The organism is Cupriavidus sp. 22TCCZM01-5 (assembly GCF_057798915.1).
The window spans coordinates 1-57,671 of sequence record NZ_JBYOJR010000025.1 but is presented as its reverse complement, the minus strand read 5'-3'; the positions used below and the strand labels follow the sequence as shown (position 1 = coordinate 57,671).

Here is a 57,671-nt window from a genome sequence, read left to right as displayed (position 1 = left end):
ACCCCCGACCTACGCCTTGTAAGGGCGCCGCTCTACCAACTGAGCTAAGCACCCACTGGACCATCGCAGGCTTGGCCGCCTGCAGGATATCTCGCTTCGCACGATTCGGCGGTTACTGCCTGGTTGCCGCTGTTTGCGTTGCGAGGCCGCGATTGTAATACGAGAGATTTCGATTTGCCAAGCACTGATCGCAATAATCTTTCGCAGGCCAAATACGCACATCCGACTCGCGCCCGCCAAAGAAAAAAGCCGCGGTGTGACACCGCGGCGTTCTTTCCGTCTGTGCAGCAAACGGATCAGTGGTGGATCATCTCGACCTTGGCCGTTGCCTTGTCCGCCACCTCGGCGGGCTTGGCATCTTCCTCGGGCAGCGGCTCGGGCTTGCGCTCGAGTGCCAGTTCCAGCACCTTGTCGATCCAGCGGACCGGCACGATCTCGATGGCGTTCTTCACGTTGTCGGGAATCTCGGCGAGATCCTTGACGTTCTCCTCCGGGATCAGCACCAGCTTGATACCGCCACGGTGGGCGGCCAGCAGCTTTTCCTTGAGGCCACCGATCGGCAGCACTTCACCGCGCAGCGTGATCTCGCCAGTCATGGCCACATCCGCACGCACCGGAATGCCGGTCAGCACCGACACCAGCGCAGTCGTCATGGCGCCGCCGGCCGACGGACCGTCCTTGGGCGTGGCACCCTCGGGCACGTGGATGTGGATGTCGCGCTTCTCGAACATCTCATCCGCAATACCCAGGCGACGTGCCCGCGAACGCACCACCGAACGCGCAGCCTCGACCGACTCCTTCATCACGTCGCCCAGCGAGCCGGTACGGGTGATGTTGCCCTTGCCCGGCATGATCGCGGCTTCGATGGTCAGCAGATCGCCGCCCACCTCCGTCCACGCCAGACCGGTCACCTGGCCAACCTGGTTTTCCTTGCCGGCCAGGCCGAAGTCGTACTTGCGCACGCCCAGGAACTTGTCGAGGTTCTCCGAATCGACCTTGATCGTGCCCGACTCCTTCTTCAGCAGCAGGAGCTTGACCGCCTTGCGAGCGATCTTGGACACCTCGCGCTCGAGCGAACGCACACCGGCTTCGCGCGTGTAGTAGCGGATGATGTCGCGGATCGCTGCATCGGTCACCTCGATCTCGCCAGCCTTCAGACCATTGTTCTTGATCTGCTTGGGCAGGAGGTAACGCGTGGCGATATTGAGCTTCTCGTCCTCGGTGTAGCCCGACAGGCGAATCACTTCCATCCGGTCCAGCAGCGGCGGCGGGATGTTCAGCGAGTTCGACGTCGCCACGAACATCACGTCGGACAGGTCGAAGTCCACTTCGATGTAGTGGTCCTGGAACGTGTGGTTCTGTTCCGGGTCCAGCACCTCGAGCAGCGCCGACGACGGATCGCCGCGGAAATCCATGCCCATCTTGTCGATCTCGTCGAGCAGGAAGAGCGGATTGCGCACGCCAACCTTCGACAGGCTCTGCAGGATCTTGCCCGGCATCGAGCCGATGTAGGTACGGCGGTGGCCACGGATCTCGGCCTCGTCACGCACGCCACCGAGTGCCATGCGCACGAACTTGCGGTTCGTGGCGCGCGCCACCGACTGGCCGAGCGAGGTCTTGCCTACGCCGGGAGGCCCGACCAGGCACAGGATCGGCGCCTTGACCTTGTCCACGCGTTGTTGCACGGCAAGATACTCAAGGATGCGTTCCTTGACCTTCTCGAGACCGTAATGGTCTTCATCGAGCACGCGCTCGGCATTGGCCAGGTCGTTGTTGACCTTGCTCTTCTTGCGCCACGGCAGGTTCACCAGCGTGTCGATGTAGTTGCGCACGACGGTGGCTTCCGCCGACATCGGCGACATCAGCTTGAGCTTCTTGAATTCGGCATCGGCCTTCTTCTTGGCTTCCTTCGGCATGCGCGCAGCCTTGATGCGCTTGTCGAGTTCTTCCAGGTCGGCGCCTTCTTCGCCCTCGCCCAGCTCCTTCTGGATGGCCTTGACCTGCTCGTTCAGGTAGTACTCGCGCTGGCTCTTCTCCATCTGGCGCTTGACGCGGCCGCGGATGCGCTTTTCCACCTGCAGGATGTCGATCTCGCCCTCGAGCTGCGACAGCAGGCTTTCCAGGCGTTCGGTCACATTGACCATCTCCAGGATCTTCTGCTTTTGCTCGAGCTTGATCGGCAGGTGCGCGGCGATGGTGTCGGCCAGGCGCCCTGCCTCGTCGATCCCCGACAGCGAAGTCAGGATCTCCGGCGGGATCTTCTTGTTGAGCTTCACGTACTGGTCGAACTGCGACACGATCGCGCGGCGCAGAGCCTCGGTCTCGGCGCTTTCAACCGGCGCGGGCGGCACGGGAACGGCTTCGCACATGAAGTGCGACTCGTCCTCGCTGACCTCGCGGATGTTTGCACGCTGCGTGCCTTCGACCAGCACCTTCACGGTGCCGTCCGGCAGCTTCAGCATTTGCAGGATATTGGCGATGCAGCCGACCTCGTAGAGGTCGTCGGCGGTCGGTTCGTCCTTGGCGGCGGTCTTTTGCGCCACGAGCATGATGCTCTTGCCCGACTCCATCGCAGTCTCTAGCGCCTTGATGGACTTCGGGCGTCCCACGAACAACGGGATCACCATGTGCGGAAACACCACCACGTCGCGCAGCGGCAACAGTGGGAGGCGAATCGGCTCGGCCGGGAGGAGTTGTGTTCCGGACATCATTTTCCCCAAGTCAGTCATTTAAGGCGTAAATTGGGCCGCCCAAATCGATTACAAGATACCGAGACGAAACCGATTTGGATTGACAGGCTGATGCCGCATCCTGCACTTGCAGGCCCCTCTGGAACAGCATACCCGCGTTTCCTCCTCTTCGTCGGTTGAATTAAACAAAAAAAGCCGCTCGCTTCTACGCGAGCGGCCTTGCTGGCTGGCTGCCGTGGGCTCCTGACCACTTTACCCCGGACAGCGCTCGCGTCAGTTGGAGCCTGACACCTTCGGCTGCTGCTCCTCATACATCAGCAGCGGCGGTGCATCCCCGTTGATAGTGCTTTCGTCGATGACCACTTTCTGCACGCCCTTGTAGTTGGGCAGGTCGTACATGACGTCCATCAGCGATTGCTCAAGGATCGATCGCAGCCCGCGCGCACCCGTCTTGCGCCGGATCGCCTTGCGCGCGATGGCCGACAGCGCCGCGGGGCGGATTTCCAGTTCGACGCCCTCCATCGCCAGCAGCTTCTGGTATTGCTTGACCAGCGCATTTTTGGGCTCGACCAGGATCTGCATCAGCGCAGCTTCGTCCAGCTTGGCCAGCGTGGCGACCACAGGCAGACGGCCGATCAGCTCGGGAATCAGGCCGAACTTGATCAGGTCTTCCGGCTCGGTCTGCGGCAGCACCTCGCTGACGTCGCGCTCTTCCTTGCTCTGCACCTGCGCGGCAAAACCGATGCCGGTCTTGTCCGAGCGCTGCATGATGACCTTCTCCAGACCGTCGAACGCACCACCGCAGATGAACAGGATATTGGTGGTGTCAACCTGCAGGAAATCCTGGTTCGGGTGCTTGCGGCCACCCTGCGGTGGCACCGAGGCCATGGTGCCCTCGATCAGCTTGAGCAGCGCCTGCTGGACGCCCTCGCCCGACACGTCACGCGTGATCGACGGGTTGTCCGACTTACGCGAGATCTTGTCGATCTCGTCGATGTAGACGATCCCGCGCTGCGCCTTCTCGACTTCGTAATTGCAGTTCTGCAGCAGCTTCTGGATGATGTTCTCGACGTCCTCGCCAACATAACCGGCTTCGGTCAGCGTGGTCGCGTCCGCGATCACGAATGGCACGTTGAGCAGCCGGGCCAGCGTTTGCGCGAGCAGCGTCTTGCCCGAACCGGTCGGGCCGATCAGCAGGATGTTGCTCTTGGAAAGCTCGACATCGTCCTTCTTGCCAAGATGCTTCAGGCGCTTGTAGTGGTTGTACACCGCTACAGCCAGGATCTTCTTGGCCTGTTCCTGGCCAATCACATATTGATCCAGGCTCTCCCGGATCTCATGCGGCGTAGGCAGGTCTGAGCGCGTCGTCGCGGCAGCATCTTTCTCGGATGCGGTGGCTTCGTCACGGATGATTTCGTTGCACAGGTCGATGCATTCGTCGCAAATGAACACCGACGGGCCGGCAATCAGCTTCTTCACTTCATGCTGGCTCTTGCCGCAGAAGGAGCAGTAGAGAAGCTTCTCGCTGGATGAACCTTTTTTTTCCGCCATAGGAATCAGTCACTTAGCAGTGTGCGCACTGCAGCACGGGGGGTGCCGCAGGAGTACGCTTCTAACGCATCATACGCCAAAACAATTTGCCCAGACGGCGGGGGTTACCCCGCCTCGTGGGACAAATGCAAAAAACGAGGCACAAGGCCTCGTTCCGGTGTAGCCTGTGCCGTTTCGGCCAGCCAACGAGCCGCCGCGTCCAACTTTACCGCAGCGGCCCGCAGCGTCAGCCGCGGCGGGCAATGACCTTGTCGATCAGGCCGTAATCCACCGCCTGGTCGCCGCTCATGAAGTTGTCGCGATCGGTGTCGCGTGCGATCTTCTCAACCGGCTGGCCGGTCACTTCGGACAGGATGCTGTTCAGGCGCTCGCGCAGGTACAGGATCTCGCGTGCCTGGATCTCGATATCGGAGGCCTGGCCACGCGCGCCACCCAGAGGCTGGTGGATCATGATGCGCGAGTTCGGCAGTGCGGAGCGCTTGCCCTTGGCACCGGCCGCCAGCAGGAATGCACCCATGCTCGCCGCCATGCCCATGCACAGCGTCTGCACATCAGGCTTGACGAACTGCATGGTGTCGTAGATCGCCAGGCCTGCCGAGACCGAACCGCCCGGCGAGTTGATGTACAGCGAAATATCCTTGTCCGGGTTCTCGCTTTCCAGGAACAGCAACTGCGCCACCACCAGGTTGGCGGTCTGGTCATTGACCTCGCCAACCAGGAACACCACGCGCTCCTTCAGCAGGCGCGAGTAGATGTCGTAGGCGCGCTCGCCCCGGCCGGACTGCTCGACGACCATCGGCACCAGCCCCAGACCCTGGGTTTCCAGCGCCGACGCCTGCGTGGTGGCGAGACGGTCAAGCAAATCATTGCGGGTCATGCAAGTTCTCCAGGGTATCGTTGGATGACAAGGAAAGCCGGGCATCACATCCCCGCACCAAGGCGCGGGGGCTGCGAATCATGCCGGACCTCAGGCTTGCTGTGCGTTGCCTTCGGCGGTCAGTTCCTCGAAGGACACCGACTTGTCGGTGACCTTGGCCTTGTCGCACACGAAATTTACCACGTTGTTTTCGAGCACGTAGGCTTCCATCTCGGCCAGGCGCTGCTGGTCGCCGTAGTACCAGCGCATGACTTCCTTCGGGTCTTCGTAGCTCTTGGCAAAGTCTTCGATCTCGGCCTTGATCTGGTCAGCCTTGGCTTCCAGGCCGTGGGCCTTGACGATCTCGGCCAGGATCAGGCCCAGCTTGACGCGGCGCTCGGCTTGCTGCGTGAACATCTCGGCCGGAATCGGCATATCCTTGGCGTTCGGCATGCCACGCTGCTCGAGGTCGCGGCGAGCCATCTCCACCAGGCGCTCCTGGTCTTGCTCGATCAGGGCCTTGGGCACGTCCAGCTCGCTCACCTTCAGCAGCGCTTCCATGACCTGGTCCTTCAGCATGGAGTGCGTGCGGCGCTTCACTTCGCGCTCGAGGTTCTCGCGGATGTCGGCGCGCATCTTCTCGATGCTGCCGTCGGCGATGCCCAGCGACTTGGCGAATGCATCGTTCACTTCCGGCAGGTGGGCCCACTCGATCTTCTTCAGCGTGACGGTGAACTCGGCGGTCTTGCCGGCCACGTCCTTGCCGTGATAGTCGGCCGGGAAGGCCAGCGGGAAGGTCTTGCTCTCGCCGACCTTCAGGCCCAGCGTGGCGGCCTCGAATTCCGGCAGCATGCGGCCTTCGCCCAGCACGAACGGGAAGTCCTCGGCCTTGCCGCCGGCGAACTCCACACCGTCGATCTTGCCGACGAAGTCCAGCGTCACGCGGTCGCCGTTCTGGGCGGTCACGTCGTTGCCACCGTCACCGTGCTCACCGGCTTCGCCACGCACGTGGTAGTGCACGCGCTGCTTGCGCAGGATGTCGATGGTCTTGTCGATTTCGACGTCGGTGATATCGGTCTTGGTGCGCGTCACTTCCGCACCGGTCAGGTCACCCAGCTTGACTTCCGGGTACACCTCGAAGGTGGCGTCGAACGCAACTTCGTCCGCGCCCACGCCTTCGGTCTTGATCTCGAACTTCGGCTGGCCGGCAACCTTGACGTCCTGCTCTTTGGTGATGTCGAAGAACTTGCGGGCAGCCTTGTCGAAGCGGACTTCGAATTCGACTTGCTGGCCGTATTGCTTCTCGACCATCTTCATCGGCACCTTGCCCGGACGGAAGCCCGACATCTTCACCGTCTTCGACAGGCGAACCAGGCGCTCCTGCTTTTCCTTTTCGACTTCGGCCTTGGGAATGGCCAGGGTCACCTTGCGGTCCAGTTTGCCGAGGTTTTCAATGACGTTCGACATGGTCGTGATCCAATCCAGAAATGTAGTTGTGTTCGTAGCGCAATCGCTTGCGCGCCGGCCAGTCCGGCACTGGCGCGTGCCCGCGAGTTGCAAGCTCCGCGCAAACGGAAAACGGACATTATCGCACGGTTTCCATCCGCTTCCGGCAGTTTTTACCCTGACGCACCATCGGAATGCCCTTCGGCGCGGACGATTTGCCCATGACGCAGTGCGCGCAGAAGCAAGCGCGCCGGATCCATGGCATCGGCCAGGTCGGCTTCGAGCGGGAGCGGCTCGCCCTCGATCTGGCTGACCAGAAGTTCCGCGCCCAGTGCAGCCCACGTGAGGCCGCGCGACGCAAAGGCAAGTGCCGCGTAAAGCCCTGGCATGCGCGGAATATCGCGCAAGTGCGCTCCACGCAGTGCCGTTGCCGCCGCTGCCGCCGCGGCCTCGTCCGGCATCTGGCCGATCAGCGGCAGGCGGTTGTGGGAGACGGTACGCACCCCGACATAGCCGCTCATCGTAGCGGGATCCAGGCCGTTGACCGCGGCCGAAATACCGGGCAAAAGCCCGGCCAGGCGCGCAAGGTTCGCGGCATGCACCTCCGTCCGCGCGACCAGTGGCCCATCGTCCGCTTCATAGCTCGAACCCACTCTCGCGCTGCCGTCATCGGCCACGGGCAGCAGGTACCCCGCCCCTGTCACCACACAGTCAGGCCACTGACCGAGTGCGCCGACCTGCTCCGGCGCGAGCGTGCTGAGCTGCCCTCGGACACGGCGCATCACCTGGTGCCGCATCGGAGCGAGCCGTGCTGCCTCGTGGGCATTGGCCAGGATCATGACGGGGGCCGACGCGAGAACAACCCCGTCGTGACCGATGGCCTCCCACGCATCGTTGTGCCGGCGGATACGGTCCACACGCGCACCGAACCGCGCGTGCACCGCATCTCCCGCGCGGCGCAACTGCGCCTTGCAGATATCCGGCGGCGCGACCCAGCCGCCCTGGGCGAACCAAAGGCCGCCGCGCGGCACACCGGCGCCGTGAAGCGATGCGGCTTCCGCGGGCGTCATCCAGCGCACGAAGGACTCCGGCAGGCCGAGCACCTCGAGCGCCGCACGCTGCGCTTCGGACTCTGCTTCGTTTTCGCCGATCTGGAGCACCCCGCAGCCATGCCATCCCACCGGATGTCCGGCATCAGCCAGCGCCCTCCAGGCGCGCAGCGCATACTGGTTCCCGGCGCGCGAAAGGCGGGACAAGAGGCTGTCGTCGGCCGAAATGTGCGCGTGCATGGCAGCGGCACGATGGGATGAAGTCTGCCTGGCCGGGCCGTCGTGGGCATCCAGCAACGTCACCTGCCAGCCGCGCGAAGCCAGCCGCTCCGTCAGCGCGCACCCTGCCAGCCCGGCGCCGATCACGATGGCATGCCGGGCCTTCCAGTCCGCGGCGGGGCTGGGCGCATGTCGCCTCGACTTCCACACCGGGCGGAACGTGGCAACCGTCATGTCGCGCTTGCCACCGAAGCCCGGTGCCTTGCGCGCATCGAAGCCGGCCTCCTGCAACCCGCGGCGCACGAACCCCGCCGCCGTATAGGTGGCGAGCGTGGCGCCCGGCCGCGCCAGGCGTGCCAGTCCGCGGAATACCGCGGGCGACCACATATCCGCATTGCGCGACGGAGAGAACCCGTCCAGGTAGAACGCATCCGCACCGGCGACCAGCTTGGGCAGTACGGCCTCGATATCGCCGAGCGCCAGCGTCAGTGTGACGCCGCCATGATCGAACGCAAGCCGGTGAAGACCTGGCAGAGCATCCGGCCACGCAGCCTGCAGCTGGGTGGCCAGAGGCAGCAAGTCCGCAAGGCCGGCGTGCAGCTGGGCCAGCCCTTCACGCGTGAAGGGGTGCTTCTCGATCGAAACGAAGTGCAGCCGGGTGCAGCGCTGCGGATCATTGCGCCATGCCTGCCAGGTGGCCAGGAAGTTCAGCCCCTGCCCGAAACCGGTCTCGATGATGACGAACTGCTCACGCCCGGCCCAGGCCTGCGGCAGCCCGTTGCCGCCAAGGAACACATGATGCGCCTGCGCCAGCCCTCCTTCGGTGCTGTGGTAGACGTCGTCGTAGCGGGGGGAATACGGGGTGCCTTCGGCAGACAGGATGGGCTCGGCGGGCTCGAGTGCGCGCGGCATATACGGGACAGGAAACAGGTACGGGAGTCAGGGGGCGACTCGCGGCGGATGGTAGCATAGCGCCCCGTCCTGCAACCCGGCACGGCCTTCCCCGCCGCCGCCCCGCGCTGATCCGCCATGCTGTCCTACCGCCACGCCTTCCATGCCGGCAATCATGCCGATGTCCTCAAGCACGCCGTCGTCGTGCAATTGCTCGAGCACCTGACACAGAAAGACAAGGCGTTCTGGTATATCGACACGCACGCGGGCGCCGGCCTCTATGCGCTGGATCATGCCTATGCGCAGAAGAAATCGGAGTTCGAGACCGGCATCGCTCCGCTCTGGCGTGCGGCGGCCAGCGGCACCCCGCTGCCGCCAATGCTGGATGAATACCTGGACCAGGTGCGCGCCTTGAATCCGGATGGGCAACTGCGCCATTATCCGGGCTCGCCGTGGCTGGCATGGCAGATGCTGCGCGATCAGGACCGCCTGCGCCTGTTCGAGCTGCACAGCACCGAAATCCAGGTGCTGCGCGACAACTTCCGCGGCGCGGGCCGCAAGGTCATGCTCTATGACGGCGACGGCTTCGGTGGCATCAAGGCCATCCTGCCGCCGCCTCCGCGCCGCGCGCTGGTGCTGATCGACCCGTCCTATGAAGACAAGCAGGACTATGCGCGTACCGTGCAGACTGTCCAGGACGGACTGCAACGCTTTGCCACCGGCGTTTATGCCGTCTGGTACCCGCAGGTCCAGCGCCGTGAATCCGTGCAGTTGCCGGTGCAGCTGAAGAACTTGCCGCTCAAGAGCTGGCTCCATGTCAGCCTGACCGTGAAGCATCCCGTTGCAGGCGGGCTCGGCCTGCATGGCAGCGGCATGTTCATCGTCAACCCGCCCTGGCTGCTCAAGGAATCGCTGCAGCAGGCCATGCCGGTGCTCAAGGAACTGCTGGCGCAGGATAGCGGCGCCAGCTTCGTGCTTGAGTCGGAAGAGAGCTAACCGCGCGAAGCGCCGGCACCCAGCCGGCCAGCCCGGGCGAGCAACCAGTCCAGCGCCAGGGCAGCCAGCAGCCCGATGGAGTCAGCCAGCACGTCCGCCGGATCCGCATCGCGATACGTCGTCATGCCCTGCAGCAGCTCGATCAGTACGCCGTATCCGACCAGACCCAGCAGCGCGGCCGTACGCTGGCGCCCATAAGCCCGCCTGCCCAGCCAGCCGAGCACCAGGAAGGCCAGCACGTGGTTGGCCTTGTCCCAGCCCGTCGTGGGCATGGGCTGCGTCGGCGGCATCAGCGCCAGCACCAGCACGGCGATCAGGCACGGCCAGAACAGCAGGCGCCATAAGCGCGGCGTCAGCCGGAAAGCGGGGTGGAGACTCATGTGGTGGCGTAGTGACCCAGACGAACCCGCATACTAACGGTTCGCATGGCTTCCCGCGCATCGCGCGGATGCCAGCTCGCTCAGGCAGCCAGCTTGCAGTCGAAGTACAGCGGTTCGCGATCGTCCAGGATGGCCTGCATCGCAGCCAGGTCGGAGGCATCCGGGTTAAGCCACGCATCGAGTTGCCCGGGGCGGATTGGAACGATGCAGCGGTCGTGTCCGGCGGCGGCCACTTCCGGCGGCGGCTCGTCGGTGATGGCGGCGAACGAGTACAGGTCCTGCCCCCTCTCCTCGCCCGGACTCACCGACCACAGGCAAGCCACCAGCATGTCCTGCGGCGGCCGCGGATGGAATGCCAGGATGACGCTCTCCTCTGCCTCCCCCGGCCGTAGCGCACGGCGCTCAGCCTTGTGGCGCGGCACATGCTCGTAGAACGCGGTGATCACCGCCACGCCGTGGCGATGCCCGAACAACGGGCGCCAAGCGCGCTCCAGGTTGTCGCGGCGCGCATTGTAGGTGCCGGGCCGCTTGCGTTCGTCGGCTTCCGTCCAGCCTGGCAGGCGGCATTGGTAGCGCATCGGCACCACCACCCGATGGCCGCCTTGCGCGATGATCACGGGCGCGTAGTAGCCCGGAAAGAGCCGGTAATCCTGCTCGGTCAGCGCCGGTCGCTGCAGGTCCGCAAGGCTCTGTTGGGCCCTGGCGATCTTGTCCGTCGAAATGCGGCGGTCAGTCTCGGCCTTCCTGGTCGGCCGCGCGGCCAGCGCCCGCTCCGCCTCGGCAAGTCGCGTTCGTTGCTGGAAAATCTCGGCCTCGAACCGGTTGGCTTGCTCCTGGTTGCCCTCCTCGACCAACGAGGCGTCAGGGCCTGCCTCGGCAAACGCCATGCGCAGCGCCTTGGGGATGCGTTGCCAGCCGCCGGTGCGGCGCTGGTGCCAGAACAACTCCACAAAGCGTTCAATGCTGATCGACGCGCCGTATTCGCGCTCGAACTTGCGGAACTCCGCCTGGATCTGGGAGGAATAGCACATGGCAATGTCCTTTCGTGCAACTCCAGCGGAGCTGGCGCAGGATCATTCTAAGCCGGGGTACCGGGAAAGGCGGCAAGTGGGCGACGCGTGCTGCGGCAGGGAAAAGTCAGCCTTTCGCCACTTGAGAAGGAGTAATTGGTGCGAGGGAGGGGACTCGAACCCCTACACCATTGCTGGCGTCAGGACCTAAACCTGGTGCGTCTACCAATTTCGCCACCCTCGCGGTCCTTGCAGCCGCCGGACGGCGGCCACGATGTACGTTGCAGCCACGGGGCGCGAAAGCAAAAAAGGCGGCTGGAACTGCCCGCCTTCCCGCATCGCCCGCTGCCGCGCTCGCGCGCCGGCTGTGCAACGAAGCAGCGGATTGTAGCGCAAGCCTCGGGGGGAATCCAGCCCCGCCCCGGTGACATAGTGCAAGCCCTCATGTGCATCGCCTTTCGCGATGGTGGTCCGCCATCTATGCTGAAGTTGTCGGACGCGCGCCGCATGCTCGCACATCATTGCAACGTGCGGGGCGCTGCCACAATGCTTCAGCCCCGCACGGAGGGGATATGAAATTACGTGCCTTGCTGTTGGCAGCCTCGATGGCGCTTGCATGGTCATCGACGGTCAGGGCTGCCGGTTGTCAGTACGACATGCAATGCAAAGGGGAACGAATTTGCCAGCAGGGCCAGTGCGTCTCCCCCGATGCGGATGATCAGGCGGACGCCGCCGCGTCCAAGCCCGCGCAAACCTCAACCAGGACAACTGCGCCCGCGACGCCGGTACCTACGGCTGCACCCGCGCCCATTGCAGCGCCCGCACCCGTTGCAGCACCAGTACCACCACCGGCACCCGCTGTTCGCGGTTGCTGCACGGTGGCCGGCAAGCTGAAGCTGGCCCCGGCCAGCGCCGGCGACACGACGCTGGTAGTCGGCGATGCGTGCCAGGGCATGACGAATTCAGGCAGGCCTGTTCCTGGCACGCTCTGCAATTGATTGGCCCTGCCGGATCCGATCGATCTGGCAGTCACGCTCAGGCTGTCACCGCCCCCACGCCCGCCTCGGGCCGCCTGACCCGGAACCATGCCGCGTACAACGCCGGCAGGAACAGCAGCGTCAGCACCGTGGCGATGATCAGCCCGCCCATGATGGCCACGGCCATCGGCCCCCAGAACAGCGAGCGCGACAGCGGGATCATGGCCAGCACGGCAGCCGCGGCGGTCAGGATGATCGGACGGAAGCGCCGCACCGCCGCTTCGACGATGGCATGCCATGCCGGCACGCCTGCCTTGATGTCCTGCTCGATCTGGTCCACCAGGATCACCGAGTTGCGGATGATCATGCCGAGCAGCGCCGTGATGCCCAGCTGGGCGACGAAGCCCATCGGCGCGCGCAGCAGCAGCAGCGTGGCGGCGGCCCCGATCAGGCCCAGCGGGCCCGTCAGGAATACCATCAGCGTGCGCGAGAAGCTGTGCAGCTGGAGCATGAGCAGCGTGAAGATCAGGAAGATGCACAGCGGCAGCTGCGCCGCGATCGACGCCCCCGCCTTGCCACTCTCCTCCTCGGCCCCGGCCACCGTGATGCGGTAGCCCGGCGGCAGTTGCCCGCGCAGCTTGCCGAGCAGCGGATCGATCTGCGCGGTGACCGTGGGACCCTGGATGCCGTCCACCACATCGGCCTGCACGGTCACGCCGAAATCGCGGTTCTCGCGCCAGATCACGCCCGGCTCGGACCGCAGCGACAGCCGCGCCACCTGCGTCAGCGGCACGACGCGGCCGGCATTGGTCGGCACCTGGATATTGCCGAGATCGGACATGGCATCACGCTCGTTGCGCGGCGTGCGCATCATGATGTCAATCAGCTTGTCGCCGTCACGGTATTGGCCGACCGGAATCCCGGTCAGCACCGTCTGCGTGACGCGCGCAATGGAGCTGGTGGTCACGCCCAGTGCGCGGGCCTTGTCCTGGTCGATGTCCAGGCGCAGCATCTTGACGCTCTCATTCCAGTTGTCGTTCACGCCAACGGTGTTCGGGTTCGCGCGCATCAGCGCCTTGACCTGGTCGGCAAGCTGGCGCACGCCCGCGGCGTCGGGACCGATCACGCGGAACTGCACCGGGTACGCCACCGGCGGCCCGTTGGGCAGCAGCTTGACGCGCCCGCGCAACTGCGGGAACTGGCTGTTCAGCACCGCGATCACGCGCTGGCGCAGCGCGTCGCGCGCCTCGGTGCTGACCGGCATCACGATCACCTGCGCCACGTTGCTTTGCGGGAAGATCTGGTCCAGCGGCAGGTAGAAGCGCGGCGCACCGGTGCCGACGAAGGTGGTCAGGCTCTGCACGTCCCGATCCTGGCGCATGGCAGCCTCGAAGCGCCTGGCTTCGGACTCCATCTGGGCAAAACTGGTGCCTTCCGGCATCCACAGCTCGACCATCAGCTCGGGCCGGCTCGAGTCGGGGAAGAACTGCTTCTCGACGAACTTGAATGCGTAGATGCCCAGCGCGAACGTCACCAGCGTGACCGCGATGACAGTCTTGCGCCAGGTCACGCACCAGTCGACCAGGCGCCGGAAGCTTGCGTAGAACGGCGTATCGAACACCTCGTGGTGCTCGCCGCCTCCCGGCCGCGACTTCAGCAGCAGGTAGCCCAGGTAAGGCGTGAAGTAAACCGCCGCCAGCCATGACAGCACCAGCGCGAGCGCCGTCACGGCGAAGATGGCAAAGGTGTATTCGCCTACCGTGGATTTCGCGAGCCCCACCGGCAGGAAGCCCGCGGCCGTGATCAGCGTGCCGGTCAGCATCGGCATGGCCGTGGAGGTGTAGGCGTAGGTCGCGGCCTCCATCTTGGAAAGCCCCTCCTCTAGCTTGCGCACCATCATCTCCACGGCAATGATGGCGTCATCGACCAGCAGCCCCAGCGCCACGATCAGCGCGCCCAGCGATATCTTGTGCAGGCCGATGCCGAAGATGTTCATGAACAGGAACGTCACCGCGAGCACCAGCGGAATGGTCAACGCCACCACCAGGCCCGGACGCGCGTCCAGTCGCAGCGGCCTGGTATGCAGGCCCAGCGAGACAAAGCTGACCCCGAGCACGATGACCACGGCCTCGATCAGCACGTGCACGAACTCGCCGACCGAACGCTTGACGGCCTGCGGCTGGTCTTGCACCTGGTCCATCTCGATGCCGACCGGCAACTGCCCCCGCAGACGTTCGAACGCCACGCGCAGGTTCTTGCCGAGCTCGATGATGTCGCCGCCCTTTGCCATCGAGATACCGAGCCCGATCACGTTCTTGCCGTTGTACCGCATGGTGCTCTGCGGCGGATCGACATAGCCGCGGTACACGTGCGCGATGTCGCCCAGGCGGATATTCGCAATACCGTTGGGGCCGCGCAGCACCAGGTTCTCAAGGTCCGCCACACTGGCGAACTGCCCGCTCACGCGCACCTGCAGGTTGTCAGTCGGCGTGACCAGCACGCCGCTGCCGTTCAGGTTGTTCTGCTGCGTGATCTGGTCGGCAATGGCATTGAGGTCGAGCCCGAGCTGGGCGAACCGGGCCTGGTTGAAGTCGATGTAGATCTTCTCGTCCTGCAGGCCCAGCAGCGACACCTTGGCCACGGCAGGCACGCGCAACAGCTCCTGGCGCACCAGGTCGGCATATTCGCGCAGTTCCTTGTAGTTGAAGCCATCGGCCGACAACGCGTAGATCGTGCCGTACACGTCGCCGAACTCGTCATTGAAGTACGGACCCCGCACGCCTGCCGGCAGCGTCTGTGCGATGTCGCCGATCTTCTTGCGCACGGTGTACCAGATCTGCGCGGTATCCCTGGCCGGGGACGTGTCCTTGAGCTGGAAGATGACCGTGGTCTCGCCCGGCTTGGAAAAGCTGCGTATCTTGTCGGCATACGGCACTTCCTGCAGTTGCCGCTCGATCTTGTCCGTGACCTGCACGGCGATCTGCTCGGCGGTGGCGCCGGGCCAGAACGCCTGCACCACCATCACGCGGAAGGTGAACGGCGGGTCTTCGTCCTGGCCCAGCCGGAAGAATGCCAGCAGGCCGGCCAACAGCAACACCACCAGCAGGTAGCGGGTCAGCGGCTGGTGCTCCAGGGCCCAGCGCGACAGGTTGAAGCGGGAATGATCCATGCCGCGCCTCAGTCCCGTTGCGGCACAGGGGCAGCCGCAGGCGCCGTGGCGGACGCGACCGGGGCGACGGTCTGCATCGGCCTGACCTTCTGCCCCGGCTTGAGCAAATGCACGCCGGCCGTGACAATGGTCTGCCCGGGCGCAAGACCCTGGCGCACTTCGATCTCGTTGCCCACCGGATCGCCAAGCGTCACCGAGACCGGCCGGACCGTGCCGGCGGCCGGATCATAGACCCAGACCTGGTTGCGGCCCTGCTCCTGCAGCAGCGCGGTCAGCGGCACACGTATCGCGGGGGCTTCGCCGGTGCGCACGAAGGTCACGACGGCGGTCATGCCCAGCTTGAGGTCGGCGGGCGGATTCGGCACCGAAACGCGCGTGGCATAGGTGCGGGTCACGGGATCCGCGGCGGCGGCGATTTCGCGCACGCGCGCGGGCAGCGCGCGGCCGGGGTCGGCCCAGGTGCGCACCGTCACATCCGTGGTGCCGCGCAACAGGTCGACCTGATCTTCCGGCAGCCCGATGGCCACTTCCTTTTCTGCGGTCTGCGCCACCCGGATCACCGGTTGGCCAGGCGTGATGACCTGCCCGACCTCGGCCTCCACCGCGGTCACCACGCCGTCGGCATCGGCCAGCAGCACCGCGTAGGCGGTCTGGTTGGCCTGGCTGCGCAGGCCCGCCGAAGCCTGCTGGAGGCGGGATTCGGCGGCATCGAAAGTCGCCTGGCGCCGATGCTGCTCAGCCGCGCTGATAAAGCCCTTGGCAAAGAGTTCGTTGTAGCGCTTGAGATCGGAAGCGGCGAGGTCGCGGTCCGTGCGGGCCGCCTCATACTGGGCCCGCGAACCCGCTTCCGCCAGCGACAGGTCGGTCGGGTCCAGACGGGCCAGCGGCTGGCCCTTGCGCACAACGGCACCGACGTCGACCAGCCGCGCCGCGATCTTGCCGCCCACCCGAAAGCCCAGCCGCGACTCCACGCGTGGCCTGACGTCGCCCGAGAACTCAAAGGTGGTCTTGCCTGTGCGCTGGCTCAACTGCTGCAAGCGAACCGGGCGCACCTCCGGCGTGGACTCGCTCTTCTTGCCGCAGCCTGCCAGCGCGAGCGTCACGCCGGCCAGGCAGGCTGCGCCCAGCCGGGCCAACCGGGCCAGCCGGCGCCGCGGCAGGGAATAGGAAGCAGTCTCGGGACGAACGGCCGCAACTTCCGGCGCTTGGCAATGCACTGGCATGGATAAGCAGCGAATCGAACAACGTGGGAGGCTGGTGCGGCCCGCAAAAGCGCTTCACAACGCACAAAGCACATGCCGCGGATAGTCGCGGGCAATTAATAACTGGCCGGTCAGCAATATAGCGACGCCCCTCAGGTGCGTCAAACGGCTGGCGACGAAACGGCCGGAATGGCTACCGAAGGATTCTTCTAGGCGAACGAACTGCATGAAAATGCAAAGCCTGGATGGCCGCCCACTTGTGCCGCGCACAGCCGCGCACTGCCGCGCACTGTCGCGCACCGCCAGGCAAGGGGTATGGCAATGCTACAATCCGGCGCGCCGCTGGCGCCAACCGTGCCGACGGACGCAGAGGCCGCGGGCTTCAGCGCGCCGCCAGACCTTGGCCGCCGAACGGCCGCCGCGTTGGCACAGGCCTGGTCCTGAACCCGCCCGCACCCACCTCACCTCATCAGACCGAGACCGGCGTGACGCCCGATCAGTATTGCCAAGAGAAAGTCGCCCAAAGCGGCTCCAGCTTCTATTACAGCTTCCTGTTCCTGCCTGCGGAGCGCCGCCGCGCCATTACGGCGCTCTACGCATGGTGCCGCGAAGTCGACGACGTGGTCGATGAGACCCACGACCCCGGACTGGCCCACCAGCAACTCGACTGGTGGCGAGGGGAACTGCGCCGCCTGTTCGAAGGGGCGCCGAGCCATCCTGTCACACAGGCCCTGCAGCCTCACGTCAAGGCCGCCGGCCTGCCGCACGCGGAAATGTCCGAGGTGCTGGACGGCATGGAAATGGACCTGACCCAGACCCGCTATCTCGATGAAACCGGCCTGAACCGCTATTGCCACTGCGTGGCCGGCGTGGTCGGCACGCTCAGCGCCCGGCTGTTCGGATACTCCGATGCGCATACGCTCGTGTTCGCCGAAAAGCTGGGACTGTCGCTGCAACTGGTCAACATCCTGCGCGATGTCGGCGAGGACGCGCGCCGTGGCCGCATCTACCTGCCGGTGGACACGCTGCAGCGATTCCAGGTGCCTGCATCCGAGATCTTGCAGGGCAAGCATTCCGAGCGTTTTGTCGCGCTGATGCAGTACCACGCCGGTCGTGCGCGCGCGCTATACCGCGAAGCGCTGGAACTGCTGCCGCGCCAGGACCGCCGCGCCCAGCGCGCCGGCCTGTTGATGGGGGCCATCTACCACGCCCTGCTCGACGAAATCGAACGCAGCGATTTCCAGGTGCTGAATCAGCGCATCGCACTGACGCCGCTGCGCAAGCTCTGGATCGCCTGGAAGACATGGGTGCGCAATAGTTGAGCCACCGACCACGGCTCGCGTCCGGCCGCACACGGCCCGCCGCCACCAGCATTACGCCATAGGGCACCGCCATGACCCAGAACCTCCACCCGCTCGGACAAAGCATTCTTGACCGTGCCGAAGCGCTCGCCCGGTTTTCCGACATGGAAGGCGGGCTCACCTGCGCTTTCCTCACACCTGCGCACCGGTCTGCCCAGGCCCTGCTGGCGCAGTGGATGGAGGCGGCCGGCATGGCGGTGCGAACCGATGCCATCGGCAACGTGATCGGCCGGTATGCCGCGGACCCGGCCGCAGGCAGCGACGCGCGCGTGCTGATGACTGGCTCGCACTTCGACACCGTGCGCAATGGCGGGCGCTACGATGGCCGCCTTGGCATCCTGCTCCCGATCGCCGTAGCCGGCGCACTCCATGCGGCGGGCATCCGCCTGCCCTACCATCTCGATGTCGTCGGCTTCGCCGAAGAAGAAGGCCTGCGCTTCAAGACCAGCTTCCTGGCCAGCAGTGTTCTGGCCGGGCGCTTCGACCCGGCGCTACTGGCACGCGCAGACGCGGACGGCGTGACGATGCGCGAGGCGCTCGCGGCCTCCGGCCTGCCGGGCAATGGAGAACTGGCGGCACTACAGGGCGCCGCGGCCGACCCCGCCGCCCTGCTCGGCTTTGTCGAGGTACATATCGAACAGGGGCCGGTCCTGCTGGACCAAGGGCTGGCGCTCGGCGTCGTGACACAGATCGCCGGCAGCAGCCGCTTCCAGGTGCGGGTCGAAGGACAGGCCAGCCATGCCGGCACGACACCGATGGGCATGCGCCGGGACGCCGCCGCCGGAGCGGCCGAAATGATCCTGCTGGTCGAAACGCGGTGCAGCGCGGCACCGACGCTGGTCGGTACCGTGGGCCAGCTGCAAATACCCGATGGATCGAGCAATGTCATTCCGGCCGCCTGCACCTTCTCGATGGACATCCGCGCCGGCGAGGATGGCATTCGCGAAGCCGCCATTGCCGACATCGTGGCCGGCATCCAGCAGATTGCGGCGAGGCGCGGCTTGTCCGCCCAGGTGGACCGGGTCAAGCCGGTTCATAACGCACCCTGCGCGCGCTGGCTGATGGACCAGTTCGGCGCGGTGCTGCGCAAGCGCGGCCTGCCTGCCTTTGAACTGCCATCCGGCGCTGGCCACGACGCCATGATGATGCAGCGCATCACCGACGTGGCCATGCTGTTCGTACGTTGCGGCAATGGCGGCATCAGCCATAACCCGCTGGAAACCATCACGGCGGAGGACGCACAGGTTGCCGCCGAGGTATTCGTGGATTTCCTGCGGCACTTTCAGCCGCAAGGCTGAATCTGGTTGAGTTGGGAACCGTCCGGCGGCGTCAGCCGCCCTGGTACATTTCGCGCCCCAGGTCATAGAGATTCTGGCGCAGCTTGCGGCGTTCGTCCGGAGACAGGCTCGATCCTGCGCGCCCCTGCCGGTTGTTGCGCTCGGCCTCGCGCTGCTCGGCGCGGTGGCGTTCGGCGCGGGCGCGCGCCTCGCGCTGGCCGGCGCTGGCGTCACTGGCATGGTTGGATGAGCGCTCAGGCCCGTGCAGCAGATTGGCCATGCCGGCCGACTGGGCGTGGGCTGGCTGCGTCGCTGCGCACAGCCACAGCGCCGTACCGGCGAGCACCAGACAGGCGCCGGCGGCGCCGTGCAAGGTCAGCCCATGCCGGTTTCGGTTCACTTTCATCGATAATGACGTTTTTGGCTTCGGGATTTGCAGCCGCCTGGGCTGCCTGAAGCCGGAAATCCGGTACCCGTCCGCGCAGTCGCCGCAATGCAATATGCGGCTGGCCGCAGATAATCCGGTAGCAATACCCATGCCGCCCGGATAATGACGCAGTACGCGAAAGACGGTATGCGGCAGTGTAATGGCATGGTTCGTGCACGCTGCCATACCACAGGGTAAAGTATGTAACGTTTTGTTAAGCCATTTTGAGCGAAAGCGATAGTCGCTAAGATACCGCCATGGAAAATACCAGCCACAAGATTCTCGTCGTGGACGACGACCCGCGCCTGCGCGATCTGCTGCGCCGCTATCTGGGCGAACAGGGTTTTACGGTACTGGTGGCGGAGAATGCCACGGCCATGAACAAGCTCTGGCTGCGCGAGCGCTTCGACCTGCTGGTGCTTGACCTGATGATGCCGGGCGAAGATGGCCTGTCCATCTGCCGCCGCCTGCGTGGCGCCAACGACCAGACGCCGATCATCATGCTCACCGCCAAGGGCGAGGACGTGGACCGCATCGTCGGCCTGGAAATGGGCGCCGACGACTACCTGCCGAAGCCGTTCAACCCGCGCGAGCTGATTGCCCGCATCCACGCCGTGCTGCGCCGCAAGGGGCCTGCCGAAGTGCCGGGCGCGCCGTCGGAAACGCCCGAGACCTTTGCCTTCGGCGATTTCGTGCTGAACCTGGCCACGCGCACGCTGACCAAGAACGATGAGGAAATTACCCTGACCACGGGCGAATTTTCCGTGCTCAAGGTTTTCGCCCGCCATCCGCGCCAGCCGCTGTCGCGCGAGAAACTCATGGAAATGGCGCGCGGCCGCGAATATGAAGTGTTCGACCGCAGCCTGGACGTACAGATCTCGCGCCTGCGCAAGCTGATCGAGCCCGATCCGAGCAACCCGCGCTTTATCCAGACGGTGTGGGGCCTGGGCTATGTGTTCATTCCCGATGGCGTGAAGTAAACCGGCCGGCCGCTCAACCATCGTGGCGACCGTCATTGGCCGTACGGCCACGCGTTTCTTTGGTTCGCTGTTCTGGCGAACCTTCATGCTGATCGCGCTCCTGCTGGCCATTTCGCTGGGCATCTGGTTCCAGAGCTACCGGCTGTTCGAGCGCGCCCCGCGCGCGCAGCAGATTGCCATGCAGGTGGTCAGCGTGGTCAAGCTCACGCGCGCGGCGCTGCTCTATTCGGACCCGGCGCGGCGCCGCTTCCTGCTGCTCGACCTGGTGCAGAACGAAGGCATCAAGGTCTATCCGCGGGAAAAGGACGACGATTTCGCCGCGCCCACCGCCAATCCGTTCCTGACCCAGCTGGTGCAGCAGGAAATCCGCAGCCGGCTGGGCGAGGATACGGTGCTCGCTACTACCGTTAACGACATCCCCGGCGTGTGGGTCAGCTTCGAGATCGAGGGCGACGACTACTGGGTGGCGATCAGCCCGGAACGCTTCGAGCGCGTGTCCGGCATCCAGTGGCTGTGGTGGAGTATTGCCGCGCTGCTGCTGTCGATCATCGGCGCCGCGTTCATTACCGCGCGCGTCAACTACCCGCTCAAGCGCCTGGCCAATGCCGCGCGCGATATCGGCGCGGGCGGCGACCCGCCCTCCCTGCCGGAGCATGGCGCCAGCGAAGTCGCGCTGGCCAACCATAGCTTCAACCAGATGGTGCGCGACCTGCGCCAGCTCGATGACGACCGCGCGGTGATGCTGGCCGGCATCTCGCACGACCTGCGCACGCCTCTCACGCGCCTGCGCCTGGAAACTGAAATGTCGCCGGCGGACAGCGCCACGCGCGACGCGATGATCACCGACATCGAGCAGATGGACGCCATCATCGGCCAGTTCCTGAATTATGCGCGGCCGCCGCTCGAGATGGTCGAGCCGGTAGACCTGTCGGCACTGGTCAACGATGCCGTCGGCGTCTATGCCGCACACGACGATGTGCGCGTAGAAGTGCGCGCCACCGAGCCGGTCATGGCCGTGGCCAACCGCATGGAGGTCCAGCGCATCCTCGACAACCTGGTCGAGAATGCGCGCCGCTATGCCAAGGACGATGAGACCGGCATCGCCGAAGTCGAGATCACCACGAAGCTCGACGACAAGGACGCCGTGCTCACCGTGGCGGACAACGGCAAGGGCGTGCCCGACGCACAGCTTTCGCTGCTGACGCGCCCCTTCTATCGCCTGGACAGCGCTCGCAGCGAAGCCAAGGGAGCCGGCCTTGGCATGTCGATCGTCAACCGCATCCTGCAGCGCAACGGTGGACGGCTGGTGCTGTCCAACCGCTCCGCCCCGCAGACCGGCCTGGTGGTCAGCGCCTGTTTCCGCCGCGCGTGACTCGCGGCGCTCCCCGCACATCGACCACGAAACGCCTGTCCATTGACAGGTTTTCGACAGCTACTGATAGGGTTCTGAAAGGTATTTGACAGGGCAATGACAGCGTCGCGGCGCACACTGGCGCCCGTCAGCAGGGCCGATGCAAGCGCATCTTCCCAGCCATGGCGCCGCCTGCTGTCTCCTCCCCACGCCTGGCTGGCTCACCAAACAATCATGCGCCGGAACCCACCGGCGGCGTCCGAGAGAGACAGCCATGTCAGAGACCTCCCAAACCTCCGGCCAGCAGCACGGATTCAAGACCGTGTTCCGCGTGGTCAGCGGCAACTTCCTGGAAATGTACGACTTCATGGTGTACGGCTTTTATGCCGCCGCCATTGCCAGGACCTTCTTCCCCAGTGGCGACGAGTTCGCCTCGCTGATGCTGTCGCTGGCCACCTTCGGCGCCGGCTTCCTGATGCGTCCGCTGGGCGCCATCGTGCTGGGCGCCTACATTGACCACCACGGCCGCCGCAAGGGCCTGATCGTCACGCTGGCGCTGATGGCGGTTGGCACGCTGCTGATCGCCTGCGTGCCTGGCTATGCCTCGATCGGCGTGGCGGCGCCGCTGCTGGTGCTGGCCGGCCGCCTGCTCCAGGGCTTTTCCGCCGGCGTGGAGCTGGGCGGCGTCTCGGTCTACCTGTCGGAGATTGCCAAGCCGGGCCGCAAAGGCTTCTACGTGAGCTGGCAATCGGCCAGCCAGCAAGTCGCCGTGATCTTCGCCGGCCTGCTCGGCGTGATCCTGCACGCCACGCTGGCGCCGCAGCAAATGGATGACTGGGGCTGGCGCCTGCCGTTCCTGATCGGCTGCCTGATCGTGCCGTTCCTGTTCCTGATCCGGCGCTCGCTCGAAGAGACCGAGGAATTCAAGACCCGCAAGCATCGCCCGACCGTGCGCGAGATCTACCGCTCCATGGCCGAGAACTGGCGCATCATCGTGGCCGGCTGCATGATGGTCGTGATGACCACGGTGTCGTTCTACATGATCACCGCCTACACGCCGACCTTCGGCAAGGCGGTGCTCAAGCTCGATGATGTCGACAACCTCATCGTCACCATGTGCGTGGGCCTGTCGAACTTCATCTGGCTGCCGCTGATGGGCGCCCTGTCCGACCGCATCGGGCGCAAGCCGCTGCTGGTGTTCTTTACCGCGGCCACGCTGCTGACTGCCTACCCTGCCGTGTCGTGGCTGGTGGCCGAGCCTTCGTTCTCGCGCCTGCTGATGGTGGAACTGTGGCTGTCCTTCCTGTACGGCAGCTATAACGGTGCGATGGTGGTCACGCTGACCGAAGTCATGCCGCCGGCCGTGCGCACTGCGGGCTTCTCGCTCGCGTACAGCCTGGCCACGGCACTGTTCGGCGGCTTCACGCCGGCCGTGTCGACCTACCTGATCCACACCACCGGCAACAAGGCCGCCCCGGGCCTGTGGCTGATGTTCGCGGCGGCCTGCGGTCTCATCGCCACCCTGATCATCTTCCGCGCGCGCCGTAGCCAGCCGGCCCTGCGCCCCGCCTGACACGGCAGTGCCGCTCCCGCCACGCCGGCCCCGAGGGGCCGGCCGTGGCATACTTCCCCGCTTGCGCAAACTGTCATGCGCGACGACCAGGATCGCCATGCCGCACGCCTATCGGGCTGTTTGAGAATTTCAATTAGCCCTGTAGTGCGTCATGACGCATAATCCCCCCTTGTCGCGGTGCACCAAAGCCTAAGGTTCTGCCGGGCGCAGGTTCATCGCATTGCACACTCTCTCTTCAACCGTATCAGGAGAAGTCTATGAAGACCGTTGGTGACAAGCTCGAAGCCTTCCACGTCGTCGGTGTCAAGCCGGGTTTCAACAACCATGAGGAAAACGGCCAGTCGGCTTTCGAAGACATCACCGAAAAGTCGTTCGAAGGCAAGTGGAAGATCATCTACTTCTACCCGAAGGACTTCACGTTCGTGTGCCCGACCGAAATCGTGGCATTCGCCAAGCTGAACGGCGATTTCGCTGACCGCGATGCCATCGTTCTCGGCGGCTCGACCGACAACGAATTCGTGAAGCTGGCATGGCGCCGCGAACACAAGGACCTGAACAAGCTGAACCAGTGGCAATTCGCCGACGTGACCGGTTCGCTGATCGACCAGCTGGGCGTGCGTGACCAGGCCGCTGGCGTGGCCCTGCGCGCGACCTTCATCGTCGACCCGCACAACGTGATCCAGCACGTTTCGGTGAACAACCTGAACGTCGGCCGCAACCCGGACGAAGTGCTGCGTATCCTGGACGGTCTGCAAACGGACGAGCTGTGCCCGTGCAACCGTGCCGTTGGCGGCGCAACGCTGTAATTGCTGCAAGGTTGCCGGTAATTTGCGGCGACCCGCGGAGGGTCTCCCCTCCGCCCCCAAACCCGCCTGTGCGGGTTTTTTGAGCCCTGATCGATAGGAGAATTAAATGGAATTCCTTAACACGATTAAGAATCTTATCCCGGACTACGCCAAGGACATTCGCCTGAACGTGGACGGCACCATTGCGCGCTCCTCGCTGGAAGGCAACGACGCCGTGGGCGTGGCGCTGGCCGCCGCCTTCGCGACGCAGAGCAAGGTGCTGGTGGATGCGATCCGCAACGCCAACGTGCTGTCGGCCGAGGAAGTCAACGGCGCGCTGACCGCCGCCGCGCTGATGGGCATGAACAACGTCTGGTATCCGTACGTCGAGATGGCGGATGACCCGGACCTGGCCAGCCAGCCGGCCGGCCTGCGCATGAACGCCTACGCCACCCATGGCGGCGTGGACAAGCGCCGCTTCGAAATGTACGCGCTGGCCGCCTCCATCGTGGGCAAGTGCCACTTCTGCGTGAAGTCGCACTACCAGTTGCTCAAGAACGAGCAGGGCATGACCTCGCAGCAACTGCGCGACGTGGGCCGCATTGCCGCGGTGATTGCCGCCGCGGCGAATGTCATCGCCGCCCAGTAAGGCGGATGCGATACCGGGTGCGATACCGGGTGCGATAGCGGATGCGATACCACAACGGCCGGCAACTTCCCAGTAGAGGTTTGCCGGCTGTTTGCATGGTGCACCCCGGCGGCCGCGGACGACTCCACTCGTGCAGTGAACGGCCTACAATCGAGGCAGGACACGCACTCAGGCATCCGCCCCTCACCATGAGCATCCTGCCCTCGCCGACCTCCCCCCGCTTCCACTACCGCCTGGCCACGGTTCAGGACTGGGGTGATATTGCCGCGGTCACGCAGCAAGCCTATTCCCAGTACGAGCTCGAAATCATGGAGGATTGCCGCGCCTCCTTCCAGCGCGGCATGCAGGCCGTGCTGGCCGCCAGCCACCCCGATATGGAATGGTGGGTGGCCGAAACGGAACACGGCATTACCGGCGCCGTACTTTTCTGCCATCCCGGCGCGACGCTGCCGGCGCTGGACGGCAGCACCATCACGCTGACCCAGCCGGAGGCCCGGCTGCTTTCCGTGAGCCCGCAGGCCCGGGGCCTGGGGCTAGGGCATACGCTGATGCAGATCTGCATCCAGCGCGCGCGCGATATCGGCTCGCCCACCCTGCTGGTGCGAACCATGCCCGAAATGGGCTCGGCCAACCGCTTGTGCCAGCAGATGGGATTCGCCAAGCGAACCGAGGCCGGCGCCCGGACAGGCGCCATGGCGCGGCTGATCGACTACACCTACGCAATCACCCCGGAAAACGCCCCCGCGCCGGCAAAGGCGTAAGCGCCCGCGCTGGCCGGATGCCGGCCGCGCTCAGTCCTGCGCGCCCGAGACCGAGCCGCGCCAGATCAGGACCGCGGCCTGCGCCACAATGCCTTCCTGCCGTCCCTCGAAGCCGAGCTTCTCGTTGGTCTTCGCCTTGACGTTACAGCGCCCCGGCGGCAAGCCGAGGTCGGCGGCGATGTTCGCTACCATGCCGGGGATATGCGGAGCCAGCTTGGGCTGCTGCGCGATGACCGAGGCATCGACATTGCCGATCTCGTAGCCGGCTTCGCGCACACGGCGCGCGGCTTCGCGCAGCAGCACGCGGCTGTCGGCACCGGCAAACTGCGCATCCGTATCCGGGAAATGCCGCCCGATGTCGCCCAGCCCGGCAGCGCCGAACAGCGCGTCGGTAATGGCGTGCAGCAGCGCATCGGCATCCGAGTGCCCGAGCAATCCCCGGTCATGCGGAATCTGCACGCCGCCCAGGATCAGCTTGCGGCCGGGTACGAGCGCGTGGACGTCATAGCCCTGCCCCACGCGGATATCAAATGGCATCATCGATCAGGCTCCTGAATCGGCAGACCGCGGCGCGGCGGTGCCAAGCAGCACCTCCGCCAGGGCAAAGTCTTCCGGGTATGTCACTTTGAAGTTGCGCAGCGAACCGTTGACCAGGCGCGGATGCAGGCCCAGCCGTTCGATCGCGCTGGCCTCGTCGGTCACCACGGCTCCGGCGGCCAGCGCGTCCTGCAAGGCCTGGCGCAGCACGCCGAGCCGGAACATCTGCGGGGTCTGGGCCTGCCAGAGCCCGTCGCGCGGAACCGTGGTGCCGATGCGCGCGCCGGCGTCGGCGCGCTTGAGGGTATCGGGCACCGGCACGGCCAGGATGCCGCCAATCGCGGCGTCGGGATCGTCGTCGCCGTCGCTTTCCACCGAGCGCACCAGCGTATGGATCATCGCCGGGGTCAGCCCCGGGCGCGCCGCATCGTGCACCAGTACCCAGTCGGTGTCCACGGCGCCAAGCTGCGCCAGGTGATGCAGGCCCGCCAGCACCGAGGCATGGCGGGTGTCGCCGCCGACGAATGCCGTATCGAAGCGCAGGCCGGCAAACGCCTCCGCGCCGAAGCGGGACTCCAGCGGCATATCGTCGGGCGCCAGCACCAGCGCCGTGGCGCTGATCGCATCGCAGGCCGAAAACGCCGCCAGGGCGTACCAGATCATGGGCCGGCCCGCGATGGGCTGGTACTGCTTGGGCACCGGGCCGCCCGCGCGGCTGCCGGTACCGGCACAGGGAATCAGGGCGAAACGGCGGTCTGGCACGGGATCGGGATCGATTGGAAATGCGTTGGGGACGGCACGGCGGCGACCGGCGTCAAACCAGCGCCACGGCCGGAGCGCATTCTATAATACGGCCCTTGTTTGCCGCCATGCCGCCATCGCATGCGGCCCACGCCATACCCCCGCCCGCGCTGCCGGCGGGGCGTTGTCGTTCGTTGCGTTGATCCCGACCGCTGCCCCGATGCCTGACGCCGCTCCCGCCTTTCCTTTCGCAAACCTGCCCCTGGTCAAGTCCGGGCTGCGCCACAATCTGGCCAGCCTGCACGGCTCTGCCGACGCCCTGGCCGTTGCCGCCTATGCGCGCCAGCATCGCAACCGCGTGCCGATGCTGGCCGTGGTCTGCGCCAACGCCGTCGACGCCCAGCGGCTGGCCGATGAAATCCCGTGGTTCGCGCCGGAACTGCGCGTGCGCCTGCTGCCAGACTGGGAAACGCTGCCCTACGACAGCTTCTCGCCCCACCAGGACCTGGTCTCCGAACGGCTCGCGACGCTGCATGACATCCAGGGCGGCCAGTGCGACGTGATGCTGGTGCCGGCCTCCACCGCGCTCTACCGGCTCGCGCCGCCGTCCTTCCTGGCGGCTTACACTTTCTTCTTCAAGCAGGGCGAGCGGCTGGACGAGGCCGCGCTCAAGGCGCAGTTCACGCTGGCCGGCTACGAGCACGTCAGTGCGGTGATGCGGCCGGGCGAGTACAGCGTACGCGGCGGCCTGATCGACCTGTACCCGATGGGCTCGGCGCTGCCCTACCGGATCGACCTCTTCGGCGACGAGATCGAGACCATCCGCGCCTTCGACCCCGACACCCAGCGCAGCCTCTACCCGGTCAAGGAAGTCCGTCTGCTGCCGGGGCGCGAGTTTCCGCTCGACGAAGCGGCCCGTACCGCGTTCCGGGGCCGCTGGCGCGAAGTGTTCGAAGGCGACCCGACCAAGTCGCCGATCTACAAGGACATCGGCAACGGCGTGCCGTCCGCCGGCATCGAGTACTACCTGCCGCTGTTCTTCGAGTCCAGTGCAACGCTGTTCGATTACCTGCCAGCCGACACCCAGCTCGCGTTCGCCGGCAAGGTGGACGAGGCCATCCGCCGCTTCTGGGCCGATACCACGCAGCGCTACGACTTCATGCGCCATGACCGCGAGCGTCCGCTGCTGCCGCCGTCGCAACTGTTCCTGTCCGAGGAGCAGTTCTTCATCGCGGCCAAGCCGCTCGCACGGCTGGTGCTGCAGGCTGAGCCCGCCGCCCCGGACCAGCCCGCCTTCGCGGCGAGCCTGCCGGATGTCTCGGTGAACCGGCGCGCGGAAGACCCGCTCGTGAACCTGGAATCCCTGCTGCTGGACAAGACCACGCGCGTGCTGATGTGCGCGGACACCGCCGGCCGCCGCGAGACCCTGCTGCAACTCTTTGCCGAAAGCGGCCTGCGCCCGCAGCTGGTGGACGACTTTGCCGCCTTCCTGGCTGGCGAGTCGCATTTCAGCATTGCCGTGGCACCGCTGCACAGCGGCTTCAGGCTTCCGGAAGCAAAGCTCGCCTTCGTCACCGAAGCCGAGCTCTACGCCGGCACCGCCCGCCGGGCCGGGCGCCGCAAGCAGGAACAGGCCACCGCCGTCGATTCGATGGTGCGCGACCTGGCCGAGCTGAAAATCGGCGATCCGGTGGTACACAGCGAGCATGGCATCGGGCGCTACCACGGCCTGGTGTCGCTCGACCTGGGCCAGGGCGAGGAGGAGTTCCTGCACCTGGAATACGACAAGAGCAGCAAGCTGTACGTGCCGGTGCACCAGTTGCACGTGATCTCGCGCTACTCGGGAGCCGATCCGGAAACCGCGCCGCTGCACCATCTGGGCTCGGGTCAGTGGGACAAGGCCAAGCGCCGCGCCGCACAGCAGATCCGCGACACCGCGGCCGAACTCCTGAACCTGTATGCGCGCCGCGCGGCACGCGAGGGCTTCGCGTTCCCGCTCTCGCCCAAGGACTATGAGACCTTCGCGGAGAGCTTCGGCTTCGAGGAAACGCCCGACCAGGCCGCGGCCATTGCCGCCGTCATCGCCGACATGACGTCGGGCAAGCCGATGGATCGTCTGGTTTGTGGCGACGTGGGCTTCGGCAAGACCGAGGTGGCGCTGCGCGCCGCCTTTGTCGCCGTGCTCGGCGGCAAGCAGGTGGCCATGCTGGCGCCGACCACCCTGCTGGCCGAACAGCATTTCCAGACGCTCTCGGACCGCTTCGCGGAATGGCCGGTGCGCATTGTCGAGCTCTCGCGCTTCAAGACGAAGAAGGAAATCGACGCGGCCGTGAAACAGATCAACGAGGGTGCGGTCGATATCGTGATCGGCACGCACAAGCTGCTCTCGGACGAGGTCAAATTCCAGCGGCTGGGGCTCGTCATCATCGACGAGGAGCACCGTTTCGGGGTGCGTCAGAAGGAAGCGCTCAAGACACTTCGCGCCGAGGTCGACGTGCTGACGCTGACGGCAACGCCGATCCCGCGCACGCTCGGCATGGCGCTCGAAGGCCTGCGCGACTTCTCCGTGATCGCCACGGCGCCGCAAAAGCGGCTGGCCATCAAGACCTTCGTGCGGCGCGAGGAAGACGGCGTGATCCGCGAAGCCATCCTGCGCGAGCTCAAGCGCGGCGGGCAGGTCTACTTCCTGCACAACGAAGTCGAGACCATCGAGAACAAGCGGGCCAAACTCGCGGAGCTGGTGCCGGAAGCCCGCATCGCGGTGGCGCATGGCCAGATGCACGAGCGCGAGCTGGAACGCGTGATGCGCGACTTCGTCTCGCGGCGCGACAACATCCTGCTGTGCACCACGATTATCGAAACCGGCATCGACGTGCCGACGGCCAACACCATCCTGATCCACCGCGCCGACAAGTTCGGCCTGGCGCAGCTGCACCAGCTGCGCGGCCGGGTCGGGCGCTCGCATCACCAGGCCTATGCCTACTTGCTGGTGCATGACGTCGACGGCCTCACCAAGCAGGCGGGGCGCCGGCTCGAAGCGATCCAGCAGATGGAAGAGCTGGGTTCGGGCTTCTACCTGGCCATGCACGACCTGGAGATCCGCGGTGCCGGCGAGGTGCTCGGCGACAAGCAGTCGGGCGAGATCCACGAAATCGGCTTCCAGCTCTACACCGACATGCTCAACGCGGCCGTCAAGGCGCTCAAGGCCGGCAAGGAGCCGGACCTGATGGCGCCGCTGTCGGCGACCACCGAGATCAACCTCGGCACGCCCGCACTGCTGCCCAACGACTACTGCGCCGACGTGCACGAACGCCTGTCGCTGTACAAGCGCCTGGCCAACTGCGAGACGCCGGAGCGCGTCGACGACATCCAGGAAGAGCTGATCGACCGCTTCGGCCGCATGCCGCCGCAGGCGCAGGCGCTGGTCGAGACCCACCGGCTGCGCATTGCCGCGGCGCCGCTGGGCGTGCGCAAGATCGACGCGGGTGATGCGACGATCAGCGTACAGTTCGTGCCGAACCCGCCCATCGACGCACTCAGGATCATCGAACTGGTGCAGAAGAACCGCCATATCAAGCTGGCCGGGCAGGACAAGCTGCGCATCGAAGCCAAGATGCCCGATGTGGCATTACGCGCGCAGACCATCAAGCAGACCTTGCGCCAGCTTGCCTAGCCAATGCTGCAGGGCGACTGGCCCGGCGACCGTGGCGGGTGTAGCATCGAATACTTCACCCGCCGGTCAACGCCGCCCCGCCCATGCAAGCCGATATCCAACGCCAGTCATCCCCCGAAGCCAGCGCGCCGCGTGGCACCGCGCTGGAATGGACGCAGCGCCTGGTGGCATACGACACCACCAGCCGCCATTCCAACCTGGGACTGATCGAGTCCGTGCGGGACCACTTCCTCGCGAAGGGCCTGCGGCCCCACCTCAGCTACAACCCTCAGCGCGACAAGGCCAACCTGTTTGTCACGGTGCCCGCCGCCAGCGGTGAGACCAACGGCGGCATCGTGCTGTCCGGGCACACCGACGTGGTGCCCGTGGATGGCCAGGACTGGACCACCGATCCGTTCAGACCCGTGGTACGCGACGGCAAGCTCTATGGCCGCGGCACCTGCGACATGAAGGGCTTCATCGGCACCAGCCTGGCGCTGCTGCCCACGCTGCTCGGCGCGAAGCTGCGCGAGCCGGTGCACTACGCGCTGTCGTTCGACGAGGAAATCGGCTGCATGGGTGCGCCCTACCTGCTCGCCGAACTGCGCGAGCGTGGCGTGCAGCCGGCCGGCTGCATCGTGGGCGAGCCCACCAGCATGCGTGTCATCGTCGCGCACAAGGGCATCAACGCGTACCGCTGCTGCGTCAGGGGCCAGGCCGCACACTCGTCGCTCACGCCGCGCGGCGTCAATGCGATCGAGTATGCCGCGCGCCTGATCTGCTTCATCCGCGACATCGCCGATGAATTCAAGGCCAACGGCCCCTACGACCAGGCCTTCGACGTGCCCTACACCACGGCCCAGACCGGGACCATCCAGGGCGGCATCGCGCTCAATACCATTCCCGCGCTGTGCGAGTTCGTGTTCGAGTTCCGCAACCTGCCCGGCGTCGATCCCGAGGCGCTGTTCGCGCGCATCGCCGCGTACGCCAACGACGTGCTGCTGCCAAGGATGCGCGCCGAACACGCGGACGCGGACCTCGTCATCAGCAAGATCGCCGCGGCGCCATCGCTGGACGTGGCCGAGCAGGCGGCTATTACGCAACTCGTGCGGGCGCTCACCGGAGATCGCGAGACCAGCAAGGTCGCCTATGGCACCGAGGCAGGGCTGTTCCAGCGCGCGGGCATTCCCGCGGTGGTGTGCGGACCCGGCGATATCCAGCAGGCACACAAACCGGACGAGTTCGTCTCGCTGGACCAGCTCGCGGCGTGCGAGGCGTTCCTGCACAAGGTCGTGGACAGCTTGCGGGTGGCGACCTGACGGCCAGGCGGGTCATGAGCGATTACAATGTCGCCTTTGCCGTCCCGCCCTCCGGCGCGCCGCCCTGATCCGCCTGCTGCTGTCATGCCCCTGATTCTCCAGAGTACCCGCCCGCTCGCTTCCGACGACCTGACCGCCATCCGCGCCCTCGCCCGCGCTTCCGAGCCCGTGCTGCGCAGCGAAACCGTGGCGGCCGCCGAAGACTGCGCGCCGCTCACCCCGGCGCTGCGCGACATGCTGGATGGCTACTGCGGACCGCGTGAGATTGACTGGGCCGTTGTGCCGCCCGGCCGCCGCCTGTCGGACTTCCGCCTGGTGGCGATGGACATGGATTCCACGCTGATCACGATCGAGTGCATCGACGAGATCGCCGACTTCTGCGGACTGAAGGCCGAGGTATCCGCCATCACCGAGGCCGCCATGCGCGGCGAGATCACTGACTTCAACGAAAGCCTGCGCCGCCGCGTGGCCCTGCTCAAGGGCCTGGACGCCAGCGTGCTGGAGCGCGTCTACGAAGAGCGTCTGCGCCTGTCGCCGGGTGCCGAGCGCATGCTGCAAACCATCCAGGCGCTGGGGCTGCGCACGCTGCTGGTGTCGGGCGGCTTCGTCCACTTCACCGAAAAGCTCAAGGCACGCCTGAAGCTGGACGTCACGCGCGCCAACACGCTGGAAATCGTCGATGGCAAGCTCACGGGCAACGTGATCGGCGAAATCGTCAACGCCGACGTGAAGGCACGTACGGTGCAGGAAGTGTGTGCGCAGATCGGCGCCGCACCCGACCAGGCTATCGTGATGGGTGACGGCTCCAACGACCTGAAGATGATGGCCGTGGCGGGGCTCTCCGTGGCCTTCCGCGCCAAGCCCATCGTGCGGGCGCAGGCAAGCGTTGCCTTCAATCACGTTGGCCTGGACGGCCTCCTGGCACTGTTCCCGCACTGAATCCACCAGGCACCCGTATGCAGAACGGAGGCCGTGGCATCCGTCTTTTCGTGGGCGCATCGGCCGCCCCAGTGCCCTACACTAGCTTGAGTGACCACCCAGAAGCGGAGCACCCTCACCATGGAACCGGCCTTTCACCGCTTTTCCGAGCTGTTTGCGCAGTTGGGACTACCCAGCGATCCGCCCAGCATCGCGGCGTTCATCGCGGCGCATGCCCCGCTGCCGGGCGACGTCGAACTGGCTGATGCCCCTTTCTGGACACCCGCGCAAGCGACCATGCTGCGCGACGAAATCGCGGACGATGCTGACTGGGCCGAAGTCGTCGACCGGCTCAACGTGGCCCTGCGGGCCAGCTAGCCGGTCGCGGCCGCTCATCCGCCGAGGGTCCGCTCCAGGGCCTGGCGCAGGTCCGCGATGAGGTCGCGCGTGTCCTCCAGGCCGATATAAAGGCGCACCAGCTCGCCGGTATGATGCCAGCCTGCGGGCGGCCAGCTGCCCGCGGGACGCATGGTCGGCACGTGGTAGGGCACGGCCAGGCTGTGCGCGCCGCCCCACGACCAGCCGATCGCAAACAGCCGCAGTGCTTCGACGAAAGCGTCGACCTGCTCGCGCGAGTATTTCTCGTGCAGGATGATCGCGAACAGGCCGCTGGCACCGCTGAAGTCGCGTCGCCAGTTGGCGTGGCCCGGGCAGTCCGGCAGCGCGGGATGCAGCACGCGCACGACCTCCGGACGCTGGTGCAGCCACTCCGCCACCTCGCGCGCGGCCCGGTCGTGCGCGGCCAGACGCACCGGCAGGCTCGGCAGCGAGCGCAGCACCAGGTGGCAGTCGTCGGCGGAAACCCCCCACCCCATCAGCATGCGCGTGCGCTTGAGGCGCGCCTGCACCGCCTCGTCGCGCGTCAGCACGGCGCCCATCAGGACGTCGCTGCCGCCGGACTGGTACTTGGTCAGGGCCTGCACCGAGATGTCGATGCCCATGTCGAACGGCCGGAAATAGAGGCCCGCCGACCAGGTGTTGTCGATGGCCGTCAAGACGCCGCGGGCCTTTGCCGCGGCCACGATCGCCTTGCTGTCGGGCACCTCCATGGTCACGGAGCCAGGCGCCTCCATCCAGACCAGGCGCGTATTGGGCTGGATCAGGCCGGCAATGCCGCTGCCGATCATCGGATCGTAGTAGCGTACCGACACGCCGAAATCACGCGCCAGCCACTCGCCGTGGTCGCGGTTGGGACCATAGACGTTATCGGGCACCAGCACGTCGTCGCCGCTCTTGAGCAGCGCGAAATACACCAGCGAGATCGCGGCCAGCCCCGACGGCAGCAGCAGCGTGTGGCTGGCACCTTCGAGCAAGGCGAGATGCTGGCACAGCGCTTCGCTGGTGGGCGTGGCATGCAGGCCATAGCGCCAGTATGTGGTGCTGCGGTCCCCGTACGCGCGCAGTTCGGCCAGGTTGCGGAAGACCACGGTGGAACCGCGATGGGTGGCAGGAGAAAACGAGTCGAAGCCGGGCGCGACATCCAGTTCGGGCTGGACAGCGACAGTCTGGATGTAATGGGAGGCAGGGCTCGACGCGGGCTTATTGGAAGTCGGATCGGACACGGCGGATTCCTTGATGGCTGGCATGTCGCGCGCAGTGTGCGGCAAGCATGAAAGGGACGCGATAACCGTTCGAGCTTACCAGCAAATGCTGGCGACGCCACCGGAAGCCGGCTTCAGCGGCCCTGGATGGTCGACTTGGGCGGCGGGACCGCGGACGTGACGCCGCTGCCGGGCGCCGTGTCGAAGGGAGGGATCACGCGCACGCTTCCCAGCGGGCGGATGACAAACGGAAGGACGACTGCCTGGTCGAAGGCATCGGTCCAGGTGCCGCGCACCGCACCACTGGCGTCGATGGTGCCTTCCCAGTTGCCGGAGACGCGGGTGCCGTCGTCGGACTCTTCCATCAGGAAGCTGCCCTCCTCCCATTCACCCGCCAGCAAGCGTACGCCGGGCGCGCCGTTGGTCGTGTACTCGCCGCGCAGGCTGTCGCGCTCGTCCGGCTTGGGGCCGATGCGCAGGCGCACCGGCTTGTCGCCAACCTTGCCGACGTAGACGGGCAGCCTGGCGTATTCCGGGCGCGGCGCCAGCGGTGCGATCGCTGCGCCGGCGGCAGGCGCCGTGCCACGGCGCGCCTCGCCTTCGCGGATGGCCTCGCTCAGGCCCAGGTCCCCGGCAGTGGCTGCCGGGCCGGCCGATGACACGGTGTCATCGGCGGCCCGCGCCGGCATCGTTCCCGCAAGCGCCAGCGCTGCCGCCAGGCAGGCCAACAAGCGCTGAAACGCGGGGCGACGATGCACCGGCAAGACTCAGATGCGCTCGAAGATCGCGGCGATACCCTGGCCGCCGCCAATGCACATCGTCACCAGCGCATAGCGGCCTTGCACGCGTTGCAGCTCGTAGACCGCCTTGACCGTGATCAGCGCGCCGGTGGCGCCGATCGGGTGCCCGAGCGAAATGCCGGAGCCGTTCGGATTGACCTTGGCCGGGTCCAGGCCCAGCGCCTTGGTCACCGCGCAGGCTTGTGCCGCAAAGGCTTCGTTGGCTTCGATCACGTCCAGGTCGGAAACCGACAGGCCGGCGCGCTCCAGCGCGATCTTCGTGGCGGGAACCGGGCCAATGCCCATGGTCTTCGGGTCCACGCCGGCGTGGCCGTACGACACCAGGCGTGCCAGCGGCTTCAGGCCGCGGCGCTCGGCCTCGGCACGCTCCATCAGCACCATGGCGGCGGCGGCATCGTTCAGGCCCGAGGCATTGCCCGCGGTCACGGTGCCGTTTTCCTTGACGAAGACCGGCTTGAGCTTGGTCATGTCGTCAATCGTGGCGTCATGACGCACATGCTCGTCGGTGTCGAAGCTCACATCGCCCTTGCGGCTCTTGAGCGTCACCGGAACGATCTGGTCCTTGAAGTAGCCAGCCTTGATGGCCGCCGACGCGCGGCGGTGCGACTCCAGTGCGGCTTCGTCCTGCTGGGTGCGGCTGATGTCATATTCCTTGGCCACGTTTTCGGCCGTGACACCCATGTGGATGCGATGGAACGGATCATGCAGCGCGCCCAGCATCATGTCGACCAGGCTGGCATCGCCCATGCGGGCACCCCAGCGGGCAGCGGGCGCCAGGTACGGTGCGCGGCTCATGCTTTCGGCACCGCCGCCGATGGCGATGTCGGTATCGCCGAGCAGGATGGTCTGCGCAGCGCTGACAATGGCCTGCAGGCCCGAGCCGCACAGGCGGTTCACGGTCAGCGCGGGCGCATTGGTCGATACCCCGCCATTGACGGCCGCCACGCGGCCCAGATACATGTCGCGCGGCTCGGTCTGAATCACATTGCCGAACACGACGTGACCGACGTCGTCACCGGATACTTGGGCGCGCGCAAGTGCTTCGCGCACCACGAGTGCACCCATATCGCTCGGTGCCATGTCCTTCAGACTCCCGCCGAAAGTCCCGATTGCCGTACGTACACCACTCACCACTACGACTTCACGCGTCATGTCTCACTCCATGAGGTTATGTTGCGGTGCACAGTATAACGGCATCGCGACGGAAATCGAACGATCGTACTTTTACTTAAGGGTAGCCAATGCCGGCCGCGTCAGAGTTCACCCCACAGGTCATGGCCATCGGCGCCCGTGATCTTCACCTGGACGAACTCGCCGGCGCGATAGCGCTGCGACGCCTTCGCCGGCGGCGCGATATAGACCAGGCCGTCGATTTCCGGCGCATCGGCCGACGAACGGCCAATGCCGCCCTCCTGGTTCACCTCGTCCACCAGCACACGCAGGGTCTGGCCGACCTTGCGCTGCAGGCGGCGCGCGGACACCGCCTCGGCCACCTCCATGAAGCGCGCACGGCGTTCCTCGCGCACTTCGTCGGGAAGCGCGCCCGGCAGATCGTTGGCCGTGGCGCCTTCGACCGGCGAGTAAGCGAAGCAGCCCACGCGGTCCAGTTCGGCCTCGGCGATGAAATCCAGAAGGGTCTGGAACTCGGCTTCGGTTTCGCCCGGGAAGCCGGCGATGAAGGTGCTGCGGATCGTCAGGTCCGGGCACACCTCGCGCCAGGCGCGGATACGGTCCAGCGTCTTCTCGGCATTGGCCGGGCGCTTCATGCGCTTGAGCACGTCCGGATGGGCGTGCTGCAGCGGCACGTCGAGGTATGGCAGCACATGGCCACCGTTCATCAGCGGGATGATTTCGTCGACATGCGGATACGGATACACGTAATGCAGGCGCACCCAGGCACCGTACTGGGCCGCCAGTTCGCCGAGGGCGGCCACCAGTTCGGTCATTCGCGTCTTGAGCGGGCGGCCGCTCCAGAAGCCGGTACGGTACTTCACGTCGACGCCGTAGGCGCTCGTGTCCTGCGAGATCACCAGCAGTTCCTTGACACCGGCCTTGAACAGGTTCTCGGCCTCCAGCATGACCTCGGCCACCGGGCGCGACACCAGGTCGCCGCGCATCGACGGGATAATGCAGAACGAGCAGCGGTGGTTGCAGCCTTCGGAGATCTTCAGGTACGCGTAGTGCTTTGGCGTCAGCTTGATGCCCGCCGCCGGCACCAGGTCGGTAAACGGATCATGCGGCTTAGGCAGGTGCGTGTGCACCGCCTGCATGACCTCGCCCAGCGCATGCGGGCCGGTCACGGCCAGCACCTTCGGGTGCACCGACGACACGATGTCATGTCCCGCCGCATCCTTCTTGGCCCCCAGGCAGCCAGTCACGATGACCTTGCCATTCTCGGTCAGCGCCTCGCCGATGGCATCGAGGCTTTCCTGCACGGCTTCGTCGATAAAGCCGCAGGTATTGACCACGACCAGGTCGGCGCCGTCATAGGTGCCGCTGATCGCGTAACCCTCGGCGCGCAGTTGGGTAATGATCTGCTCGGAGTCGACCAGCGCCTTCGGGCAGCCAAGCGAAACGAAACCCACGCGCGGACTCTGGTCTTTCTGGGTCATTGATTCTGAAGGATTTTTCACAGGGAATGCGGATGTAGGACAGGCGGGGCGGAGTATATCGGGTTATCTCGACGGAGGTCGGACAAGGCCGCCAGGCGCTGCAACGAACCGTGAATTTTAACCGTTTGCCACGGTTATCCGGCGACTTAGACCACACACGCCCCGGTCGCCTCGCCCTGCCCGAATCCTGAGGGACGACTGGACGTGACCTCCGGGAAACTTTGCAGCACTTGCTCGATCTGCGCCGAATCCTGGATCCTGCGGATGGCTGCATGCAACTGCGCAGCTTGCGGCCAGGTCCGCTTGAGATAGCTCAGCCACAATTTCACCCGTCCATGCTCGTGGCAGGAGGCGATCCGGTCATGCAGCTTCCGCAGGTAGGCGGCGATCTGGTGCAGCACCAGCGGCCACTCCTCATCCGATGGCGTGCTGTCCATCACCCCGCGGATACGCAGTGCCAGGAATGGATCCGATACCGCGCCACGCCCGATCATCACATCCGCGCAGCCGCTGACCGCGCGGCAACGTTCCCAGTCCGCAACGGACCAGACTTCGCCGTTGGCAATGACGGGGATCTCCACGGCGTCCGCGATGCGGGCGATCCATTCCCAGTGCGCCGGTGGCCGGTAGCCGTGGTCGCGCGTGCGGGCATGCACCACCAGCGATGCCGCCCCACCCTCGGCCAGCGCCGTGGCGCAATCGAGCGCCAGTGCAGTATCCGAAACGCCTAGACGCATCTTGGCGCTGACCGCAATTTGCGGCGGAACCGCCGCGCGCACCGCGGCAACGATGCGATGCAGCTGCTCGGGATGCGCCAGCAGCATCGCGCCGCCACCGTGCCGGTTGACGACCTTGGCCGGGCAACCGAAGTTCAGGTCGATACCATGCGGCGACAGCGTCGCGGCAAAGGCCGCATTGCGCGCCATCCACATAGCATCGCTGCCGAGCAGCTGGATCACCATCGGCGTTCCACCGGGGGTGTAGCCGCCTTGCAGAATCTCGGGGGTGTCGCGTTCGTAGACCCGCTCGGGAAGCAGGGAGCCAGTCACCCGAACGAACTCGGACACGCATCCGTCATAGCCGCCCAGGCCCGTCAGCACATCGCGCAGCACGTAGTCGGCGAGCCCCTCCATCGGGGCCAGGAATAGCCGGCCCATGGTCAGGCCCGGCCCAGCGGGGATGCGCCGGCAGGAAAGGAAGTCGGATCGGAACGGTGGAGGCTGGAAGGCATCGGGAAATCGCGCTGCAGGCGAGTCCGCAAGATGAGCCGCCAGTTCAGGAGGGGCGCATTTTACCTGCTTGCGCGCCGCCTCGCAGAGCGTCCGGAACCGTGCGAGGGCGGCGAAGCGGCGAACCGGGCGGTCCGCCGGCGGTGCTTGCTACTTACTTCTTGTCCGGCTGATTGAACGGGAACGTCCCGAACATATTCTTCGCCTGGTTCTGCATCTGTTCCTGCATCTGCACGAACAGGTTCTTGCTCTGCTCGATGTAGTTGCTCATCATGCCCTGCATCATCGGCCCCTGCATGTTCATGAACTGGGACCACATGTCGGGGCTGAAGGCTTCGCCGGAATACAGGCCCTTCGAGTTCTCGGCCAGCTTGTTCTGGATATCGATGAAAGCCTGGATATTCTTTTCCAGGTAGGTACCCATCATGCCCTGCATCGCATGCCCGTAGAAGCGGATGATCTGCGACAGCATGGCGCTGGAGAACATCGGCACGCCACCGGTTTCCTCTTCCAGGATGATCTGAAGCAGGATGCTGCGCGTCAGTTCATCACCGGACTTGGCGTCGACGACCTTGAAGTCCTCGGAGTCCATGACCAGTTGCTTCACGTCGGCCAGGGTGATGTAGGTACTGGTCTGGGTGTCGTAGAGCCTGCGATTGGGATATTTCTTGATCAGTCGCTCTGCGCCTTTTTTGCTCGTGGCCATCGGTGCTCTGTCCTCTTGTCGTCGCTGATGGGCGCTGCTGCACCGCATGCGGTGCAGTGCGCAAACCGGTACTGCCGGGCCATCTGGAAGATCGTGAAAAAGTTACTATGTGCGCACCCGCGGATCTAGCCGCCAGTGCCGGGTTGCCTTCGCCCCCGCGAAGGCCGCACGTTGCACGACAATGGTGCTGGCCGTGCCGCTGACCTGATTCTATGCCCAACAAAGCACTAAGAAAAGCCAGGTGGCTTAAGGAAAACCCGCACGCATAAACGCATTGCGGGCCCCGAAAGGCCCGCAATGCGATTCGACAGCAGTTTGTGCGCCGCGCTGGCTGCACCGCAAAAACGGCACCGCCGGCGCGGCACGCAGGACTCGTCAGCCCATGTGCAGACCGCCGTTCAGCGAGAAGTCGGCGCCCGTGGAGAAGCCCGACTCGTCCGACGCCAGCCACGCGCAGATGGACGCGATTTCCGACGGCTCGCCCAGGCGCTTCACCGGGATCGTCCCGACGATCTTGTCCAGCACGTCCTGGCGGATGGCCTTGACCATGTCAGTGGCGATATAGCCCGGCGAAACGGTGTTCACCGTCACGCCCTTGGTGGCCACTTCCTGGGCCAGCGCCATGGTGAAGCCGTGCAGGCCAGCCTTGGCGGTGGAGTAGTTGGTCTGGCCGAACTGGCCCTTCTGCCCGTTCACCGACGAGATGTTCACGATGCGGCCCCAGCCGCGATCGACCATGCCGTCGATCACCTGCTTGGTCACGTTGAACAGCGACGTCAGGTTGGTGTCGATCACCGCGTCCCAGTCGGCGCGGGTCATCTTGCGGAAGACCACGTCGCGCGTGATACCCGCATTGTTGACCAGCACATCCACCTCACCGACTTCCGACTTCACCTTGTCGAAGGCAGCCTTGGTCGAATCCCAGTCGGCCACGTTGCCCTCGGAGGCAACGAAGTCGAAGCCGAGCGCCTTCTGCTGCTCGATCCACCGTTCGCGACGCGGCGAATTGGGGCCGCAGCCGGCCACCACGCGGAAGCCATCCTTGGCGAGACGTTGGCAGATCGCGGTCCCGATGCCGCCCATACCGCCGGTCACATATGCAATGCGCTGAGTCATGTCCACTCCTTGATTGGCTCTTCGTTATCTTCGCCCGGGCCGCGCGAACCGCTGCGCGCCCGGGCGCACCCCATTAATTGCGTTCGACTGCCAGCGCCACGCCCATGCCGCCGCCGATGCACAGCGAGGCCAGGCCCTTCTTCGCGTCGCGGCGCTTCATCTCGTGCAGCAGCGTCACCAGGATACGGCAGCCCGATGCGCCGATCGGGTGGCCGATGGCAATGGCGCCACCGTTCACGTTGACCTTGGACGTGTCCCAGCCCATCTGCTGGTGCACGGCCAGTGCCTGCGCGGCGAAGGCCTCGTTGATTTCCATCAGGTCCAGGTCGCCCACGCCCCAGCCCGCACGCGACAGGCAGCGCTTGGAAGCCGGCACCGGGCCCATGCCCATGACCTTCGGGTCGACGCCGGCATTGGCGTAGGCCTTGATCGTGGCCAGCGGCGTCAGGCCCAGTTCCTTGGCCTTGGCGGCCGACATCACCACCACTGCAGCGGCACCGTCATTGAGGCCCGAGGCGTTGGCAGCGGTAACCGTACCGGCCTTGTCGAAGGCGGGCTTCAAGCCGGACATGCTGTCCAGCGTGGCGCCATGGCGGACGAATTCATCCGTCTTGAAGGCAACCGGGTCACCTTTGCGCTGCGGGATCATCACCGGGGCGATCTCGTCATCGAACTTGCCGGCCTTCTGCGCAGCCTCGGCCTTGTTCTGCGAGGCCACGGCGAACTCGTCCTGCGCTTCGCGGGTAATGCCGTATTCCTTGGCCACGTTCTCGGCGGTGATGCCCATGTGGTACTGGTTGTACACGTCCCACAGGCCGTCGACGATCATGGTATCGACGAGCTTGGCATCGCCCATGCGGAAGCCGTCGCGCGAGCCCGGCAGTACGTGCGGCGCGGCGCTCATGTTCTCCTGGCCACCGGCCACCACGATCTCCGCTTCACCGGACAGGATCGCATTAGCGGCCAGCATCACGGCCTTCAGGCCGGATCCGCACACCTTGTTGATAGTCATGGCCGGCACCGATGCGGGCAGGCCCGCCTTGATCGATGCCTGGCGTGCCGGGTTCTGGCCCGAGCCGGCCGTGAGCACCTGGCCCATGATCACTTCACTGACCTGCTCCGGCTTCACGCCTGCGCGCTCCAGCGCGGCCTTGATGGCGATGGCGCCCAGCTCCGGTGCGGGAATCTTCGCGAGCGAACCGCCAAACTTGCCTACGGCGGTACGGGCGGCGGAAACGATAACGATATCGGTCATTTGCAGTCCTCTCAATGGATATCTGGGGTGTTCGGCGGGCACGTCCCGTTACCGGGACCACCCGCAAGACTTATGCCTTGGCTCTGACGTAGCGGCCCGGCGCAGGTTCGATGGCCGGGTAACGGGCATTGCCGTAGCCGGTCGGCGCAGCGCGCTTGGCACCGGCCTGCTTGCCAAGCCAGGCCATCCAGTCCGGCCACCAGCTGCCGTGGTGCTCCTCGGCGCCGGCCAGCCACTCATGCGCCGAAGCGGGCAGTGCGTCATTGGTCCAGTGGCTGCGCTTGTTCTTGGCCGGCGGGTTGATGACGCCGGCGATGTGCCCGGACGCTCCCAGCACGAACCGCAGCTTGTTCTTGAGCAGCGCGGTCGACGAATAGGCCGCCGTCCACGGCACGATGTGGTCCTCGCGCGAGCCGTAGATGTAGGTCGGCACGTCGATGGCGCCGAGGTCGACCGGTGCGTCGCACACGGTCAGCTTGCCCGGCACCTTCAGCTCGTCCTGCAGGTAGGTGTGGCGCAGGTACCAGCAGTACCACGGCCCCGGCAGGTTGGTGGCATCGCCGTTCCAGAACAGCAGGTCGAACGGCACCGGCGTCTTGCCCTTCAGGTAGTTGTCGACCACATAGTTCCAGACCAGGTCGTTCGGGCGCAGGAACGAAAACGTATTGGCCAGTTCCACCCCGCGCAGCAGGCCGCAAGGTGCCCCCGCCGCGCCTCCGAGCGTGGCTTCGCGCAGCTGGACGTGGGCTTCGTCGACGAAGACGTCAAGAATGCCCGTGTCCGCGAAGTCCAGCAGCGTCGTCAGCAACGTCAGGCTGGCGACCGGGCGCTCGCCGCGCGACGCCAGCACGGCCAGCGCGGTCGAAATGATGGTACCGCCCACACAGAAGCCAAGCGCGTTGATCTGGTCCTGTCCGCTGATGTCGCGCGCCACCTCGATGGCGCGGATCGCCGCGTGCTCGATGTAGTCATCCCACGTACGCTCGGCCATGGTGTTGTCGGGATTGCGCCACGACACCAGGAACACGGTATGGCCCTGCTCCACCGCATGCCGCACCAGCGAGCTTTCCGGCTGCAGGTCGAGAATGTAGAACTTGTTGATGCAAGGCGGCACGAGCAGCAGCGGGCGCGCATAGACCTTATCGGTCAGCGGCTTGTATTGCAGCAGCTGGAAGAATTCGTTTTCATAGACGACTGCGCCTTCCGTGACCGCCATATTGCGGCCGACTTCGAACGCCGTCTCGTCCGTCTGCGAGATCTTGCCGCGGCCCAGGTCTTCCAGCATGTTGCGCAAGCCGGCCCGCAGCGATTCGCCGCCGGACTCGATCAGGCGGTGCTGGGCATCGGGATTGGTGGCAAGGAAATTGGCGGGCGACATGGCGTCCACCCATTGCGACACGGCAAAGCGGATGCGCTGGCGGGTCTTGGGATCCGCCTCGACGGCTTCCGCCATCTCCGTCAGCACGCGCGCATTGAGCAGATAGAACGCCGCGGTGTACCGGTACGGCGCATTCTTGTGCCAGGCCTCGCTGGCAAAGCGCCGGTCGTGCAGCTTGCCGGCGGATTCGGTATCGCCTTCCGCAAGACCACGCCACAACTCGGCAAAGTCGCGCATATAGCGCTGCTGGATTTCCGCGAGCTGTGCCGGGTCGATCTTGACGCCCGCCAGCGGGCTTGCAGCGAACGCCTCGAATCCCGCGAAACTGGGGAAGCCCGGGGGAAGCCCCGTGCCGTTGCTCTCAGGGCCTTGCCACTGACGGGACCACTCCAGCCACGTTGCTGGATCCAATGGCCCCGGCGGTAACTTGAACGGTTGGGACTTGCCTTCCGCTGTGGAAGCTGCCGCACCTTTGCCGGTCGCCATGATGTAAATGTCTCTCTGCCGTCACTATGTCGGACCGGCTCCCGGGACATTGCCCTGGCCGGCACTTATGCATCTGGAGACGCAATCCGGATGGACCTGGCGCTGCGCCCTTCGACCAGGCGCCCAGGACTCCCGCATGCAGCTATCCCTTCCATCTGGATAACGTCCCCTGCCCGGCTTGCACCGCAGTCTGGCATGGCAGCGCCATACGGTATGCTTGCCGGCAAAAACAAGGAATCTACGAGGGATTCCGCAACATTCGAGGTCATTGTTGCCTTGCAATGTACGCGCTGTCAATGCGGAAATCCGCATCGGCGCACACGCCCGGAAAACCTACCCCGCGGTAGGCGCTGTGCGGTGAATGACCAGCGCGCAAGCCTATCTGCAAAGGATGAAAGTTTCATGTACATCGTAGCCATCGGATGGCTCTACGTGGCGCTGATGATGGCGATCACCGAGCACAGCATCGTTGCCGGTGTCGCCACGTTCCTGCTCTATGGCGCGGGCCCGGTGGCGCTGGTGCTCTACATCATGGGGACGCCCGGCAGGCGGCAGCGCCGCAAGGCGGAGGAAGCGCGCGCAGAACGCGTACGCGAGGAGGAAAGCGCCGGGCGCGATGGCAGCGGGCCGCAATGAGCGGCCCGCTGCCGGCTCAGCTTGCCAGCCAGACGAGGCTGGCCATGCGGCCGGTCACACCGTCGCGCCGATACGAATAGAAGCGCTGCGGGTCGGATACCGTGCAGGCATCACCGCCGTAGATGTCCGAGCAGCCCGCGCGGACCAGGCGCGTGCGGGCCAGTGCATAGATGTCGGCCATGTACTTGCCTTCAGCGCGGGGCCGGAAGGCCGCGTCCACGGCCGCGTGCTCACCCGCGCGAGCCTGAGCCAGGAACGCATCCCGCACTTCGGCGCCGACCTCGAAGGCCTCGGGTCCGATCGCGGGCCCCAGCCACGCGAGCCAGCGCGACGAAGGCTTGCCGCGCGCTGCCTGCATGCGCGCGAGCGTGGCTTCGATCACGCCGTTGCACAAGCCCCGCCATCCGGCGTGCGCAGCACCGACCACAGTCCCTTCCACATCGCACAACAGCACTGGCAGGCAGTCCGCCGTCATGATCGCGCAGACCTGCCCGGGCTCGACGGCAACACTCGCATCGGCGCGCGGAGCCGCCGCACCCGGGCTTGCCAGATGGTCGACGGTGGCCACGACGCAGCCGTGCACCTGCTCCAGCCACAGCGGCATGGCCGGCAGGTGCGCGGCCAGCCGCGCACGGTTCTCGGCCACATGCGCGGGATCATCGCCGACATGCGTGCCAAGGTTGAGACCGCCCGGTTCCCCGCCGTCCAGCCCATACACGCCACGGCTCACGCCGCCCGCGCGCGTGGTCGACAACGCGCGCACCGAGGCGGGTGCCGGCCAGTCCGGCCGCAGCCACGCGGGATCAGTCGTCATCATCGTCCTCCCCATCGCCCCAGATAACCTCGGGGCCGTCTTCCCAGTCCTCATCCCAGTCTTCCTCCTCGGCATCGGCTTCACCACGGGAGAAATCGAGCGCATCGATCAGGGCCTGGAGGTCGTCCGGCGGCTGCGCGGTCCACGACACCGCCTTGCCCGTGGCCGGGTGGATCAGCCCCAGCTTGTAGGCGTGCAGGGCCTGCCGCTCGAACGGCACCGGCAGCGGCACGCGCACGGCGGGCCGCTGGCCGCGCTGCGTGGCGCGGAAGTAGACGGGATCCCCCACGAGCGGATGGCCGATCGACTCGAAATGCACGCGGATCTGGTGCGTGCGGCCGGTTTCGAGCTGGCACCGCACCATCGACACGAAGCTGCGCCCGAGCGGCACCGTCGCCAGCGTGCGGAAATGCGTGCGCGACGGCTTGCCGCTGCTGGTATGGACAATGGCCATGCGCGTGCGCTCGCGGGGATCGCGGCCGATCGGCGCATCGATCGTGCCTTCGTCGTAGGTGCGGCCCCAGACCAGCGCGATATACGTGCGCTTGACCGTGCGCGCCTGCAGCTGGCGCACCAGGTCGGTCTGCGCCGTCAGCGTGCGCGCCACCACCATCAGTCCCGAAGTTTCCTTGTCGAGCCGATGCACAATGCCCGCGCGCGGCAAGGCCGCCGCGGCAGGGTAGCGATGGAGCAGCCCGTTGAGGGCCGTGCCGCTCCAGTTGCCCGCGGCGGGATGCACCACCAGTCCCGCTGGCTTGTCGATGACGACCAGCGTTTCATCTTCGTACACGACGTCCAGCGGCACGTCTTCCGGGGCGAACGCCTGCGATTCCGGCGCGGCCTGCGGCTGTACCTCGATGCGGTTGCCCATCTGCACCGCGTCGCGCGGCCGGCGCACTTCGCCGTCGACGCGCACGGCTCCGCTTTCGATCCATTGCTGCAGCCGGCTGCGCGAGAATTCGCTGAAGTGCCGGGCCAGGAGCTTGTCCAGCCGCTCGCCATGTGCGGCGCTGTCGACTTCGAGAATCAACGGTACCGAAAGGTCTGACGCAGGTGCCGCCGGCACCTCGTCCGTCAGGTCTTCGGCTTCATCGTTGTCCGCAAGGGATGCCTGGACGCGCACCTGTTCGAGTGGGAGTCCGCCCGGGCCGGATTCCGGCTGGGGGCTTGGGCTATAATGCTTGACGCTATTTTTCTTCATCCGGGATACGTTGCCCATGCAATTGCTGAGCATGAAGCGCGCAAATTGGCGCGCGGGATTTGGAGCGATTCTGCTCGCAGGCGGCTGCGTCATGCTGTCGGCATGCGGCCTGCTCGCTGACCAGCCCGACGAGACTGCCGGCTGGTCGGCCAACAAATTATATTCGGAAGCCAAGGACGCCCTGGACGGCGGCGACTACACGCGCGCCGTGAAGCTGTACGAAAAGCTCGAGGGCCGCTACCCGTTCGGCCGCTATGCGCAGCAAGCGCAGATCGATACCGCCTACGCCAGCTACAAGGACGGCGAGACGGCGGCGGCCCTGGCCGCGGTGGACCGCTTCATCCAGCTGCACCCGAGCCACCCGAACATCGATTACGCCTACTACCTCAAGGGCCTGATCAACTTCAACGACAACCTGGGCTGGCTGGGCCGCTTCTCCGGCCAGGACCTGAGCGAGCGCGACCCGAAGGCCGCGCGCGCGGCATATGACGCCTTCAATACGCTTGTCACGAAGTACCCGGACAGCAAGTACACGCCTGACGCCACCGCGCGCATGCAGTACATCGTCAACTCGCTGGCCCAGCACGAAGTTCACGCCGCCCGCTACTACTACAAGCGCGGGGCCTATCTTGCCGCAGTCAACCGGGCCCAGCAGTCGCTCAAGGACTACGACGGCGCCCCCGCCAACGAGGAAGCGCTGTACATCATGATCCGCTCGTACGACTCGCTCGGCATGAAGGACCTGCGCGACGATACGGCACGCGTGATGGAACGCAACTTCCCGAACAGCGACTACATCAAGTACGGCGAGCGCCGCAAGGACAAGTCCTGGTGGGAAGTGTTCTGATGGATGGCGACGCAGGGCACTGACCCTGCAGCACACACGCGAACGGGACAGATCCGCAAGGATCTGTCCCGTTTCTTGTTGGCCGATGCGATGGACGAAGCGACTCAGTCCTGCTGCGCGCCGCCCTTGTCTTCGCCCTGACTCCCGCCCATCTCGCTACCCCGCAGCGACTCGAGGAAGCGCACCACGGTCTGCGCCTCGCGCGTGCGCGTGAACGGCGGCAGGCTTTGCCAGATCTGGCGGCCATAGGGCTTCTCGACCAGCCGCGTATCGCAGATGGCGAGCACGCCGCGGTCGGATTCCGAGCGGATCAGCCGCCCGGCGCCCTGCTTCAGCGTGATCACCGCATGCGGCAGCTGGTGTACCGCAAACGGGCTCAGGCCCTTCTTCTGCAGCACTTCCATGCGCGCCGCGAGCACCGGGTCGTCGGGCGGCGCGAACGGCAGCTTGTCGATGATCACGAGGGACAGCGCCTCGCCCCGCACGTCCACGCCTTCCCAGAAGCTCTGGCTGCCCACCAGCACGGCATTGCCCAGTTCGCGGAAACGGTCAAGCAGTTCCGTGCGGCTGGCCTGGCCCTGCACCAGCAGCGGCAGTTCGAGGCCGCGCTCGGCAAAGGCATCGTAGAGCAGGTCCGAGGCACGCTGCACAGCGCGCAAGGTCGTGCACAACAGGAAGGTGCGCCCGCCGGCGGCCTCGATCAGCGGCAGCGCCGCCGCCACCACGGCATCGGTGAACTGCGCAGAATTTGGCGGCGGCATGTCGCGCGGCACGTACAGCAGGCCCTGCTTGCCGTAGTCGAACGGGCTCGGCAAGGTCAGCGAGTTGTCCTTGTTGAGTCCCAGTTGCGCGGCATAGTGCGTGAAGTTGCCTTTCACCGACAGCGTGGCCGACGTGAACACCCAGGCACGCGGATGCCCTTCGCGCTGGCGCGTGAAGATAGGCGCGATCGACAACGGCGTGCGGTGCAGCTGCACCGTGTGCGAGAACACTTCCACCCAGCGCACGGTCTCCGGGCCGAATTGCGCCGGTGCTGCCGGCGGCGTTGCTTCAGGCTCCGGGGCCGCTTCTCCGCCAGCGTCAGGCACTTGCGCTGCAGGCGCTGCAAACGCCTTGCCTTCATCGCGCCACGCTTCCAGCCGCTGCTGCAGCTCGACCGCACGCCGGTGGCATTGCTGCAGTGTCTCGGCCCGTTCCGCCTGGCTTTCGAGATGCTCGACGAAGGTCGACAACGCCTCTTCCAGGGCATCAAGCGTGTCGAAAAATGGTTCGCCAATGCGCCGGTCGGCCTCGATCTGCCCCAGCGCCAGCCGCGCGTTCTCCTTGCCAAAAGCCAGCCGCAGGTCACGCGTGGCACGCTCCAGCGGCGCCGCAATGCCAACCCAGTCGACGGCATCACGCGCATGCGACAGCCCTTCGGCCACGGTGTCGCGGCAGATCTCCAGCAGCTGGCTGGTCGACAGCGTCTCGCCGAAGAACAGCGTCGCCGTATCGGGCAACTGGTGCGCCTCGTCGAAGATGATCGTGTTCGCCGCCGGCAGCAGTTCGGCCATGCCGGTGTCGCGCAGCACCACATCGGCAAAGAACAGGTGGTGATTCACCACCACCACGTCGGCCTGCTGGGCTTCCTTGCGGGCCCGCATGACGAAGCAGTCCTTGTAGTTCGGGCACTCCGAGCCCAGGCAGTTATCACGCGTGGAGGTCACCAGTTGCCACACCGGCGCGTTCTCGGGCACCGCGGCCAGTTCGGCCTTGTCGCCCGATGACGTGGTCTTGGCAAAGCGCGCGATCTCGCGCAGCCACGCCGCGTCCTGCTTGGAAGCCAGCCGGCCATTGGCCTGCGCGCGCTCGAGGTGATAGTGGCACAGATAATTGGCCCGGCCCTTGAGCAGAGATACCGAGATCGGCACGTTCAGCGCGCGCCGCACGGTCGGGATATCGCGCAGGAAAAGCTGGTCCTGCAGGTTCTTGGTACCGGTGGAAAGCACCACCTTGCCGCCCCAGAGCATGGCGGGAACCAGGTAGGCGAATGTCTTGCCCGTACCCGTTCCCGCCTCGACGATCACGGTGTCGCTGCGCTCGATCGCGCCGGCCACGGCCTCGGCCATTTGCTGCTGCGAAGCACGTGGACGATAGCCGGGAATGCCCTGGGCAAGGGTGCCGGTCTCGGCAAAGATCTTGGCCAGTTCGCTGGCGTGGTCGGCAGGCACCGCGGACGCGGGAACCAGTTCCGCCTGCGCAGGCACCGGGCTTTCGGCGTCGGCGTCCGGTTCTGGCAGGTCGGTCGGATCGGTCAGGATGGTCAAGGCTGGTAAGGCTTGGGGTTCGGTATGGCGCCATGTGGCGCTGGCAGTGCCGGCGTGCGCTGCACTCAGGCCGGCACGTCGGGTTCGAGCTGGAGCTGCAGCAGGGTGATGGCGTCCTTCAGCTTGAGGCGGCGCTTCTTGAGCCGCCTGAGCTGCAGTTCGTCGTGGGTCGGATCCTCCGCCAGCCGGTCGATCAGGAAATCCAGATCGCGGTGCTCGATCTGCAGGTCCATGATCTGCCGTTCGAGCGTGTTCAGGTTACTGTCCATGTGCATCTCCCCGCCGCATCTGCCCAACACAGGCTGGCATGACCCCTGGCCGGCTCAGAAGCCAAAGGGGCGCGGCGCCGAGGCCTGCCCCTGCTGTGCCTTCGCCTTGGCGCGGCGCTCGTCCTGGTCCTTCTGGCGCTGCTCTGCCTCGCGCTGCTTGGCCTCGTACGCCTTGACATTTTCCTCGCGCTGGCGCGCCTGCTCCGCGCCCTTGCTCTGCGCCTCGCGCATGCGGGCGTCGAAGTCAGCCTGCTTTTGCTGGTACGCCTGCGCGTTGGCCGAGCGCTTCGGCGCATCGGCCTGATGCTGCGCGTCACGCAGTTGCTGTTGCTGCTGCTTCTTCTCGAAGGCTTCGCGGCTGGCCTGCTCGTTCGCACTGCGCCCTGGCTGGCCCGCCTCGAATTCGGCACGGCGCAACGCCTGTTCGCGGTCGCGGTCAGCCGCCCGCTGGGCGCGCTCGGCATCACCCACCTCAAGTTCGCGCTGGCGCAACACCTGCAATTCCTGCCGCTGGATTTCCTTCGCCTGGTCGATGCAGTGCGTGACGAAGAACTTGTCGTAACAGGCGCGTTCCGCCGTGGCGAAGCGGTAGTTGGTCCACGCGCGTGAATCGCCGATCGCCTTGCGCTCGGCGGCAAAATCACGCGGTACCGCCGACGGCGCGGAGGCCTGCGCCGCACTGTCCGACAGCGGCGCCAGCGTGCCGGCGCCGACCACGCTCAGCCATAGCGCGGCGACGGCAAACAGGCGTGCAGGCTGCATTTGCCGACCGGCTCGGTGCGGGATGGAGCAGGACGGGCGCGCGGCGGGAAACATGGCCAGGGTTGCCGTGTCGCGGACGGCCATCGGCATGGCGGGCGCGGCGGCCGGATGGGGCTTGAAGGTCATGCCCGAATTCTAGCATCCGCCCTGCCCTGCGCCTTGCAGGGCCGCTCGCAGCGTGCCGCAAGATACACGCCCTGAAATAGTCCCTCTTCTGCCGGGGACAGGCACCGCGCTTGTGGCAAAATGCCCCGCTTTCGACTGACCGCTTCCGACAGACCGAATTCCCGATGTCCAATCTGCCCGCATCCGTTTCGCAAAAGATTGTGTCGCTCATCGCGGCTGAACTGACCGTTCAACCCCGCCAGGTAGCGGCTGCCGTGGCCCTGCTCGACGAAGGCGCGACCGTTCCGTTCATCGCGCGCTACCGCAAGGAAGTGACCGACAACCTGGACGACACCCAGCTGCGTACGCTGGAAGAGCGCCTGCTGTACCTGCGCGACATGGAAGAGCGTCGCCTGGCCATCCTGGCCTCGATCGAGGAGCAAGGCAAGCTCACACCGGAACTGCGTACCGCGATCGAGTCCGCCGAAACCAAGCAGGCACTCGAAGACCTCTACCTGCCCTACAAGCCCAAGCGCCGCACGCGCGCCCAGATCGCGCGCGAGTGCGGGCTGGAGCCGCTGGCCCAGGCACTGCTGGCCGACCCGACGCTGGACCCGCAGACCGAAGCGGCCAAGTACGTCAACGGCAACCCGACCGCCGATGGCGGCGTGCCCGACGTCAAGGCAGCGCTGGACGGCGCGCGCGACATCCTGTCCGAACAGTTTGGCGAAACCGCCGAGCTGCTGGGCAAGCTGCGCGAGCACCTGTGGAACAACGGCGTGGTCAGCTCCACGGTGATGGAAGGCAAGGAAACCGCCGAGGAAGAGAAGTTCCGCGACTACTACGAGTACAGTGAAACCATCCGCACCGTGCCGTCGCACCGCGCGCTGGCGCTGTTCCGCGGCCGCAACGCGGGCGTGCTGATGGTCAAGCTGGGGCTGGGCGAAGAACAGGATGCGCTGGTGCCGCACCCGTGCGAAGGCATGATCGCGCGCCACGTGGGCATCCAGAACCAGGGCCGCCCCGCCGACAAGTGGCTTGGCGATGTGTGCCGCTGGTGCTGGCGCGTGAAGGTGCAGCCGCACCTGGAAACCGAGCTGCTGACCCAGCTGCGCGAAACCGCCGAAAGCGAAGCCATCAAGGTGTTCGGACGCAACCTGCATGAGCTGCTGCTGGCCGCGCCCGCCGGCCCCAAGGCCGTGATGGGCGTCGACCCGGGCATCCGCACCGGCTGCAAGGTGGCCGTGGTCGACGTGACCGGCAAGCTGCTGGAGACCGCGACCATCTACCCGCATGAGCCGCGCCGCGACTGGAACGGCTCGCTCGCCACGCTGGCGCGCATGGCCAAGCAGCATGGCGTGGCGCTGGTCTCGATCGGCAACGGCACCGCGAGCCGCGAAACCGACAAGCTGGTGCAGGACCTGATGCGCCAGGCGCCCGACCTGAAGCTCACCAAGATCGTCGTGAGCGAAGCCGGTGCGTCGGTGTACTCGGCATCGGAACTGGCCGCCAAGGAATTCCCCGAGCTTGACGTGTCGCTGCGCGGCGCGGTGTCGATCGCGCGCCGCCTGCAGGACCCGCTGGCCGAACTCGTCAAGATCGATCCGAAGTCGATCGGCGTGGGCCAGTACCAGCACGACGTGAACCAGCGCGAGCTGGCCCGCACGCTCGATGCCGTGGTCGAGGACTGCGTGAACGCCGTCGGCGTGGACGTCAATACCGCATCGGCACCGCTGCTGGCGCGCGTGTCCGGCCTGAATACGGTGCTGGCGCGCAATATCGTCGAGTACCGCGATGCCAACGGCGCCTTCTCCAACCGCGACGCGCTGAAAAAGGTGCCGCGCCTGGGCGACAAGACCTTCGAGCAGGCTGCCGGCTTCCTGCGCGTCAACAATGGCGACAATCCGCTGGATCGCTCGTCGGTGCACCCGGAAGCCTATCCGGTGGTCAAGCGCATCCTGGACCATATCAAGAAGGGCCTGTCGGACGTCATGGGCAACCGTGAGGCGCTGCGCGGCCTGTCGCCGGCGCAATTCACGGATGAATCGTTCGGCCTGCCGACCGTGCGCGACATTCTCGCCGAACTCGAAAAGCCGGGCCGCGACCCGCGCCCCGAATTCAGGACCGCCACCTTCCAGGAAGGCGTGGAGGACGTGAAGGACCTGCAGCCCGGCATGATCCTCGAAGGCGTGGTCACCAACGTGGCGGCGTTCGGCGCGTTCGTCGACATCGGCGTCCACCAGGACGGCCTGGTGCATATCTCGGCGCTGTCGAGCAAGTTCGTCAAGGACGCGCACGAAGTGGTCAAGGCTGGCCAGATCGTCAAGGTCAAGGTGATGGAAGTGGACGTCAAGCGCAACCGCATCGGCCTGAGCATGCGGCTGGATGATGAACCGGGCCAGACGTCGTCGCGCCCGTCAGGCGATCGTGGCGATCGCGGCGGTCAGCGCCAGGGCGGCAAGGGCTTCGGCAATGGCTTCGGCAATGGCGGTGCTCGCCGCGAGGCCGAGCCCGCCGGCGCCATGGCTGCGGCGTTTGCCAAGCTCAAGCGCTGAACTGGCTGGCCTGCATCCGGTCGAGAACGCCCCGCACGGGGCGTTTTTTTATGTCCGCTCGCCGCCGCGGAAAATGCGTACGGCCAGGCCCGAACGGCCATCGGCACGGTTGGCGAATGCAATCCCCAATCCGTGCAGCCGCGCCACACGCTTTGCAATCGAGATGCCGAGCCCATGCCCCTGTTCGCGCTGGCCGCCGGCGCGGAAGAAGCGATCGCCCAGTCGCGCGAGGACCTCTGGCGCCGCACCCGGCCCTTCATCGCAGACGACAATGGCATCGGCACGGAAATCCATGGTGACCATGGCACCCGCGGGGCTATAGCGGATCGCATTGTCCAGCAGGTTGCGCAGCATCAGCCCGAGCAGGTTCGGGTCTCCGGCCAGCGGCAAGGGCACCACGCCGGCCGGCGGCCAGATCAGCTCCACGTCGACCTTCCTGCGTTGCGCCAGCGCCAGGCAATCCGACAATGCCTGCTGCGCGATGGGCTGCCAGTTCACGTCTTCGGGCAAAGCCAGCGCCGAGGCATCTTCGAGCCGGCTCATGGTCAGCAGTTGAGACACCAGCCGGCTCATCCGGTCGATGCCGGACTCCACATTGGCACGCGCCCGGGCACGCTCGCCCTCGTCCGGCGAACGCTGCGCGATTTCCCACTGCGCCTTCAGCGCGGCCAGCGGCGTGCGCATTTCGTGCGCGGCATCGGCCGTGAGGCGCCGCTCGTGCTCGATCGAATCGGATACGCGAACCAGCAGCCGGTTCATGGCGTTGACCAGCGGCACCAGTTCGCCAGGCACCCCCGCCAGGCCCAGCGGCTGGGGGTCATGCGGAGAACGGCTCTCGATCTCCGTGGAAAGCGCACGCACCGGCGCCATCGCGCGCCGCATGAACAAGATCAGCACGCCGATCAGTACGGGCAGGCCCACCGCCCACGGCACCACCTGCGCCGCGGTATAGGACAGGATCAGCTCGTTGCGCTCGCCCAGCTTCTGCCCGATACAGACGCGCCAGCCGGTCACGTCGTCGTCGAGGTAGTACAGCCGCCAGCGATGGCCGTCGATGCGCTGGTTCGTGAACCCTTTGATGCCTTTGGCTGGCGGCAGGCGATCCCCGTCCGGATCGATATGCATGGGCGTGCCATCGGGCAGCCACGCGGCTATCGCGAGGTCGCCCAGGCCTGCATCGCCCTGGTCTCCTCCGGCAATCGCCGGTAGCCTGGCCCGCGACGGCGCCGCCGTGATGTCGACCAGCGGCACCAGCGAGTGCATCTGCATCGCCATGCGGACCATGTCGGTGTCGTACAGCTCGTTGATCTCGTGCCGGGCCCGCACGTACGTCATGGCAATGGTCAGCAGCCATACCACCGGCGTCACGATCAGCACGGCCACGATCAGGCGCCGCTGCAGCGTCATGCGCAGTCCTCGGCCGCGCCCAGCGTGTAGCCGGCGCCGCGGAATGTGCGCACGATCTTCGGATGGATCTTGCGGCGCAGATGATGGATATGGACTTCGAGCGTGTTGCTTTCCAGCCCGGCCTGCCAGTCATAAAGTTTGTCGCGCAGGAAATCGCGCGTCAGCAGGCGGTTCGGATGCGCCAGCAGCAATTCCAGCAGCATGGCCTCGCGGCTGGTCAGGTCCACGGGCTTGCCCTGCCAGAAAGCCTGCCGCGCAGCCGGGTGGAACTCGAGTGCCCCATGCCGCCAGACCGGCGCCGAGTTCCCTGCCGCCCGGCGCGTCATGGCGCGCAGCCGCGCGGCCAGTTCATCGAGGGAAATTGGCTTGACCAGGTAGTCGTCCGCGCCGGTGTCCAGGCCGCTGATGCGGCTTTCGATCGCGTCGCGTGCCGTCAGCACCAGCACCGGAATCTGGCAGCCCCGCTCACGCCAGCGCCTGAGCCACGTCATGCCGTCGTCGCCCGGCAGCCCAAGGTCCAGCACCACGGCGTCGTATTGCACCACGCCAAGCGCATGATCCGCCTCGGCGCCGGTAGTAAACCAGTCGACGACATATCCCATCAGTTGCAGCCCGTGCAGCAACCCGTCCCCCAGCATGGGGTCGTCTTCAACAATAAGAATTCTCATTTCCAGGCCCCGATTTTTTGGCGATATCAGCCAATAGAGGGCGTTAAGGCCGCGGCAAGTCACGCAACCGTCATTCTTGCCTAATTCTCCTTAATCTGCCATTAAGGTTCGTCACTTATCCTCCCATGTTGCCCTGAACCGGCCGCTTGTCCGATTTTCATCCGACAATCGTTGCCACACGGCATTACCCGGTTTCCGGCCCCGTCATTCGCCACGCCACCCATCTTCCTTCATGCTTCAAGGTTCCGACCGCATGACGAGCGAGCACGATTCGCTTGCCGCGCAAGCCGCCCTGCCGTGGCACAGGCGCCGCTTCGGCGGTGTTCCGCTGATGGTGCTGGCCGGCGTCAGCGCGGTGGTCGCGCTGCTGTGGTTCGGCACGCTGGGCATACGCCACCTGATCGGACCCGATGAAGGCCGCTACGCCGAAATCGCCCGCGAGATGTTCGTCAGCGGCGACTGGGTGACGATTCGCTACAACGCGCTGAAGTACTTTGAAAAGCCGCCGTTCCACATGTGGGTAACGGCGCTGTCCTATGTGCTGTTTGGCATTGGGGACTGGCAGGCGCGGTTGTGCGTGGCCCTGGCCGGCGCCATCGGCCTGCTGGCATCGATGCTGGCTGCCCACCGCTGGTTTGGCGCGCGCGCCGCGCTGCTGACCGGGCTGGTTCTGGTCGCCGCGCCCATGTGGAGCGTGGCGGCACACTTCAACACGCTGGACATGACGTTGTCCGGAGCCATGGCCTGCGTGCTGGCGTTCATGCTGCTTGCGCAGCACCCCGATGCCACGCCGGCCGCACGCCGCAACTGGATGCTGGCATGCTGGCTGGCCATGGGCGTGGCGATCCTGACCAAGGGACTGGTCGGCATGGCGCTGCCGGGGCTGGTGCTCGTGATCTACACGCTCATCACCCGTGACCTGGCCCTTTGGCGACGCCTGCATCTGGTGAGCGGCATCGTGCTGATGCTGCTAGTCACGGTGCCGTGGTTCTGGCTGGTGTCGGAACGCAATCCGGAATTCCTGCGCTTCTTCTTCATCCACGAGCACTGGGAGCGCTATACCTCGAACGTGCATTCGCGCAAGGGCCCACTGCTCTACTTCGTGCCGCTCGTGCTCGGCGGCTTCCTGCCGTGGCTGGGCCTGGTTCCGCGCATGTGGCGCGCGGTGCGCGAGCGTGCCGGCGTGAGCGCCGAAGTGGGCGCCGGCAGTGCGCCGCGGCCGTTCCAGCCCGCCCTGCTCGCCGCCATCTGGGCCGTCGCCATCTTTGTCTTCTTCAGCCTTTCGCACTCGAAGCTGCCCGGCTATATCCTGCCGGTCTTCCCGGCGCTGGGCATGCTTGGCGGCGTGGCGCTGGATTCGATCAATGAACGGTCCTGGCGCCGCCAGCTCGTGGCCGGCCTGGTGATTGGAATCATCGGGCTGCTGGCCAGCCCCATCGTCGCCACGCTCAATTCGAACAACACCCCCAATGCGCTGTATCGCGCCTACGCCGTCTGGGCTGCCGTCGCCTTCGTGCTGATCATCGCGAGCGCGCTCGTTGCGCGCTGGCTGCTGCAGCGGCGCGGACTGATGGCAAGCATCACGGTCTATGCGGTTGGCATCTACATCGCCTTCACGGCGGCGTTGCTCGGGCACGAAGTCATCGGCCGCTCTGCGTCGGGCATCGACATGATCGCACCCGTGGCGCGCGTGCTGCGGCCCGACATGAAGCTCTACAGCGTGCGCGTGCTGGACCATACGCTGCCGTTCTACCTGCGCCACCCGCTGGTGATGGTGGAGCGCCCCGACGAGCTTGAGTTCGGCGTCACCCAGGAGCCGCAGAAATGGCTGCCGACCACCGCGGCATTCCTCGCCGCGTGGCAGGACGGCCAGCCCGCCATGGCGATCATGTCGCCGGACACCTTCGCCGAACTGAGCCAGCGCGCGCCGATGGTCGTGGTGGCACGCGACTGGCGCCGCGTGGCCGTGGCCAACTTTGCCGTGAATGCACCGGCACAACAACGCTAGGCTGGCTCCCGAGCCCGGCCTATCCTTACGCTTAACCCATGCAACAGCCCACTTCCATGCAAGCCAAGAAAGTCCTCATCCTTGGCGTCAACGGCTTCATCGGCCACCACCTGACGCGCCGCATCCTGGAAACCACGCCGTGG

General features: G+C 65.9%; 46 protein-coding genes and 2 tRNA genes (1 of these 48 running past the window's edge). 18 read left to right on the top strand and 30 right to left on the bottom strand.

What is annotated here, in order from left to right:
- The 6 genes from AC3FNH_RS21800 to mnmC form a co-directional block, all read right to left on the bottom strand.
- A tRNA-Val gene (locus AC3FNH_RS21800) sits at positions 1 to 54 on the bottom strand; it reaches 22 nt to the left of the window's first position.
- Positions 55 to 296: 242 nt separating this feature from the next.
- The gene (gene lon / locus AC3FNH_RS21795) at positions 297 to 2,708 is read right to left on the bottom strand and encodes an endopeptidase La (protein ID WP_276100732.1); all 2,412 of its coding nucleotides are present in this window, start codon (positions 2,706 to 2,708) and stop codon (positions 297 to 299) included.
- Positions 2,709 to 2,963: 255 nt separating this feature from the next.
- Positions 2,964 to 4,241 carry an ATP-dependent Clp protease ATP-binding subunit ClpX gene (gene clpX, locus AC3FNH_RS21790; protein WP_276097567.1) on the bottom strand — a complete coding sequence of 426 codons (1,278 nt, stop codon included), beginning with the start codon at positions 4,239 to 4,241 and terminating at the stop codon, positions 2,964 to 2,966.
- A gap of 226 nt (positions 4,242 to 4,467) precedes the next feature.
- The gene (gene clpP, locus AC3FNH_RS21785) at positions 4,468 to 5,118 is read right to left on the bottom strand and encodes an ATP-dependent Clp endopeptidase proteolytic subunit ClpP (protein ID WP_211948088.1); all 651 of its coding nucleotides are present in this window, start codon (positions 5,116 to 5,118) and stop codon (positions 4,468 to 4,470) included.
- A 90-nt stretch (positions 5,119 to 5,208) separates the two neighbouring features.
- Positions 5,209 to 6,564, bottom strand: a complete 1,356-nt coding sequence (tig, locus tag AC3FNH_RS21780; RefSeq protein WP_488721527.1) for a trigger factor — start codon at positions 6,562 to 6,564, stop codon at positions 5,209 to 5,211.
- A 152-nt stretch (positions 6,565 to 6,716) separates the two neighbouring features.
- Positions 6,717 to 8,723, bottom strand: coding sequence for a bifunctional tRNA (5-methylaminomethyl-2-thiouridine)(34)-methyltransferase MnmC2/FAD-dependent 5-carboxymethylaminomethyl-2-thiouridine(34) oxidoreductase MnmC1 (mnmC, locus tag AC3FNH_RS21775; protein WP_488721526.1), 2,007 nt, complete (start codon positions 8,721 to 8,723; stop codon positions 6,717 to 6,719).
- Between the two features lie 117 nt (positions 8,724 to 8,840).
- Here mnmC and AC3FNH_RS21770 point away from each other — a divergent pair, with 117 nt between their 5' ends.
- On the top strand, positions 8,841 to 9,698 hold the full coding sequence (locus AC3FNH_RS21770) for a 23S rRNA (adenine(2030)-N(6))-methyltransferase RlmJ (RefSeq protein ID WP_276097570.1): 858 nt from the start codon (positions 8,841 to 8,843) through the stop codon (positions 9,696 to 9,698).
- Here the strand turns inward: AC3FNH_RS21770 and AC3FNH_RS21765 are convergent.
- The 3 genes from AC3FNH_RS21765 to AC3FNH_RS21755 form a co-directional block, all read right to left on the bottom strand.
- Entirely contained in the window at positions 9,695 to 10,078 is a 384-nt protein-coding gene (locus tag AC3FNH_RS21765) for a VanZ family protein (RefSeq protein ID WP_488721525.1), read from the bottom strand. The genes AC3FNH_RS21770 and AC3FNH_RS21765 overlap by 4 nt on opposite strands.
- Before the next feature lie 80 nt (positions 10,079 to 10,158).
- Positions 10,159 to 11,109: an SOS response-associated peptidase family protein gene (locus AC3FNH_RS21760; protein WP_488721524.1), complete on the bottom strand. Its 951-nt coding sequence runs from the start codon at positions 11,107 to 11,109 to the stop codon at positions 10,159 to 10,161.
- 136 nt (positions 11,110 to 11,245) lie between these two features.
- Positions 11,246 to 11,332: transfer RNA gene (locus AC3FNH_RS21755), tRNA-Leu, on the bottom strand.
- Between the two features lie 328 nt (positions 11,333 to 11,660).
- Here AC3FNH_RS21755 and AC3FNH_RS21750 point away from each other — a divergent pair.
- Positions 11,661 to 12,086 carry a hypothetical protein gene (locus AC3FNH_RS21750; RefSeq protein ID WP_488721523.1) on the top strand — a complete coding sequence of 142 codons (426 nt, stop codon included), beginning with the start codon at positions 11,661 to 11,663 and terminating at the stop codon, positions 12,084 to 12,086.
- A 37-nt stretch (positions 12,087 to 12,123) separates the two neighbouring features.
- On the opposite strand, the gene AC3FNH_RS21745 is transcribed toward AC3FNH_RS21750, so the two are convergent.
- Positions 12,124 to 15,234, bottom strand: a complete 3,111-nt coding sequence (locus AC3FNH_RS21745; RefSeq protein ID WP_488721522.1) for an efflux RND transporter permease subunit — start codon at positions 15,232 to 15,234, stop codon at positions 12,124 to 12,126.
- An 8-nt stretch (positions 15,235 to 15,242) separates the two neighbouring features.
- Positions 15,243 to 16,457, bottom strand: coding sequence for an efflux RND transporter periplasmic adaptor subunit (locus AC3FNH_RS21740; protein WP_488721521.1), 1,215 nt, complete (start codon positions 16,455 to 16,457; stop codon positions 15,243 to 15,245).
- A 464-nt stretch (positions 16,458 to 16,921) separates the two neighbouring features.
- Between AC3FNH_RS21740 and hpnD the strand changes: the two genes are divergently transcribed.
- Complete coding sequence (hpnD, locus tag AC3FNH_RS21735; RefSeq protein ID WP_488721520.1) at positions 16,922 to 17,758, top strand: presqualene diphosphate synthase HpnD; 837 nt, start codon at positions 16,922 to 16,924, stop codon at positions 17,756 to 17,758.
- 71 nt (positions 17,759 to 17,829) lie between these two features.
- A complete protein-coding gene (locus AC3FNH_RS21730; protein WP_488721519.1) occupies positions 17,830 to 19,095 on the top strand; it encodes a Zn-dependent hydrolase in 1,266 nt (421 codons plus the stop codon).
- A 31-nt stretch (positions 19,096 to 19,126) separates the two neighbouring features.
- Here AC3FNH_RS21730 and AC3FNH_RS21725 read toward each other — a convergent pair whose 3' ends face one another.
- Positions 19,127 to 19,480, bottom strand: coding sequence for a hypothetical protein (locus AC3FNH_RS21725; RefSeq protein WP_276097578.1), 354 nt, complete (start codon positions 19,478 to 19,480; stop codon positions 19,127 to 19,129).
- Between the two features lie 278 nt (positions 19,481 to 19,758).
- Here AC3FNH_RS21725 and ompR point away from each other — a divergent pair, with 278 nt between their 5' ends.
- The 6 genes from ompR (at position 19,759) to AC3FNH_RS21695 (ending at position 25,600) form a co-directional block, all read left to right on the top strand.
- The gene (gene ompR / locus AC3FNH_RS21720; RefSeq protein WP_010810107.1) at positions 19,759 to 20,481 is read left to right on the top strand and encodes an osmolarity response regulator transcription factor OmpR; all 723 of its coding nucleotides are present in this window, start codon (positions 19,759 to 19,761) and stop codon (positions 20,479 to 20,481) included.
- A gap of 22 nt (positions 20,482 to 20,503) precedes the next feature.
- Positions 20,504 to 21,853: an ATP-binding protein gene (locus AC3FNH_RS21715; protein WP_276097579.1), complete on the top strand. Its 1,350-nt coding sequence runs from the start codon at positions 20,504 to 20,506 to the stop codon at positions 21,851 to 21,853.
- Between the two features lie 253 nt (positions 21,854 to 22,106).
- The gene (locus AC3FNH_RS21710) at positions 22,107 to 23,405 is read left to right on the top strand and encodes an MFS transporter (RefSeq protein WP_488721518.1); all 1,299 of its coding nucleotides are present in this window, start codon (positions 22,107 to 22,109) and stop codon (positions 23,403 to 23,405) included.
- Positions 23,406 to 23,662: 257 nt separating this feature from the next.
- Positions 23,663 to 24,211 carry a peroxiredoxin gene (locus AC3FNH_RS21705; protein ID WP_276097581.1) on the top strand — a complete coding sequence of 183 codons (549 nt, stop codon included), beginning with the start codon at positions 23,663 to 23,665 and terminating at the stop codon, positions 24,209 to 24,211.
- Between the two features lie 106 nt (positions 24,212 to 24,317).
- Positions 24,318 to 24,839, top strand: a complete 522-nt coding sequence (locus tag AC3FNH_RS21700) for a carboxymuconolactone decarboxylase family protein (protein WP_488721517.1) — start codon at positions 24,318 to 24,320, stop codon at positions 24,837 to 24,839.
- Positions 24,840 to 25,027: 188 nt separating this feature from the next.
- On the top strand, positions 25,028 to 25,600 hold the full coding sequence (locus AC3FNH_RS21695) for a GNAT family N-acetyltransferase (protein WP_276097583.1): 573 nt from the start codon (positions 25,028 to 25,030) through the stop codon (positions 25,598 to 25,600).
- Between the two features lie 30 nt (positions 25,601 to 25,630).
- Here AC3FNH_RS21695 and ispF read toward each other — a convergent pair whose 3' ends face one another.
- Both ispF and ispD read right to left on the bottom strand, forming a co-directional pair.
- Positions 25,631 to 26,140: a 2-C-methyl-D-erythritol 2,4-cyclodiphosphate synthase gene (gene ispF / locus AC3FNH_RS21690; RefSeq protein WP_276097584.1), complete on the bottom strand. Its 510-nt coding sequence runs from the start codon at positions 26,138 to 26,140 to the stop codon at positions 25,631 to 25,633.
- Between the two features lie 3 nt (positions 26,141 to 26,143).
- The gene (gene ispD / locus AC3FNH_RS21685; protein WP_276097585.1) at positions 26,144 to 26,899 is read right to left on the bottom strand and encodes a 2-C-methyl-D-erythritol 4-phosphate cytidylyltransferase; all 756 of its coding nucleotides are present in this window, start codon (positions 26,897 to 26,899) and stop codon (positions 26,144 to 26,146) included.
- 199 nt (positions 26,900 to 27,098) lie between these two features.
- Here ispD and mfd point away from each other — a divergent pair, with 199 nt between their 5' ends.
- The 4 genes from mfd to AC3FNH_RS21665 all read left to right on the top strand — a co-directional run bounded on the left by mfd (position 27,099) and on the right by AC3FNH_RS21665 (position 33,145).
- Complete coding sequence (mfd, locus tag AC3FNH_RS21680; protein ID WP_488721516.1) at positions 27,099 to 30,551, top strand: transcription-repair coupling factor; 3,453 nt, start codon at positions 27,099 to 27,101, stop codon at positions 30,549 to 30,551.
- Between the two features lie 83 nt (positions 30,552 to 30,634).
- Positions 30,635 to 31,849: an acetylornithine deacetylase gene (argE, locus tag AC3FNH_RS21675; protein WP_488721515.1), complete on the top strand. Its 1,215-nt coding sequence runs from the start codon at positions 30,635 to 30,637 to the stop codon at positions 31,847 to 31,849.
- 84 nt (positions 31,850 to 31,933) lie between these two features.
- The gene (gene serB / locus AC3FNH_RS21670; RefSeq protein ID WP_488721514.1) at positions 31,934 to 32,788 is read left to right on the top strand and encodes a phosphoserine phosphatase SerB; all 855 of its coding nucleotides are present in this window, start codon (positions 31,934 to 31,936) and stop codon (positions 32,786 to 32,788) included.
- A 120-nt stretch (positions 32,789 to 32,908) separates the two neighbouring features.
- On the top strand, positions 32,909 to 33,145 hold the full coding sequence (locus AC3FNH_RS21665; protein ID WP_488721513.1) for a DUF2789 domain-containing protein: 237 nt from the start codon (positions 32,909 to 32,911) through the stop codon (positions 33,143 to 33,145).
- A 14-nt stretch (positions 33,146 to 33,159) separates the two neighbouring features.
- Here AC3FNH_RS21665 and AC3FNH_RS21660 read toward each other — a convergent pair whose 3' ends face one another.
- From AC3FNH_RS21660 to phaC, 9 genes are all read right to left on the bottom strand, one after another.
- Entirely contained in the window at positions 33,160 to 34,389 is a 1,230-nt protein-coding gene (locus AC3FNH_RS21660; RefSeq protein WP_488721512.1) for a cystathionine beta-lyase, read from the bottom strand.
- A 113-nt stretch (positions 34,390 to 34,502) separates the two neighbouring features.
- Complete coding sequence (locus AC3FNH_RS21655) at positions 34,503 to 35,057, bottom strand: hypothetical protein (protein WP_488721553.1); 555 nt, start codon at positions 35,055 to 35,057, stop codon at positions 34,503 to 34,505.
- A gap of 78 nt (positions 35,058 to 35,135) precedes the next feature.
- Complete coding sequence (gene bktB / locus AC3FNH_RS21650) at positions 35,136 to 36,320, bottom strand: beta-ketothiolase BktB (protein WP_488721511.1); 1,185 nt, start codon at positions 36,318 to 36,320, stop codon at positions 35,136 to 35,138.
- Positions 36,321 to 36,421: 101 nt separating this feature from the next.
- Complete coding sequence (gene rimO / locus AC3FNH_RS21645; protein ID WP_488721510.1) at positions 36,422 to 37,780, bottom strand: 30S ribosomal protein S12 methylthiotransferase RimO; 1,359 nt, start codon at positions 37,778 to 37,780, stop codon at positions 36,422 to 36,424.
- A 146-nt stretch (positions 37,781 to 37,926) separates the two neighbouring features.
- Positions 37,927 to 38,937 carry a tRNA dihydrouridine synthase gene (locus AC3FNH_RS21640; protein ID WP_488721509.1) on the bottom strand — a complete coding sequence of 337 codons (1,011 nt, stop codon included), beginning with the start codon at positions 38,935 to 38,937 and terminating at the stop codon, positions 37,927 to 37,929.
- A gap of 226 nt (positions 38,938 to 39,163) precedes the next feature.
- A complete protein-coding gene (gene phaR, locus AC3FNH_RS21635) occupies positions 39,164 to 39,715 on the bottom strand; it encodes a polyhydroxyalkanoate synthesis repressor PhaR (protein ID WP_224079973.1) in 552 nt (183 codons plus the stop codon).
- 375 nt (positions 39,716 to 40,090) lie between these two features.
- Positions 40,091 to 40,831 carry a 3-ketoacyl-ACP reductase gene (locus tag AC3FNH_RS21630; RefSeq protein WP_276097594.1) on the bottom strand — a complete coding sequence of 247 codons (741 nt, stop codon included), beginning with the start codon at positions 40,829 to 40,831 and terminating at the stop codon, positions 40,091 to 40,093.
- 73 nt (positions 40,832 to 40,904) lie between these two features.
- Complete coding sequence (locus tag AC3FNH_RS21625; protein WP_488721508.1) at positions 40,905 to 42,086, bottom strand: acetyl-CoA C-acetyltransferase; 1,182 nt, start codon at positions 42,084 to 42,086, stop codon at positions 40,905 to 40,907.
- A gap of 70 nt (positions 42,087 to 42,156) precedes the next feature.
- The gene (gene phaC, locus AC3FNH_RS21620; protein WP_276097596.1) at positions 42,157 to 43,950 is read right to left on the bottom strand and encodes a class I poly(R)-hydroxyalkanoic acid synthase; all 1,794 of its coding nucleotides are present in this window, start codon (positions 43,948 to 43,950) and stop codon (positions 42,157 to 42,159) included.
- A 402-nt stretch (positions 43,951 to 44,352) separates the two neighbouring features.
- Between phaC and AC3FNH_RS21615 the strand changes: the two genes are divergently transcribed.
- Entirely contained in the window at positions 44,353 to 44,586 is a 234-nt protein-coding gene (locus tag AC3FNH_RS21615) for a hypothetical protein (protein WP_276097597.1), read from the top strand.
- Positions 44,587 to 44,602: 16 nt separating this feature from the next.
- Here AC3FNH_RS21615 and pgeF read toward each other — a convergent pair whose 3' ends face one another.
- Positions 44,603 to 45,400, bottom strand: a complete 798-nt coding sequence (gene pgeF / locus AC3FNH_RS21610) for a peptidoglycan editing factor PgeF (RefSeq protein ID WP_488721552.1) — start codon at positions 45,398 to 45,400, stop codon at positions 44,603 to 44,605.
- A complete protein-coding gene (locus tag AC3FNH_RS21605) occupies positions 45,390 to 46,601 on the bottom strand; it encodes an RluA family pseudouridine synthase (protein ID WP_488721507.1) in 1,212 nt (403 codons plus the stop codon). Before AC3FNH_RS21605 ends, pgeF begins: the two co-directional genes overlap by 11 nt.
- Before the next feature lie 16 nt (positions 46,602 to 46,617).
- Between AC3FNH_RS21605 and AC3FNH_RS21600 the strand changes: the two genes are divergently transcribed.
- Positions 46,618 to 47,448, top strand: a complete 831-nt coding sequence (locus AC3FNH_RS21600; RefSeq protein WP_211948054.1) for an outer membrane protein assembly factor BamD — start codon at positions 46,618 to 46,620, stop codon at positions 47,446 to 47,448.
- A gap of 104 nt (positions 47,449 to 47,552) precedes the next feature.
- Here the strand turns inward: AC3FNH_RS21600 and yoaA are convergent, their stop codons facing one another.
- The 3 genes from yoaA to AC3FNH_RS21585 all read right to left on the bottom strand — a co-directional run bounded on the left by yoaA (position 47,553) and on the right by AC3FNH_RS21585 (position 50,911).
- Positions 47,553 to 49,745, bottom strand: a complete 2,193-nt coding sequence (gene yoaA, locus AC3FNH_RS21595) for a DNA repair helicase YoaA (protein ID WP_488721551.1) — start codon at positions 49,743 to 49,745, stop codon at positions 47,553 to 47,555.
- A 74-nt stretch (positions 49,746 to 49,819) separates the two neighbouring features.
- Positions 49,820 to 50,023, bottom strand: a complete 204-nt coding sequence (locus AC3FNH_RS21590) for a DUF465 domain-containing protein (RefSeq protein ID WP_224079965.1) — start codon at positions 50,021 to 50,023, stop codon at positions 49,820 to 49,822.
- Positions 50,024 to 50,077: 54 nt separating this feature from the next.
- On the bottom strand, positions 50,078 to 50,911 hold the full coding sequence (locus AC3FNH_RS21585) for a hypothetical protein (protein WP_276097599.1): 834 nt from the start codon (positions 50,909 to 50,911) through the stop codon (positions 50,078 to 50,080).
- Positions 50,912 to 51,075: 164 nt separating this feature from the next.
- Between AC3FNH_RS21585 and AC3FNH_RS21580 the strand changes: the two genes are divergently transcribed.
- Positions 51,076 to 53,445 (top strand): Tex family protein, encoded by a 2,370-nt coding sequence (locus tag AC3FNH_RS21580; RefSeq protein WP_488721506.1) that lies wholly within the window; start codon positions 51,076 to 51,078, stop codon positions 53,443 to 53,445.
- Positions 53,446 to 53,493: 48 nt separating this feature from the next.
- On the opposite strand, the gene AC3FNH_RS21575 is transcribed toward AC3FNH_RS21580, so the two are convergent.
- Both AC3FNH_RS21575 and AC3FNH_RS21570 read right to left on the bottom strand, forming a co-directional pair.
- The gene (locus AC3FNH_RS21575; RefSeq protein ID WP_488721505.1) at positions 53,494 to 54,852 is read right to left on the bottom strand and encodes an ATP-binding protein; all 1,359 of its coding nucleotides are present in this window, start codon (positions 54,850 to 54,852) and stop codon (positions 53,494 to 53,496) included.
- Complete coding sequence (locus AC3FNH_RS21570) at positions 54,849 to 55,520, bottom strand: response regulator (RefSeq protein ID WP_488721504.1); 672 nt, start codon at positions 55,518 to 55,520, stop codon at positions 54,849 to 54,851. The genes AC3FNH_RS21575 and AC3FNH_RS21570 overlap by 4 nt, the downstream gene beginning before the upstream one ends.
- Before the next feature lie 232 nt (positions 55,521 to 55,752).
- Here AC3FNH_RS21570 and AC3FNH_RS21565 point away from each other — a divergent pair, with 232 nt between their 5' ends.
- Entirely contained in the window at positions 55,753 to 57,528 is a 1,776-nt protein-coding gene (locus AC3FNH_RS21565) for a glycosyltransferase family 39 protein (RefSeq protein ID WP_488721503.1), read from the top strand.
- The last annotated feature ends 143 nt before the right edge of the window (positions 57,529 to 57,671 follow it).

Bases quoted from the DNA above. Each gene is read 5' to 3' on its own strand.
- lon (WP_276100732.1), bottom strand. From the start codon at position 2,708: ATGTCCGGAACACAACTCCTCCCGGCCGAGCCGATTCGCCTCCCACTG.
- clpX (WP_276097567.1), bottom strand. From the start codon at position 4,241: ATGGCGGAAAAAAAAGGTTCATCCAGCGAGAAGCTTCTCTACTGCTCC.
- clpP (WP_211948088.1), bottom strand. From the start codon at position 5,118: ATGACCCGCAATGATTTGCTTGACCGTCTCGCCACCACGCAGGCGTCG.
- tig (WP_488721527.1), bottom strand. From the start codon at position 6,564: ATGTCGAACGTCATTGAAAACCTCGGCAAACTGGACCGCAAGGTGACC.
- mnmC (WP_488721526.1), bottom strand. From the start codon at position 8,723: ATGCCGCGCGCACTCGAGCCCGCCGAGCCCATCCTGTCTGCCGAAGGC.
- AC3FNH_RS21770 (WP_276097570.1), top strand. From the start codon at position 8,841: ATGCTGTCCTACCGCCACGCCTTCCATGCCGGCAATCATGCCGATGTC.
- AC3FNH_RS21765 (WP_488721525.1), bottom strand. From the start codon at position 10,078: ATGAGTCTCCACCCCGCTTTCCGGCTGACGCCGCGCTTATGGCGCCTG.
- AC3FNH_RS21760 (WP_488721524.1), bottom strand. From the start codon at position 11,109: ATGTGCTATTCCTCCCAGATCCAGGCGGAGTTCCGCAAGTTCGAGCGC.
- AC3FNH_RS21750 (WP_488721523.1), top strand. From the start codon at position 11,661: ATGAAATTACGTGCCTTGCTGTTGGCAGCCTCGATGGCGCTTGCATGG.
- AC3FNH_RS21745 (WP_488721522.1), bottom strand. From the start codon at position 15,234: ATGGATCATTCCCGCTTCAACCTGTCGCGCTGGGCCCTGGAGCACCAG.
- AC3FNH_RS21740 (WP_488721521.1), bottom strand. From the start codon at position 16,457: ATGCCAGTGCATTGCCAAGCGCCGGAAGTTGCGGCCGTTCGTCCCGAG.
- AC3FNH_RS21730 (WP_488721519.1), top strand. From the start codon at position 17,830: ATGACCCAGAACCTCCACCCGCTCGGACAAAGCATTCTTGACCGTGCC.
- AC3FNH_RS21725 (WP_276097578.1), bottom strand. From the start codon at position 19,480: ATGAAAGTGAACCGAAACCGGCATGGGCTGACCTTGCACGGCGCCGCC.
- ompR (WP_010810107.1), top strand. From the start codon at position 19,759: ATGGAAAATACCAGCCACAAGATTCTCGTCGTGGACGACGACCCGCGC.
- AC3FNH_RS21710 (WP_488721518.1), top strand. From the start codon at position 22,107: ATGTCAGAGACCTCCCAAACCTCCGGCCAGCAGCACGGATTCAAGACC.
- AC3FNH_RS21705 (WP_276097581.1), top strand. From the start codon at position 23,663: ATGAAGACCGTTGGTGACAAGCTCGAAGCCTTCCACGTCGTCGGTGTC.
- AC3FNH_RS21700 (WP_488721517.1), top strand. From the start codon at position 24,318: ATGGAATTCCTTAACACGATTAAGAATCTTATCCCGGACTACGCCAAG.
- AC3FNH_RS21695 (WP_276097583.1), top strand. From the start codon at position 25,028: ATGAGCATCCTGCCCTCGCCGACCTCCCCCCGCTTCCACTACCGCCTG.
- ispF (WP_276097584.1), bottom strand. From the start codon at position 26,140: ATGATGCCATTTGATATCCGCGTGGGGCAGGGCTATGACGTCCACGCG.
- mfd (WP_488721516.1), top strand. From the start codon at position 27,099: ATGCCTGACGCCGCTCCCGCCTTTCCTTTCGCAAACCTGCCCCTGGTC.
- argE (WP_488721515.1), top strand. From the start codon at position 30,635: ATGCAAGCCGATATCCAACGCCAGTCATCCCCCGAAGCCAGCGCGCCG.
- serB (WP_488721514.1), top strand. From the start codon at position 31,934: ATGCCCCTGATTCTCCAGAGTACCCGCCCGCTCGCTTCCGACGACCTG.
- AC3FNH_RS21665 (WP_488721513.1), top strand. From the start codon at position 32,909: ATGGAACCGGCCTTTCACCGCTTTTCCGAGCTGTTTGCGCAGTTGGGA.
- AC3FNH_RS21655 (WP_488721553.1), bottom strand. From the start codon at position 35,057: ATGCCGGCGCGGGCCGCCGATGACACCGTGTCATCGGCCGGCCCGGCA.
- bktB (WP_488721511.1), bottom strand. From the start codon at position 36,320: ATGACGCGTGAAGTCGTAGTGGTGAGTGGTGTACGTACGGCAATCGGG.
- rimO (WP_488721510.1), bottom strand. From the start codon at position 37,780: ATGACCCAGAAAGACCAGAGTCCGCGCGTGGGTTTCGTTTCGCTTGGC.
- AC3FNH_RS21640 (WP_488721509.1), bottom strand. From the start codon at position 38,937: ATGGGCCGGCTATTCCTGGCCCCGATGGAGGGGCTCGCCGACTACGTG.
- phaR (WP_224079973.1), bottom strand. From the start codon at position 39,715: ATGGCCACGAGCAAAAAAGGCGCAGAGCGACTGATCAAGAAATATCCC.
- AC3FNH_RS21630 (WP_276097594.1), bottom strand. From the start codon at position 40,831: ATGACTCAGCGCATTGCATATGTGACCGGCGGTATGGGCGGCATCGGG.
- AC3FNH_RS21625 (WP_488721508.1), bottom strand. From the start codon at position 42,086: ATGACCGATATCGTTATCGTTTCCGCCGCCCGTACCGCCGTAGGCAAG.
- phaC (WP_276097596.1), bottom strand. From the start codon at position 43,950: ATGGCGACCGGCAAAGGTGCGGCAGCTTCCACAGCGGAAGGCAAGTCC.
- AC3FNH_RS21615 (WP_276097597.1), top strand. From the start codon at position 44,353: ATGTACATCGTAGCCATCGGATGGCTCTACGTGGCGCTGATGATGGCG.
- pgeF (WP_488721552.1), bottom strand. From the start codon at position 45,400: ATGACGACTGATCCCGCGTGGCTGCGGCCGGACTGGCCGGCACCCGCC.
- AC3FNH_RS21605 (WP_488721507.1), bottom strand. From the start codon at position 46,601: ATGAAGAAAAATAGCGTCAAGCATTATAGCCCAAGCCCCCAGCCGGAA.
- AC3FNH_RS21600 (WP_211948054.1), top strand. From the start codon at position 46,618: ATGCAATTGCTGAGCATGAAGCGCGCAAATTGGCGCGCGGGATTTGGA.
- AC3FNH_RS21590 (WP_224079965.1), bottom strand. From the start codon at position 50,023: ATGGACAGTAACCTGAACACGCTCGAACGGCAGATCATGGACCTGCAG.
- AC3FNH_RS21585 (WP_276097599.1), bottom strand. From the start codon at position 50,911: ATGACCTTCAAGCCCCATCCGGCCGCCGCGCCCGCCATGCCGATGGCC.
- AC3FNH_RS21580 (WP_488721506.1), top strand. From the start codon at position 51,076: ATGTCCAATCTGCCCGCATCCGTTTCGCAAAAGATTGTGTCGCTCATC.
- AC3FNH_RS21575 (WP_488721505.1), bottom strand. From the start codon at position 54,852: ATGACGCTGCAGCGGCGCCTGATCGTGGCCGTGCTGATCGTGACGCCG.
- AC3FNH_RS21570 (WP_488721504.1), bottom strand. From the start codon at position 55,520: ATGAGAATTCTTATTGTTGAAGACGACCCCATGCTGGGGGACGGGTTG.
- AC3FNH_RS21565 (WP_488721503.1), top strand. From the start codon at position 55,753: ATGCTTCAAGGTTCCGACCGCATGACGAGCGAGCACGATTCGCTTGCC.